The organism is Collinsella tanakaei YIT 12063, assembly GCF_000225705.1.
GTDB classification, from domain to species: Bacteria; Actinomycetota; Coriobacteriia; order Coriobacteriales; family Coriobacteriaceae; genus Collinsella; species Collinsella tanakaei.
In genome coordinates, this window is the sequence record NZ_JH126473.1 from 78,059 (window position 1) to 135,447 (window position 57,389).

Annotated in this window: 51 protein-coding genes and 1 tRNA gene (2 of these 52 running past the window's edge); 16 read left to right on the forward strand and 36 right to left on the reverse strand. The window is 61.1% G+C overall.

From position 1 onward, the window contains the following. The 3 genes from HMPREF9452_RS09590 to HMPREF9452_RS09600 form a co-directional block, all read left to right on the forward strand. A protein-coding gene (locus HMPREF9452_RS09590) for a hypothetical protein (protein ID WP_040362939.1) crosses the window boundary here: on the forward strand, nucleotides 1–225 show its end. It extends 1,005 nt beyond the left edge of the window; the window shows 225 of its 1,230 coding nt (coding positions 1,006–1,230); its start codon lies off the left edge, out of view; its stop codon occupies nucleotides 223–225. Nucleotides 226–279: 54 nt separating this feature from the next. Continuing rightward, nucleotides 280–1,224, forward strand: a complete 945-nt coding sequence (locus HMPREF9452_RS09595; RefSeq protein WP_009141943.1) for an N-acetylglucosamine kinase — start codon at nucleotides 280–282, stop codon at nucleotides 1,222–1,224. A 125-nt stretch (nucleotides 1,225–1,349) separates the two neighbouring features. Next, nucleotides 1,350–1,676: a heavy metal-binding domain-containing protein gene (locus HMPREF9452_RS09600; protein WP_009141944.1), complete on the forward strand. Its 327-nt coding sequence runs from the start codon at nucleotides 1,350–1,352 to the stop codon at nucleotides 1,674–1,676. 71 nt (nucleotides 1,677–1,747) lie between these two features. Here HMPREF9452_RS09600 and HMPREF9452_RS09605 read toward each other — a convergent pair whose 3' ends face one another. After that, a complete protein-coding gene (locus HMPREF9452_RS09605; protein ID WP_009141945.1) occupies nucleotides 1,748–2,992 on the reverse strand; it encodes an MFS transporter in 1,245 nt (414 codons plus the stop codon). A gap of 264 nt (nucleotides 2,993–3,256) precedes the next feature. Between HMPREF9452_RS09605 and HMPREF9452_RS09610 the strand changes: the two genes are divergently transcribed. The 4 genes from HMPREF9452_RS09610 to HMPREF9452_RS09625 all read left to right on the forward strand — a co-directional run bounded on the left by HMPREF9452_RS09610 (nucleotide 3,257) and on the right by HMPREF9452_RS09625 (nucleotide 6,733). Continuing rightward, nucleotides 3,257–3,586, forward strand: a complete 330-nt coding sequence (locus HMPREF9452_RS09610; protein WP_009141946.1) for a rhodanese-like domain-containing protein — start codon at nucleotides 3,257–3,259, stop codon at nucleotides 3,584–3,586. Nucleotides 3,587–3,588: 2 nt separating this feature from the next. After that, complete coding sequence (locus HMPREF9452_RS09615) at nucleotides 3,589–4,962, forward strand: FAD-dependent oxidoreductase (protein WP_009141947.1); 1,374 nt, start codon at nucleotides 3,589–3,591, stop codon at nucleotides 4,960–4,962. A gap of 30 nt (nucleotides 4,963–4,992) precedes the next feature. Beyond that, a complete protein-coding gene (locus HMPREF9452_RS12035; RefSeq protein WP_009141948.1) occupies nucleotides 4,993–5,280 on the forward strand; it encodes a rhodanese-like domain-containing protein in 288 nt (95 codons plus the stop codon). A 667-nt stretch (nucleotides 5,281–5,947) separates the two neighbouring features. Next, nucleotides 5,948–6,733 carry a Crp/Fnr family transcriptional regulator gene (locus tag HMPREF9452_RS09625; RefSeq protein ID WP_009141949.1) on the forward strand — a complete coding sequence of 262 codons (786 nt, stop codon included), beginning with the start codon at nucleotides 5,948–5,950 and terminating at the stop codon, nucleotides 6,731–6,733. Here HMPREF9452_RS09625 and HMPREF9452_RS09630 read toward each other — a convergent pair. Next, nucleotides 6,723–7,991: an Mbeg1-like protein gene (locus HMPREF9452_RS09630; RefSeq protein ID WP_009141950.1), complete on the reverse strand. Its 1,269-nt coding sequence runs from the start codon at nucleotides 7,989–7,991 to the stop codon at nucleotides 6,723–6,725. The two genes, HMPREF9452_RS09625 and HMPREF9452_RS09630, sit on opposite strands and share 11 nt — an antisense overlap. A gap of 315 nt (nucleotides 7,992–8,306) precedes the next feature. On the opposite strand from HMPREF9452_RS09630, the gene HMPREF9452_RS09635 reads away from it, so the two are divergent. The 3 genes from HMPREF9452_RS09635 to HMPREF9452_RS09645 all read left to right on the forward strand — a co-directional run bounded on the left by HMPREF9452_RS09635 (nucleotide 8,307) and on the right by HMPREF9452_RS09645 (nucleotide 10,730). Further along, nucleotides 8,307–9,143 carry an alpha/beta hydrolase gene (locus HMPREF9452_RS09635; RefSeq protein ID WP_009141951.1) on the forward strand — a complete coding sequence of 279 codons (837 nt, stop codon included), beginning with the start codon at nucleotides 8,307–8,309 and terminating at the stop codon, nucleotides 9,141–9,143. Nucleotides 9,144–9,200: 57 nt separating this feature from the next. After that, nucleotides 9,201–10,067, forward strand: coding sequence for an alpha/beta hydrolase (locus HMPREF9452_RS09640; protein WP_009141952.1), 867 nt, complete (start codon nucleotides 9,201–9,203; stop codon nucleotides 10,065–10,067). A gap of 177 nt (nucleotides 10,068–10,244) precedes the next feature. Beyond that, nucleotides 10,245–10,730, forward strand: coding sequence for a SixA phosphatase family protein (locus HMPREF9452_RS09645; protein ID WP_009141953.1), 486 nt, complete (start codon nucleotides 10,245–10,247; stop codon nucleotides 10,728–10,730). A gap of 84 nt (nucleotides 10,731–10,814) precedes the next feature. Here HMPREF9452_RS09645 and nox read toward each other — a convergent pair whose 3' ends face one another. Continuing rightward, nucleotides 10,815–12,146, reverse strand: a complete 1,332-nt coding sequence (gene nox, locus HMPREF9452_RS09650; protein WP_009141954.1) for a H2O-forming NADH oxidase — start codon at nucleotides 12,144–12,146, stop codon at nucleotides 10,815–10,817. Nucleotides 12,147–12,501: 355 nt separating this feature from the next. Here nox and HMPREF9452_RS09655 point away from each other — a divergent pair, with 355 nt between their 5' ends. Next, the gene (locus tag HMPREF9452_RS09655) at nucleotides 12,502–13,020 is read left to right on the forward strand and encodes a nitroreductase (protein WP_009141955.1); all 519 of its coding nucleotides are present in this window, start codon (nucleotides 12,502–12,504) and stop codon (nucleotides 13,018–13,020) included. 121 nt (nucleotides 13,021–13,141) lie between these two features. On the opposite strand, the gene HMPREF9452_RS09660 is transcribed toward HMPREF9452_RS09655, so the two are convergent. From HMPREF9452_RS09660 to HMPREF9452_RS09670, 3 genes are all read right to left on the reverse strand, one after another. Further along, the gene (locus HMPREF9452_RS09660; RefSeq protein WP_009141956.1) at nucleotides 13,142–13,642 is read right to left on the reverse strand and encodes a PH domain-containing protein; all 501 of its coding nucleotides are present in this window, start codon (nucleotides 13,640–13,642) and stop codon (nucleotides 13,142–13,144) included. A gap of 7 nt (nucleotides 13,643–13,649) precedes the next feature. Continuing rightward, a complete protein-coding gene (locus HMPREF9452_RS09665) occupies nucleotides 13,650–14,534 on the reverse strand; it encodes a methionyl aminopeptidase (protein WP_009141957.1) in 885 nt (294 codons plus the stop codon). Between the two features lie 251 nt (nucleotides 14,535–14,785). Further along, nucleotides 14,786–15,814, reverse strand: a complete 1,029-nt coding sequence (locus HMPREF9452_RS09670; RefSeq protein ID WP_009141958.1) for a 3-deoxy-7-phosphoheptulonate synthase — start codon at nucleotides 15,812–15,814, stop codon at nucleotides 14,786–14,788. A gap of 292 nt (nucleotides 15,815–16,106) precedes the next feature. On the opposite strand from HMPREF9452_RS09670, the gene HMPREF9452_RS09675 reads away from it, so the two are divergent. Further along, nucleotides 16,107–16,637 carry a cysteine hydrolase family protein gene (locus HMPREF9452_RS09675; RefSeq protein ID WP_009141959.1) on the forward strand — a complete coding sequence of 177 codons (531 nt, stop codon included), beginning with the start codon at nucleotides 16,107–16,109 and terminating at the stop codon, nucleotides 16,635–16,637. A gap of 262 nt (nucleotides 16,638–16,899) precedes the next feature. Here HMPREF9452_RS09675 and HMPREF9452_RS09680 read toward each other — a convergent pair whose 3' ends face one another. Beyond that, nucleotides 16,900–17,805: an alpha/beta hydrolase gene (locus tag HMPREF9452_RS09680; protein ID WP_009141960.1), complete on the reverse strand. Its 906-nt coding sequence runs from the start codon at nucleotides 17,803–17,805 to the stop codon at nucleotides 16,900–16,902. A gap of 406 nt (nucleotides 17,806–18,211) precedes the next feature. On the opposite strand from HMPREF9452_RS09680, the gene HMPREF9452_RS09685 reads away from it, so the two are divergent. Beyond that, complete coding sequence (locus HMPREF9452_RS09685) at nucleotides 18,212–18,994, forward strand: acyl-[acyl-carrier-protein] thioesterase (protein ID WP_009141961.1); 783 nt, start codon at nucleotides 18,212–18,214, stop codon at nucleotides 18,992–18,994. Between the two features lie 89 nt (nucleotides 18,995–19,083). Here HMPREF9452_RS09685 and HMPREF9452_RS09690 read toward each other — a convergent pair whose 3' ends face one another. From HMPREF9452_RS09690 to asnS, 3 genes are all read right to left on the reverse strand, one after another. Continuing rightward, complete coding sequence (locus HMPREF9452_RS09690) at nucleotides 19,084–19,902, reverse strand: tyrosine-protein phosphatase (protein WP_009141962.1); 819 nt, start codon at nucleotides 19,900–19,902, stop codon at nucleotides 19,084–19,086. Nucleotides 19,903–20,061: 159 nt separating this feature from the next. After that, complete coding sequence (locus HMPREF9452_RS11860; RefSeq protein ID WP_156786184.1) at nucleotides 20,062–20,199, reverse strand: hypothetical protein; 138 nt, start codon at nucleotides 20,197–20,199, stop codon at nucleotides 20,062–20,064. A 30-nt stretch (nucleotides 20,200–20,229) separates the two neighbouring features. After that, complete coding sequence (asnS, locus tag HMPREF9452_RS09695) at nucleotides 20,230–21,633, reverse strand: asparagine--tRNA ligase (RefSeq protein WP_009141963.1); 1,404 nt, start codon at nucleotides 21,631–21,633, stop codon at nucleotides 20,230–20,232. Nucleotides 21,634–21,918: 285 nt separating this feature from the next. Between asnS and HMPREF9452_RS09700 the strand changes: the two genes are divergently transcribed. Continuing rightward, nucleotides 21,919–22,197, forward strand: a complete 279-nt coding sequence (locus tag HMPREF9452_RS09700) for an autorepressor SdpR family transcription factor (protein ID WP_009141964.1) — start codon at nucleotides 21,919–21,921, stop codon at nucleotides 22,195–22,197. After that, nucleotides 22,187–22,912, forward strand: coding sequence for an SdpI family protein (locus HMPREF9452_RS09705; protein WP_009141965.1), 726 nt, complete (start codon nucleotides 22,187–22,189; stop codon nucleotides 22,910–22,912). The genes HMPREF9452_RS09700 and HMPREF9452_RS09705 overlap by 11 nt, the downstream gene beginning before the upstream one ends. 744 nt (nucleotides 22,913–23,656) lie before the next feature. Here HMPREF9452_RS09705 and HMPREF9452_RS09710 read toward each other — a convergent pair. The 4 genes from HMPREF9452_RS09710 to HMPREF9452_RS09725 form a co-directional block, all read right to left on the reverse strand. Continuing rightward, nucleotides 23,657–24,160, reverse strand: a complete 504-nt coding sequence (locus tag HMPREF9452_RS09710; protein WP_009141966.1) for a hypothetical protein — start codon at nucleotides 24,158–24,160, stop codon at nucleotides 23,657–23,659. 195 nt (nucleotides 24,161–24,355) lie between these two features. Beyond that, nucleotides 24,356–25,150 (reverse strand): ABC transporter ATP-binding protein, encoded by a 795-nt coding sequence (locus tag HMPREF9452_RS09715; protein WP_009141967.1) that lies wholly within the window; start codon nucleotides 25,148–25,150, stop codon nucleotides 24,356–24,358. Further along, nucleotides 25,143–26,063, reverse strand: coding sequence for an ABC transporter permease (locus HMPREF9452_RS09720; protein ID WP_009141968.1), 921 nt, complete (start codon nucleotides 26,061–26,063; stop codon nucleotides 25,143–25,145). Before HMPREF9452_RS09720 ends, HMPREF9452_RS09715 begins: the two co-directional genes overlap by 8 nt. Before the next feature lie 136 nt (nucleotides 26,064–26,199). Further along, the gene (locus HMPREF9452_RS09725; protein WP_040362944.1) at nucleotides 26,200–27,189 is read right to left on the reverse strand and encodes an ABC transporter substrate-binding protein; all 990 of its coding nucleotides are present in this window, start codon (nucleotides 27,187–27,189) and stop codon (nucleotides 26,200–26,202) included. Nucleotides 27,190–27,516: 327 nt separating this feature from the next. Between HMPREF9452_RS09725 and HMPREF9452_RS09730 the strand changes: the two genes are divergently transcribed. Further along, nucleotides 27,517–28,302 carry a mechanosensitive ion channel family protein gene (locus HMPREF9452_RS09730; protein WP_009141970.1) on the forward strand — a complete coding sequence of 262 codons (786 nt, stop codon included), beginning with the start codon at nucleotides 27,517–27,519 and terminating at the stop codon, nucleotides 28,300–28,302. A 74-nt stretch (nucleotides 28,303–28,376) separates the two neighbouring features. Here the strand turns inward: HMPREF9452_RS09730 and HMPREF9452_RS09735 are convergent, their stop codons facing one another. The 22 genes from HMPREF9452_RS09735 to tuf all read right to left on the reverse strand — a co-directional run. After that, nucleotides 28,377–28,964, reverse strand: coding sequence for a nitroreductase family protein (locus tag HMPREF9452_RS09735; protein ID WP_198003596.1), 588 nt, complete (start codon nucleotides 28,962–28,964; stop codon nucleotides 28,377–28,379). 134 nt (nucleotides 28,965–29,098) lie between these two features. Next, a complete protein-coding gene (leuB, locus tag HMPREF9452_RS09740; RefSeq protein WP_009141972.1) occupies nucleotides 29,099–30,208 on the reverse strand; it encodes a 3-isopropylmalate dehydrogenase in 1,110 nt (369 codons plus the stop codon). A gap of 63 nt (nucleotides 30,209–30,271) precedes the next feature. Further along, the gene (locus HMPREF9452_RS09745; RefSeq protein ID WP_009141973.1) at nucleotides 30,272–30,793 is read right to left on the reverse strand and encodes a 3-isopropylmalate dehydratase small subunit; all 522 of its coding nucleotides are present in this window, start codon (nucleotides 30,791–30,793) and stop codon (nucleotides 30,272–30,274) included. Between the two features lie 12 nt (nucleotides 30,794–30,805). Beyond that, nucleotides 30,806–32,089, reverse strand: a complete 1,284-nt coding sequence (gene leuC / locus HMPREF9452_RS09750) for a 3-isopropylmalate dehydratase large subunit (protein ID WP_009141974.1) — start codon at nucleotides 32,087–32,089, stop codon at nucleotides 30,806–30,808. Nucleotides 32,090–32,111: 22 nt separating this feature from the next. Continuing rightward, entirely contained in the window at nucleotides 32,112–33,674 is a 1,563-nt protein-coding gene (locus HMPREF9452_RS09755) for a 2-isopropylmalate synthase (RefSeq protein ID WP_009141975.1), read from the reverse strand. A gap of 479 nt (nucleotides 33,675–34,153) precedes the next feature. Continuing rightward, nucleotides 34,154–36,274, reverse strand: a complete 2,121-nt coding sequence (locus tag HMPREF9452_RS09760) for a HelD family protein (protein ID WP_009141977.1) — start codon at nucleotides 36,272–36,274, stop codon at nucleotides 34,154–34,156. Nucleotides 36,275–36,425: 151 nt separating this feature from the next. Continuing rightward, entirely contained in the window at nucleotides 36,426–38,219 is a 1,794-nt protein-coding gene (locus tag HMPREF9452_RS09765; RefSeq protein ID WP_009141978.1) for an ABC-ATPase domain-containing protein, read from the reverse strand. 183 nt (nucleotides 38,220–38,402) lie between these two features. After that, on the reverse strand, nucleotides 38,403–40,499 hold the full coding sequence (locus HMPREF9452_RS11865; RefSeq protein ID WP_009141979.1) for an MSCRAMM family protein: 2,097 nt from the start codon (nucleotides 40,497–40,499) through the stop codon (nucleotides 38,403–38,405). Nucleotides 40,500–40,508: 9 nt separating this feature from the next. Then, nucleotides 40,509–41,666: an LPXTG cell wall anchor domain-containing protein gene (locus HMPREF9452_RS12220; RefSeq protein ID WP_050797664.1), complete on the reverse strand. Its 1,158-nt coding sequence runs from the start codon at nucleotides 41,664–41,666 to the stop codon at nucleotides 40,509–40,511. Beyond that, nucleotides 41,644–42,579: a class C sortase gene (locus HMPREF9452_RS09785; protein ID WP_009141981.1), complete on the reverse strand. Its 936-nt coding sequence runs from the start codon at nucleotides 42,577–42,579 to the stop codon at nucleotides 41,644–41,646. Before HMPREF9452_RS09785 ends, HMPREF9452_RS12220 begins: the two co-directional genes overlap by 23 nt. 14 nt (nucleotides 42,580–42,593) lie before the next feature. Then, on the reverse strand, nucleotides 42,594–44,312 hold the full coding sequence (locus HMPREF9452_RS09790) for a SpaH/EbpB family LPXTG-anchored major pilin (RefSeq protein WP_009141982.1): 1,719 nt from the start codon (nucleotides 44,310–44,312) through the stop codon (nucleotides 42,594–42,596). Between the two features lie 130 nt (nucleotides 44,313–44,442). Then, entirely contained in the window at nucleotides 44,443–51,846 is a 7,404-nt protein-coding gene (locus tag HMPREF9452_RS09795; RefSeq protein ID WP_050797665.1) for a Cna B-type domain-containing protein, read from the reverse strand. 122 nt (nucleotides 51,847–51,968) lie between these two features. Further along, complete coding sequence (locus HMPREF9452_RS09800) at nucleotides 51,969–52,307, reverse strand: hypothetical protein (RefSeq protein ID WP_009141984.1); 339 nt, start codon at nucleotides 52,305–52,307, stop codon at nucleotides 51,969–51,971. Between the two features lie 265 nt (nucleotides 52,308–52,572). Continuing rightward, entirely contained in the window at nucleotides 52,573–53,796 is a 1,224-nt protein-coding gene (locus HMPREF9452_RS09805; RefSeq protein WP_009141985.1) for a permease prefix domain 1-containing protein, read from the reverse strand. After that, nucleotides 53,793–54,143 (reverse strand): PadR family transcriptional regulator, encoded by a 351-nt coding sequence (locus tag HMPREF9452_RS09810; RefSeq protein ID WP_009141986.1) that lies wholly within the window; start codon nucleotides 54,141–54,143, stop codon nucleotides 53,793–53,795. The genes HMPREF9452_RS09805 and HMPREF9452_RS09810 overlap by 4 nt, the downstream gene beginning before the upstream one ends. A 399-nt stretch (nucleotides 54,144–54,542) precedes the next feature. After that, nucleotides 54,543–55,253, reverse strand: coding sequence for a 50S ribosomal protein L1 (rplA, locus tag HMPREF9452_RS09815; RefSeq protein ID WP_009141987.1), 711 nt, complete (start codon nucleotides 55,251–55,253; stop codon nucleotides 54,543–54,545). Nucleotides 55,254–55,345: 92 nt separating this feature from the next. Next, on the reverse strand, nucleotides 55,346–55,774 hold the full coding sequence (rplK, locus tag HMPREF9452_RS09820; protein ID WP_009141988.1) for a 50S ribosomal protein L11: 429 nt from the start codon (nucleotides 55,772–55,774) through the stop codon (nucleotides 55,346–55,348). A 124-nt stretch (nucleotides 55,775–55,898) separates the two neighbouring features. Beyond that, nucleotides 55,899–56,435, reverse strand: a complete 537-nt coding sequence (nusG, locus tag HMPREF9452_RS09825; RefSeq protein ID WP_009141989.1) for a transcription termination/antitermination protein NusG — start codon at nucleotides 56,433–56,435, stop codon at nucleotides 55,899–55,901. 3 nt (nucleotides 56,436–56,438) lie between these two features. Continuing rightward, nucleotides 56,439–56,795, reverse strand: coding sequence for a preprotein translocase subunit SecE (gene secE / locus HMPREF9452_RS09830; RefSeq protein ID WP_009141990.1), 357 nt, complete (start codon nucleotides 56,793–56,795; stop codon nucleotides 56,439–56,441). Nucleotides 56,796–56,873: 78 nt separating this feature from the next. Further along, a tRNA-Trp gene (locus tag HMPREF9452_RS09835) sits at nucleotides 56,874–56,949 on the reverse strand. Nucleotides 56,950–56,961: 12 nt separating this feature from the next. Continuing rightward, nucleotides 56,962–57,111 (reverse strand): 50S ribosomal protein L33, encoded by a 150-nt coding sequence (gene rpmG, locus HMPREF9452_RS11665; RefSeq protein ID WP_009141991.1) that lies wholly within the window; start codon nucleotides 57,109–57,111, stop codon nucleotides 56,962–56,964. Between the two features lie 214 nt (nucleotides 57,112–57,325). Continuing rightward, nucleotides 57,326–57,389, reverse strand: partial view of an elongation factor Tu gene (gene tuf / locus HMPREF9452_RS09840; protein WP_009141992.1) — the end only. The gene runs 1,127 nt beyond the window's last position; 64 of the gene's 1,191 nt are visible here — the last part of the coding sequence; its start codon lies beyond the right edge, outside the window — the gene reads right to left on this strand; its stop codon occupies nucleotides 57,326–57,328.

Here is a 57,389-nt window from a genome sequence, read left to right on the forward strand (position 1 = left end):
GTGGCGGCATTCGCCCACACCGAGCGCATGGGCCGGAAGCGCCGTGGATGCTCCGAAGCCATCGACCGCCTCATAGGCGCCGTGCGCGCGGGACTCAGCATCGCGGACGCTGCCCGCCGTTTTGGCTCCACGGACCCCCTTGCGCCCTCCAACATCATCAACGCGCCCTGCGCGCTTCCCGCCTGGGCATACAAGCTGATGTGCGCCCGCTTTAACCGCGCCTAGGCAACGCGGCGCACGCAGCATCCGCATCGCCCCCAACAAGCAAAGGAGACGCTCATGACCTGGCTAGGCATCGACGGAGGCGGAACCAAAACCGCTTGCACCCTGTACGACGAATCGCTGCAGCCCCTTGCCCGCACGACGTTTTCCACCTGCCACTACGCCCAAGCGGGCACTGATGGCATGGCTTGCGTCTTCCGCGATTGCCTGGCATGGGCGCGGCGGCACGGCTTGGACCGGGACGGAGGCGTGGGCCTTGGCATCTGCGGCTACGGCGAGGGAGCCGAGTCCGACCGCGCCATCGAGGCCGCCGTGAAGGCCGCGGTGGGAACTCGTCCCTATGCCCTGGTCAACGACGTCGACGCCGCGTGGGCGGCGGGCCTGGAACTTGCGGACGGCATCGCCGTTATCGCGGGCACCGGCTCGATCGCGCTTGGCGTGCGAAACGGCGCCAGCATGCGTTGCGGCGGGTGGGACTATCTATTGGGGGACGAGGGCAGCGGCGGCTGGATTGGCAAGGAGGCCCTGCGCGCCTTCACCCGCCAAAGCGACGGGCGCGACCAGCGCGGGCCTCTCTACCGCGCCCTTAAACGGGAGCTCGGCTTGATGGATGACTTCGACATCATCCGCTTTGCCCAGGACCACCTACATGACCGTACGCGCATTGCGTCCCTTAGCGTCTTGGTGGCCCAAGCGGCACGCGAGGAAGACGCATCCGCGCGCCGCATCTACCAGCAAGCGGCAGAGGAAATCTCCCAGATGGTCGAGACGATTATGCGAGAACTCTTTGATAAGGACGGCTTCGAGGAGCGCGGCAGCGCAAGCTTGGACGCCCTTGTTCCCGTTACCTATATTGGAGGTGTTTTCAACGCGGGCGACGTACTGCTCGACCCCCTTCTCCACGCCTTGCCAGCGCGTTGCCGGCTAGTCGCTCCCCTGCATGAGCCCAGCCTGGGGCCGGTGCTTATCCTGCGCGAACGCCTGGCGCGCCACGGCTGTTAAAGCCGCGCCGGAAACGCCGCGAGCCTTTAGCCTTTCTTTAGCATCGCGGATGCATGAAGCGGAACCCTTGCAGGGTATAAGCTGCGCAACGCGATACCGCGCGGCCCACAAGGATTGGAGCTTCCATGCTGATCACCACCACGCCCAGCGTCGACGGATACACCGCCGCTCGCTACCACGGCATCGTTTTTGGCGAGGTCATTTCCGGCGTCGACTTTATTCGCGACTTCACCGCGGGCATACGCAACATTGTCGGCGGCCGCAGCAAGGGTTATGAGGACGAACTAGTCGAGGCCCGCGAGGACGCCCTGCGCGAGATGGCCGAGCGCGCCGAAGCGCTGGGCGCCAACGCCGTAGTGAGCGTCGACGTGGACTACGAGGTGCTGGGCCAGGGCAATATGCTTATGGTCACGGCTTCCGGCACCGCCGTGGAGCTTGTCGCCAAGGCGTAGCGCGATACGCAACGCGAGTCCAAGCGGGGCTTGGGGAGCGCGCGGGCAACGGGCGATCGAAGCGCCGGCGCTTACGCGGCATCTTCAAGCTCCCGCTCCTCTTCCACCGAATCCGCGATACGGCGGCGAAAGATCACCATGCAGACAAGCGGGAACAACGCGACCAGCGAGCTCGCCAGCACCAACGTCTGCTGAACGCCCAGCACGCGCGCCAGCCAGGGAGCCATGAACAAAGGCACCACGCCCGCCACGCTGTAGCCAAAGCCCATAACCGCGCTCACGCGGCCCAAGGCGGAAAGCGGAGCATGCATCTGCACCAACGTGCTCTGCAGGGGGCCGATCACGCCAAACGAGAATCCCAACAGCATCTGGCCCGCCATGGCAACAACCACAAACGGCGTTCCCACATATACCAGGCACCCCAAGCCCATAGAAAACAGCGCCACAAGCAAGAACCTCATATTGGTGAAGCGCGCCGGCAGGCGCATAAGGATGACCGATCCCGCAATGGCGCCTATGCCCGCCGCGCTTGACAACCAGCCCATCCACTCGACCCCCACGTGCAGCACGTCGCGATAGAACAGAGACTCCAAGGGGTCGAAGGCGCCGTAACCAAAGTATGTGAGGAACCCCACGGCAAGGAGCATGCGCAGCGTAGGCTTTGCCGCCACGGCCAAAAAGCCCGCGGAAAGCGAGTTGTCGCTATACTCCGCCCCCTCCTCTTCCGCAGGTTGGCGCAAGGGGTGGAAGCCGGCGGCGGGAACAAGGCCCGCAAGCGCCATGACCGCGCCAAACACAAAGACCATGCGGGTAGAGGATACCGATGTGATCGCGCTTCCCACCAAGGGGCCGACCACCACCGTGAGGTTGGTGACTGCCGAGAGCATGGGGTTGATGCATGACAGCTCGTCCGCATCATCCGTGATGTAGGCAGCGTAGGAGCGTGCGACGATGTCTTCGATTCCCCATGCGAGGCCAAAGACGGCCGAGCAGATAAGAATGCCCTCGACCGTATCCGCTAGCACCTGGAATAGCGCCGCGGAAACGCAGGTGGCGACAACGCTGATGAGGAAGTGGCGCCGCGGCCCCAGCGAGTCGAGCATGGCGCCACCCACAAAGTTGCCAATCACGGTCGCCAGGTTGATGAGGCCCACGGAAAACGTGGTGGACAGCGCCGTGCCGCCAAGCGAATACGTAAGCGTTCCCAAGATTCCTATGAAGTAGCACGCGAGCATTCCCACGTGACCGCAAAACCTCATAATCACCAGGCGGCGGGCCATGGGTGACAGCGAGCGCAGCTTTTCGACAAGCGACATGCAGCGCACCCCCAAGACATATCGATTGTTTGCATAACAGCAGTATGCCCCACCCTGGCGAGAACAGCCACCTTACACGGTGAAATCATCGTCCTACATATGCGGCGCCGCGCGGGGCCACTTTCAAGCAGTCGGAGCACCTCGAAGGCAAGATGCCGCGCGACGCGGCCGCATGCGTGACCTAGTCACTGAACGCCCCCGCGGGCACATGGTAGTGTTCACCCTGATAGAAGACAAACAGCATTCAAACCGAAGGGAACCGCCATGGGACTGTTCAGCTCGATGTTTGGCAAGGGAATCGACGCATACATGGAAGACGCTCGCGCCACCCCCGGCGCCGTGGTGCTTGACGTGCGCTCGCCCGAAGAATTTGTTGACGGGCACATCGATGGCGCCCGCAACGTGCCGGTCTCGCATATCCAAAACGCGCCGCGTCAGGTGCCCGCGCTCGACACGCCCCTATTTGTGTACTGCCTCTCCGGAGCGCGCAGCGCGCAGGCGTGCCGTTTCCTCACCCAGATGGGGTATACCACAGTCACCAACATGGGCGGCATCAACCGCTGGAGCGGCCCGGTCAAGCAGGGAAGGATCTAAGCATGAAGGTTGTCATCATTGGAGGCGTCGCCGGCGGCGCCACGGCTGCGGCGCGCCTGCGCCGTTTGGACGAGAACGCGCAGATCGTTATGCTTGAGCGCTCGGGCTACGTGAGCTACGCCAACTGCGGCCTGCCCTACTACGTGGGCGGCGTTATCACCGACCGGCGTAAGCTCACCCTGCAAACCCCGGAAAGCTTTCACGACCGCTTTCGCATCGACGTCCGCGTGCGCCAGGAGGCCGTGGAGATCGACCGTGCATCAAAGGCGATCAAAGTCCGCAATCTTGAAACGGACGAAGTGTATCGCGAGAGCTACGACAAGCTGATCTTGTCGCCCGGCGCCCATGCCGTCATCCCCAACCTGCCCGGCATCGATAACGAACGCATCTTCACCCTGCGCACCGTCGAGGACACGTTTAAGGTTCACGGTTTTGTTGAAACCGCGCGCCCCGCATCCGCGGTGGTAGTAGGCGGCGGCTTCATTGGATTGGAGATGGCCGAGAACCTGCGAGACCGCGGCCTGGACGTCACGGTGGTCCAGCGCGGCGGGCACGTCATGCCCACGCTTGATGCCGACATGGCCGCGATCGCCCATAACCACCTGCGCTCACATGGCGTGAAACTGCTGCTAAACTCCGACGTTACCGGCTTTGAAGAGCGTGCCGACGGCGCCGTGCAGACCAACCTCGCGCAAAGCGGCCCCCTTGCCGCCGATATGGTCGTGCTCGCCGTGGGCGTGGCGCCCGAAAGCGCCCTTGCCCGCGAGGCGGGACTTGATTTGGGCGTGCGCGGATCCATCAAGGTAGACGAGCATATGCGAACCAGCGATAGCGACATTTACGCCGTAGGCGACGCCGTGCAGGTGAAGAACTACGTCACCGGGCAGGACGCCCTGATCGCGCTCGCGGGCCCCGCCAACAAACAGGGCCGAATCGCGGCGGACAACATCTGCGGCATAGCCAGCACCTTTACGGGTAGTCAGGGATCTTCCGTCCTCAAGCTCTTTGACCTCACCATCGCCACCACCGGACTTACCGAAATCGCAGCGAAAGCGGCGGGACTTGATGCGGACTACGTCATCCTCTCCCCCGCAAGCCACGCCACCTACTACCCCGGCGCCGGCAGCATGACCATGAAAGTGCTGTTCGAGCGAGGCGACGGCAGGATTCTGGGCGCGCAGATCATAGGCACCGACGGCGCGGACAAGCGCATCGACGTTATCGCCACGGCGATACGCGCAGAGATGACGGCCGCCGACCTCACCGAGCTCGACCTGGCCTACGCTCCGCCCTACTCGTCCGCAAAGGATCCTGTCAACATGGCGGGCTACATGATCGAGAACATTTTGGAGGGCCGCGTCGAACAGCTCACCTGAGAACAGGCCCTTGCCCCCGCAGAGGACGAGGTGCTGTTGGACGCCCGCACCCCCGGAGAGGTCGCCCGCGGATCCATCGACGGCGCGCTGCACATTCCGCTCGATGAGCTGCGCGAGCACCTGGACGAGCTACCGCGCGACAAGCGCCTGCGCGTCTTCTGCCAAAGCGGCCTTCGCAGCTACGTGGCGTGCCGCATCCTGATGCAGCACGGTTTCTCGTGTGCAAACGTTGCCGGCGGATACGGCTTTTACCAGCAAACCGTCCTTGACCAGGAGATCCGCCGCCGCGGCATCGCAGACTGCGGCGTCGCCGTATAGCACGGCGCGCCACAGCGTGCCCTCCCCACCCGAGCTTACGCTCGAAACGCGGCGCACTCACCCAGGCTTCGACTCACGAGGGGTCGCCATGTATGGCGACCCCGTTTTTGCATGCGAAAATCGACCTGGCGAAAGACCGGGACAAATAGCGCGTTAGTACGGAGAGGGCGGAATGTCAAAAAGTGCGTTAGTGCGGAGGTTTGGTCAAATAGTGCGTTAGTGCGGATTGAAGGCACCCCGTCGGGCTTTCTTTATTCATCAGTTGATATCGACCGAGCCTTCTAACTCAGTCGATACAAATGCCCTATTCATAAGGTACCCAACCTATCGCCCTCTTTCACCGCACTAACGCATTATTTGACACTCTAGGGACCGCACTAAGCGACTATTTGACCTAAGTCCCACACTAAGCCGTTATTTGTCACTCGCCCCATTCCGCACTAACGCATTATTTGACCCCGGGCTTTGGAGCCAGGCGCGTTCGGCTGCACGTCTCTGTCCCATCTGCCAATCTGCCTGCCGGCCCATCCAACGCCCCACCTGTCGGCCTGCCTGCCAGCCCATCTGGCAGCCCATCCACCCCAGTTGCTGCAAAAACCCTTGCGCAGCTCGCCCCAGCCTGTCACGCTTGGCAAACAGACACAACCCCAACGCAATCGAGGCACCCATGTCATCCATCGACAACGCCGCCGACAAGAACCTCAAAACCAGCCCCGCCCCCGCCAAAGGCAACGTCAACAGCACCGGAAACAGCAGGAGCAGCGCCTCCGCCGCGCCCCGCGACGCCGTCGCTCGCGCGCTCGCCGCCGCGCTTCCTTTCTGGGGCGACCTTACCGAAGAACAGAAAACGCAGCTCGCCGCCGCCACGCGCCCGCTTATGGCGCGCGCGGGCGAACGTGTGCAGGGCGGTGGCTCGGGATGCGCCGGCGTCGTCGTCGCGATCTCGGGTCGCCTGCGCGCGTACATGCCTTCGGAAACCGGAAAAGAGATCACGCTCTTCCGCGTCGAGGCTGGAGAGACCTGCGTGCTCGCCGCTTCCTGCATCCTGCCCATGATCACGTTCGACATCGCCCTCGACGCCGCTGAGGATATCGAGGCCCTCATCATCGATCCGCGCTACTTCTCCCAGCTTTCGCAGGAGAACGTTGCAGTCGAAGCGTATCTCTATCGACAGACCGCGCAACGCTTCAGCGACTGCATGTGGGTGATGCAGCAAGTACTATTCGCCAGCTTCGATACTCGCCTCGCCACGTTTTTGCTGGACGAGGTCTCGCGAACGGGCTCTCCGCACCTCGTCGTCACGCACGATGAAATCGCTCGCCACCTGGGCAGCGCCCGCGAGGTGGTATCTCGCATGCTCAAGTACTTCGAGCGCGAGGACCTGGTCGCCCTCAGCCGTGGGGCCGTAGAAGTCCTCGACCGCAAACGCCTACTTGCGCGTGCTAGCGATTAAACAGGCCCGCGAACCCTTGCGCGATGCCCGCCACCGCGCCGCGGGCGATGCGCTCCGCCGCGATCTGGGCGAGCTTTGCCAACGCCGGCCCCAAGACCTCGCGCGTGTGCTCGTCCGATTTGCGAATCGCCTCGTGAATGCACTGCGCCGCCTGGGGTCCGCCGCCAAAGATCTGACCGGCGTTCTGAGCCCCGGAAACCGCCATGGCACTAAACAGCGCGTCCACCACCCCGGGCAGCTCCTCGTCCGAAAACGATGCCAGCCACGCCCCCAAGACCTCATGCGTCCCCTTGGCCCCAGCGCTCACGCCTTCCTCGTAGACAAAGTCACCGCCATCGATCTCCCAGCTAAACACGCTGTGTTGATCCATCCCATAGGCGCTGCTGCGCACCGCCCGCGCAGGCGCGACCTCATTCATAATCATGCCCACAACGGAATCGACGGGCACTGTGCGGTGAATACGCCCCTCGAGCGCACGAAGCGCGGCGAGCGCCGGCTCGTCAGAGAGAAAGCCCGCTTTAAACCCGGGGCCGTCATGATCAAACACGCATGCGATGCGGGCGCGCACGGCGTCAGAGCAGCGCACCGCGGCATAGGTCGCCAGGTTGCCGCCCTTGGAATGACCACCTACATACAGGCGCTGGGGTAGATGGCGAGCAACCAGTTCAAGGTAGGCAGCCGCCATGCGCTGGGCGGGAACGGGCGGGGTCACCGCCATATCGAAGTTTTCGCGCCAACCCGTAAACGACGTGTCCGTTCCGCGAAAGGCCACGTACGCCCAAGCGCCCGGCATCACATAGCACGTTGCCGAGAACTGTACGCGCCTCTCTTGGTCCAGCAGCGCCACGTAATCGCGCATCTCCAACTCGCGAAAGCGCGGGCTCGCCGCAAACGACGCGATCTGCCGCTTGATATTGTCATGGTCCAACCCGGTAAACATGGAGTCGTAAAGCTCCGCCGCCAGTAGGTCGGACGCATGGGCACCGCGTACAGTCCGCGAATACAAGCGGTCCGCCACGGCATCTGCCGCACCGGAAAGCCTGCCCATAAAGGTGGTCTCCTCACCGGGCATGCACGCGCCCGCCGCATCGATCCCGCCCACGCGGCGCAGGCGGGCAACGTCCGCGCGGCGCAGGGCCGGCACCACCGCGGGAGCGTCGATCATGCTCATCTGCGAAATCGCCGCCGAGTCGACCGGGGTCAACCCCAACTGGTCAAATGTCCTCAATTCGCCTTCCAGATACTGGAACAGGTCCACGCGCGCGCCTCCCGCCAACGGATACAGATTCTGCGCTTATACCCTTCCGCGTGCGCTCCGGCACCAGGCGCCGCCCATAAACAAGACGTTTACAAGCCCGTCTCCCCTCCTGGCGACGCCACGCGACGGCACCAGCGGCGCCGTGCACCAGCAGCTGTTATTGCCAGATGTCTATTTGTAGTCATACGTACGGTATCTCTCACCTGCTGGTTCTCTGTCTTTTAATCCACCTTACGCGAGTACAATGTCCCATAGCTTGACTTTGGAACACCGCTCTGTACCAAGGTTGCATAAAGCCTGATCCAAGGGGGAACCATGGCTCAAATCAGCATCGACTACTTCTCGTCCTCATTGATGAGGACCACCACTATCGACATACTGCTGCCCTTCGACAGCATGGATGACGCCCTGGGCACGGACTGGGAGATGCGCTCGGACGAGAAAGGCTGGGACCGCCGCCCTTACCCGCCCGAGCGCCCTCCGTTCAAGACGCTCTACCTGCTGCACGGCATCACCGGCAACCACGCGGACTGGATCTCTGAAAGCCGTATCCGCAGCTGGGCCGCCGCGCGCAACCTGGCGGTAGTCATGCCATCCGGCTACAACGCGTTCTACCTTGACCAACCCGAGTCGCACAACTTCTACGGCCGCTTTGTGGGCCAGGAGCTAATCAACGTCACCCGTCGCATCCTTCCGCTTTCCACCCAACGCGAAGATACCTTTATCGGCGGCATCTCCATGGGTGCCTACGGAGCGCTGCGCGCGGGCTTTAAATACTGCGAAACGTTTGGGTCGGTCATCTCGCTGTCCTCCGCCATGATCGCGGACAACATCGAGGACGTCATCAACAACGACGTCTTCTTCCTCAGCCGCTCCTTTTTGGAGTCGACTTTTGGCGACTTATCCCAGCTTGTTGGCAGCGACAAAGACCCCGCGCGCCTAGCCGCGGACCTGGTTTATTGCAACCGCCCGCGCCCGCGCGTCTTCATGGCGTGCGGCAACGCCGACCCGCTCGCCTATCCCAACCGCGTGCTCGCCGACCGACTGCGCGGCGTGGGCCTTGAGGTCGAATACCGCGAGCTAGACGGAGGCCATGACTGGGACCTGTGGAACGTCGCCCTACCCCAAGCCCTGGACTGGCTGGGTCTATAGATTTAGGACGGGGAACTCTGGACGAGGAATTAGCACGCATTAGAGAGGAAGGCGCTCATGGCCCTGCTTCGCATTGACTTCTATTCCCGCTACCTCAAGCGCAACGTCATGCTTACCGCTGTCATTCCCGCAGACAAGATGGACGGCGAAAAACTGGCCAAACGCCGCCGCGGCCCATATCGCACGGTTTACCTGCTGCACGGCCTGTTTGGCCGCGACGTAGATTGGATTGATCGCACGCACGTAGTCGAGACGGCGGAAGCGCGTGACGTGGCGGTAATCATGCCCTCCGGCGAAGACGGACTGTATCTGGACAAACCCGAGATTGACGAGTGGCACGGCAAGTTCATTAGCGAGGAGCTGGTCGACTTTACCCGTCGTCTGCTACCGCTCTCCGCCAAGCGCGAGGACACCGCGCTTGCAGGCATCTCCATTGGCGCGTACACCGCGGTGATCAACGGCCTGCTGCGCCCAGACCGCTTTGGCAGCATCATCTCTCTTTCCGGCGCTTTCATGCGCAATCGCGTGCTAGAGGCGGTGGAATCGCACTCGCCCCGCAAGAAGCGCTACTACGAGCGATTCTTTGGCGACCTTGACACCGTGATCGGATCTGAAAAAGACTACGTGGCGCTTATCGACCGCTTCCGCGACAATCCGGACCTTCCTCGTCCACGTTTTTACGGAGCATGCGGCGAGCACGACAACCTGTGCCAGAACAACCGCGACGTGGTGCAGCTGCTGCGTGACGCCGGTTTTGACGTAACCTACCACGAGCCGGACATTGGAGCGCACGAGTGGCCCTTCTGGAACGCCTGGATCGACTGCGCCCTGGATTGGTACGCGCCCGGCGAGATGCGCCCTTCAACGGCGGAAATCGACTATTCAGCGCTTACCAGCTTGCGCCCACCCCAGGACCAACAGTAAACTTTACTAGCATAAAGCGGGGTCCGCGATGCCGTTTGGCCGCGGACCCCGCTTGTCATATGCATCGACACCGCGCGCCGGCAGCAAGGCTGCCCGGCACATAGGGCCCCTCCAAACCAAGTCGCCCGATTACCGCCGGCCCCTCGCCAACGCCCCCGCGCGCCCACAGGAGGAATCATGGTCAAAAATCTCATTTTGATCCGCCATGGCAAAGCGGAGCCCGGATCCCTCGATCAGCTGGACGAGGAGCGCAGGCTTACTCACCAGGGCCTCGACGCGCTTCGCGCGCCCACCGGCTTTGCCCGCGGCGTTTCGCTTATGGATGATAGCGAGCGCGAGCATGCGCAGGTGTGGGTAAGCCCCGCCGTTCGCACGCACCAAACCGCGCAGGCGCTGCTCCACGTCATTGGAGAGCGCCCGCTTGTAGACAAGGGCTGCCTATGGGAGCAAGACTCCGTCGCGTTTCTGGACGAGCTTGAGCAAAGCGATGCCCAGACGGTAATAGCCGTGGGACACATTCCTTTTATGAACGATATGGTCGAGCTATTAAGCGGCGCCTGCATAGGCTTTAAGCCCGGCGCCATGGCGAAGCTGAGCCTAAGCGATCCCTTGCAGCCCGGATGCGCGGACCTTTCCTGGTTTGTCCAGGGACCCAAAGCATAGAGCCGCGGGCGCATCGACCGCGGCTTTTACGAATACGCATCAAAAAAGGGGCGGCCACGTAATAGCGGGCCGCCCAACTTGCTGCTACTCTGCGCCCAACGCGCACATGGTGATGTAGTTGTACGGCTGGTTGAAGTGGGGCAAGAAGAAGATATCGAGCAGCTTGAGCTTGTCGATGGTCACGCCCTCCTCGATAGCCAGCGAGAACATATGGATACCCATGGAGATATCCTCCGTCGAGGCCATCTGGGCGCCCACCACGCGACGGCTGCCGCGCTCGTAGACAATGCGGATCTTGACGCTGGCGTTCTCGCGCATAAAGCCGGGGCGCTGAAGGTCCTCGAAATCGGCATGGCACACATCCAGCCCCGCGCGGGTAGCGGCGGCAACGGACAGGCCGGTGGAGACCATGTTGTAGCCAAAGATCGAGATGCCGTTAGAACCCTGAACGCCAATGGAATCCAGGCGAGTGCCGCCAATATTGTGCCCCGCGACAATACCGGAGCGAACAGCGTTGGTGGCCAGAGCGATATAGGTCTCGGCAGCTAAGGCGTTGGACCACACGGTAGCGCAGTCGCCGATGGCGTAGACGTCCGGATCGCTGGTGCGCTGGCGACGGTCGACATGGTAGGCGCCGTTGGCAAAGAGTTCCAGATGGTCGCGACCAAGCTCGTTGTTGGGAACGAAACCGATGGCGTTGATGACCAAGTCCGCCGGGTAGGTGCCCTTCTCTGCCTCGATCGCGCTCACGCGGCCGTTCTCACCGTGATAGGCAACGACGCGCTCGCCAAAGTGACACTCGATGCCGTGGCTCGCAAGGTTCTCGTCCATAACCGCCGTGAAGGAGGGGTCATAATAGCTGGCCAAGGAAGTGGGCGCGATGTCGAACAAGCGCACCTCCTTACCACGGCGCTTGGCAGCCTCGGCGATCTCCACGCCAATGTAGCCCGCGCCAATCACCGCGACGGAGCGCACGGATTCATCACTCATCCAGCGATCGACTTCCTGACCCTGCTGGAAGAGCTTGAGGAAGCTGATGCCCTCAAGGTCGCAGCCGGGCAGCTTGGGCGAGATGGGCAGCGAACCGGTGGCCAAGACGAGCTTGTCATAGCTCTCGTCAAAGCAGGTGCCATCCGCCTTCTGGCAATGCACCACATGGTTGGCGAAATCGATGGAGGTAACGCTGGTCTCAAGGTAGATGCGAGCGCCCTTGGCCTCGAAGGCCTCCTTATTGGTGTAGAACAGGTTCTCGTACGAATCGATTTGACGGCCGACCCACAGGGCGGTGCCGCAACCCAGGTAGCTAAGGTTGGTATTGCGGTCGATCATGACCACCTGCTGGTCCTTGTAGTTGTCCAACAGCGTATTGGCGGCCGCGATACCAGCGTGGTTGGCGCCGACGATGACGGTCTTCATAGAAGCGCTCCTCCTCATAATGCAAACATCAAAGCAAGGCAACGGATGCGGCGGCGTTTGGCGCGCGCGAAGTTTACCTTGGGCAACGAACCAGCCTAGCGTATTTTGTCACCGTATTAATTGCATTTTTTAAAGCGGTTTTATTTTGACGATAAACGGTCGATGAGATGCACGCGTTATGGCGAATACGTGGATGACACCGCTTATCCCTACCCAAAGACCGCTTAGGTAAGGCGTTTGTTTCCGTTTGAAGTTGCGCCTCCACGCGATGGGCCAATAGGGAATACTGTGCCGTGCGCCGCTGCGCCCTTGATGCGAGCCGCGGCAGATTCACGCATATGGACAGGAGAATCCAATGGAAGTCATGGAAGCAATCCTTACCCGCCACAGCACTCGCTCATTCACCGATAAGCCGGTACCCAAAGAGACCCTGGAGGAGATCGCCTCCGCCGGCACCTACGCCGCAAGCGGCCGCAACCGACAGCCCGTGCTGATTGTAGCGGTAACCAACCCCGAGCTTATCGCCGAGCTATCGCGCATTAACGCCGAGATCATGGGTACCGAGGGCGACCCCTTCTACGGTGCGCCGGCGGTGCTGGTGGTGCTGGCCGATAAGTCGGTGCCCACGTATCTTTACGACGGCAGCCTGGTGATGGGCAATATGATGCTTGCCGCCACCGATTTGAATCTGGGAAACTGCTGGATCCACCGCGCGAAGGAGACCTTTGAGCGCGAGGACGGCCAAGCGATTCTGGATAAGCTGGGCATCAAAGGCGACTACGAGGGCATTGGCAACCTGGTAGTGGGCTACCCTGCCTCTCCCAACGCCGAATGCAAGCCCCGCAAGGACGGACGGGTGATCTTTGCGGAGTAGTAAGCGCACGAGACATTCGTCCGCATGCAAGGCGCCCCTTAGGCCGATGACCTGAGGGGCGCCATTTGTTGACTCTATGACAGGCGGAGCTTGCACGGGAATTTGAAAACATTAAGCGCGGCTATCCCTTGTGCTGACGCAGTTGTTTGTTGACGAGATCGATAAAGCCTTGGTTGTCCTTTAAAGCGACGACCATGACGCCACCGGTTCGCGTGAAGATGCGTACGCAATCCGACGCGCTCGCGGCGACATGCGTCCCCATTGCAAGCAGGGAGCGACAGCGCTCGATGTGGGCGATGTCTGCGAGCTCGATGCGTGTGCGCCAGACGCCATACACCACGTCGACGTGCCCGTGCGGAACCGGATTCTCCGCCGCACTTGCGGCGACCGGACCTGCGGCGAGCGCGGCGTCATCAAAGCGCACCTCGACGTGGTTGCGCTTGATGGGTACGCCCATGAGCAGCACGACGACCGCCATCGCGATGAACAGCAGGCTGGCGACCATCGATTGGTCGTCGCCCGCAGACGGGACCGTCCAGATGTACAACCCCAGCAAGCCTACCATTACAGCGGCGAACAGCGCGATGTACCACGGCGCCGTCTTGCCCTTGAACATCCTCATGGCGCACCTACCAGCTTAGAAGCTCGTACCCATCGTTGGTGATGACCAGCTGGACCTCCCACTGCGCGGAGTCGGAGCGGTCGGCGGTGCGCACGGTCCATTCATTGGGATCGCTCATGTCGATGTCCGGCTCGCCAGCGTTGACCATCGGCTCGATGGTGAAGCAGAAGCCCGGCGCCAACACCACGCCCTGACCGGACTGGCCCACAAAACCCACGAACGGGTCTTCATGGAACTCGATGCCTATACCGTGGCCGCCGAACTCGCGGACCACGTTGAAGCCCGCCCCCTCGGCATGCGCCTGCACCGCGTGGGCTATGTCGCCCAAATGGCCCCATGGCTTGATAGCGGCAAGGCCCGCTTCCACGCACTCGCGCGTCACATCGACCAAGCGCTGACGCTCCGGCGGCACCTCGCCCACGCAGAACATACGCGAGGAATCCGAGTAATAGCCGTCCAAAATGGTGGAGCAGTCCACGTTGACGATATCGCCCTCTACTAGGACCTCGTCATCAGACGGGATGCCGTGGCACACCACGCAGTTGACCGACGTGCAGACGCTCTTGGGAAAGCCCTCGTAATTGAGCGGTGCGGGGACGGCCCCGTGCTCGACCGTGTACTCGTGCACCCAGCGGTCGATGTCGCCGGTGGTGCAGCCCGGGGCGATGCGCTCGGCGACGTAATCGAGCGCACCCACGTTCACCGCGGCGCTTCGGCGAATGCCCTCGAGATCGGCGGGGGTCTTCAGCAGGTCTCGGGGAAGAACCTCCTCGCCGCGCTCCCACAGCTCGTTGAGGCGCTCATCGATCGCCAGATGGCATTTCTTATACTTCTTGCCGCTGCCGCACCAGCACTCGTCGTTGCGGCCGAATACGGGACCGTTGTCATGCATGGCTAACTCCTTTTCGACTGTAGCCATTATGCCGCTAATCGCGAGGTTCTGCATGGAGATTTGGACAAAGCGCCCGACATATCGGAGCTCGTTTCGATAAGACGCGCGAATGGACGCCCTCCACGGCGCTCCCCTTGAAAAAGCGGCCCTCCGCGTTTATCGCGAAAAGGGCCGCTTGGAATCTGCTTATATGTAGGCACCCCATAGGAAAGTCCGCATAAACCGGGTTTCCCGGACAATCTAGAAACAGACTAGGAGCGCTCAGCGAGATCGAGAATCAGGCGCTCGGTCTTCTCCCAACCCAGGCATGCGTCCGTGATGGACTTGCCGTAGACGCCGCCATCCACGGGCTGGTTGCCGTCCTCCAGGTAGCTCTCGACCATGAAGCCGCGGACCAGTCGGTCGATGGATTCGTTGCGACGGCAGGAGTCCAGCACTTCTTTGCAGATGCGCAGCTGCTCGAGCGGGCGCTTGCCGGAGTTGTCATGGTTGCAGTCGACCACCACGGCAGGGTTCGCGTAGGTATCCGGCGTGTAGCGCTCAGCCAGGCGCTCCAGGTGCTCGTAGTGGTAATTGGGATAGGTGCGACCGTCCAGGCCGATATAACCGCGCAGCACGGCGTGGGCCAGCGGGTTGCCCTCGGTCTCGACTTCCCAGTTGCGGTATATGAAGCCCTGCTTTGCCTGGGCGGCGTAGATGGAATTGAGCATGACGCTGGTGGAGCCGGCGGTGGGGTTCTTCATACCCACGGGCACGGGCACGCCGGAAGCGACCAGGCGATGCTCCTGGTTCTCGACAGAGCGCGCGCCAACCGCAACGTAGGACAGTAGATCGACCAGGTACTGGTAGTTGGTGGGATACAGCATCTCGTCGGCCGTGAAGAACCCGGTCTCTTCAATCACGCGCAGGTGCATGCGGCGAATAGCCTTGACGCCCTCGAGCAGGTCGTCGCCGGCCTCCGGATCGGGGTTATGCAGCAAGCCCTTGTAGCCGGTGCCCTTGGTGCGGGGCTTGTTGGTGTAGACGCGCGGGATGATGAGCAGGCGGTCTCGCACCTGCTCCTGAAGCTTAGCGAGACGGTCCATGTATTCCAAAACGGAGTCCTCGCGATCGGCCGAGCAGGGGCCGATGATCAGGGCGCGGCGGGAGTCCTCGCCGCGGAAGATCGCCGCCACCTGGGCGTCGAACTCGCGCTTGGCCTCGACCAGGTCGGCGCGAAGCGGCATCTCCTCGCGGATATCTTTAGGAATGGGAAGCAAGCGCTTGAAATGCATGGACATGGTGACTCCTTGGCAGCGTCGAGAGTCGCCCGCGGCCAGCGACGCGCGAAGCGCCGTCGATGTATTCGCCGCGAGCTGATGTGCAACATAGTGGAGGGTATTATCCGCCTTTCGCCTCGCACGACAGTGCGCATGTACCATCTGTCCGAAAGATTTAACGTTGCCCCCTATTCCGAACGCGTTGGAGCCGCTGGACCACCCCAACGCAACGGGACCGCAACCAGCTGCAGCGGGGCTGTACAATAATCTCGTCCATACGCCCCATGGGGGCGAATTCGACCAGGGAGATGCCATGGCAAACGATTTTCTCATCGTCGTCGATATGCAGAACGACTTTGTATCCGGCTCGCTGGGAACGCCCGAAGCCCAAGCGATTGTGGAGGCGGTCGCGCAGCGCGCTGAAGAATTCGAGGGAACCGTGGTCTTTACCAAGGACACGCACGACAAGGACTACCTTCAGACGCAGGAGGGCGCGAAGCTCCCCGTTACCCATTGCGTTCGCGACACACCCGGTTGGGAGCTAGTCGACGAGCTCGAGCGAATCCAGCTTACGCGCGATGCCTTGGTCTTTGACAAGCCGTCTTTTGGCTCGCTTGACCTGGCGGCATGGCTGGTCGAGCAAAACGATGTGGAGCCCATCGACTCAATCGAGCTGGTTGGCCTGTGCACGGATATCTGCGTAGTAAGCAACGCGCTGCTTATCAAGGCAAACCTGCCCGAAGTGCCCATGCGCGTGGAAGCCGGTCTTTGCGCAGGCGTGACGCCGCAGTCGCACCAAGCCGCCCTAGATACCATGAGCAGCTGCCAGGTTGAGGTAAGGTAGCGAGGTTTTAGCCAGGCACCTGAGCGGCGCCTCCGTCATATAGCGAAACGGCCCTTTCTAATACATGTATTAGAAAGGGCCGTTTTATTGAGCCAGAATGGTCCAAGGTAATACCGATTTAGAAATACGTATTAGATTGAACCACTTGAAGCGATTCAAGGTGGCATCTTTTAATACACGACTAACCACCGGCTCAAACCAGCAAACTAAACGAGCAGTTTGGACCGGCAGCTGAACTCGACGAGTGGCCGTAGCGACAAGCCTAGCAGATACCTTGGCGTGCTAGGAAATCGAACGCGAGGTCGACCCAAGCATGCACTGCCTGCTGGCGCTCGACGTTCTCAGACTCGGTGTTGCGGTTTGCAACGGAAAGGCCGTGCGCGCCCTCGCTGAACACGTGCAACTCGTGGACCACGCCCTCTTCCGCCATCCGGCGGGCAAAGGGATAGACCTGCGCCGCGGGCGCCGTCTTATCGTCTGCGGCGCACCACACAAAGGTGGGCGGAGTGTTACGGCTCACGTTGGTAGCAGGGCAGATACGCGCAAGGTGCTCATCGGTCGCCTCGCCGCCGGTCACCATCGACAAGAAATCATTAAGCAGATCGCGACCGGTCTTACCGCCCGTCTTGGGCACGCGCAAATCGATGCGCGGATCGCGCGTCTGCTGATCGCGCAGGTAGGCGAAATCGATCACGGGATAGCACAAGATGGCAGCATCTGGACGAATGTCCTCCGGACGCGCCCCCGTGAGCCCGGCGAACGGGCCGCTCTTCCATTCCGTTGCCAAAGAGGCGCAGATAAAACCGCCGGCAGAAAACCCGATCGCAACGACCTTCTCCGGATCGACGTTCCACTCGCTCGCGTTCAGTCGCACGGTCGCGACCATCTTCGCCAAGTCCGCCTGGGGGTTGGGATATGAAACGTCACCGGTGGAGCTGGTAACGTAATCCAGCGTAAACGCCTGGAAACCGCGGTTGAGGAATTCGAACGCGACGGGCTCCTGCTCGTGCGCGGCGATGTGCGTGAAGCCGCCGCCTCCGCAAATGATCACGGCTGGGCGGGGACCGGTAGTGGTATTGGGCAGCTTGTCCGCAAGATAGGCGGTATACGTTGCCGGATAGACCGGGGTGGTCTCCTCGCCCCACAGGGCATGCTGCTCGATAATCATGTGCTCTCGCTTTCGACTCTTCCGCCCCGCATGCCGCGACGCCTGCGGAGCCCTTCTTTTTGTTCGCGCCACAGATGCGACGCAGCGTTTTTCGTTTCCTAGCATATGACGAAACGCTGGCGGCAACCGTGGCGCACCGCGCGTTCCAACAGAAGAACCACGTCAAGTCCCATCGAGCACCCCACCGAAGACCCCATGGAAGCGTGCCGGGCCAGCATCTGCACCGTCGCCCGCAACGGCACCAGCGCCGGCGGCTGCGACGAGAACTGAACCGCCGACCAAACCAAGTAGCTTTAAGCGACCGCTGTGTTGGGTACCATTTCTTTTGCATGAGAAGCCGCACATAAACCGTGCCGTCGGTCGATCCGGCGGCACAGACGAACCAGCTACGAGTTAAGGGATCAATTTGTATACGTTTACCAGTAAGATTCGTTATAGCGAAATTGATGAGACGGGCCGTTTAAGCGTGCCCGCCGCAATCGACTACCTGCAAGATGCCTCCACCTTCCACGCGGAATCCGTGGGCCAGGGCCTTGCGCGCGCAACAGACACAGGCCGCGCTTGGATGCTCGCCGCTTGGAAAATCGAGATTCGCAAGCTCCCCGCCCTAGGCGATCCCATCTGCGTGAACACCTGGCCCACCGGCTACAAGGGGCTGTTCTCAAATCGCAACTTCACCATCCGCGCAGCGGACGCCGACGCTGACGAGGCACCATGTCTACAGGCGGATTCGCTCTGGTTCCTCTATGACGCCGCAACTGGCAGGCCTTGCCGCATAAGCGATGAACACTTGGCAGCGTTTTTAGACCATGACGGCTTCGAGCCCGCCCTCAACATGGACGCGCCCCAGCGGCGCATCCACCTTCCCAAAGACGCCATCGCCATCGACGCCGCGCCCGTACGGGTAGCGACCACCCATATCGACACCAACCACCACGTCAACAACGCGCAGTACGTTGGCATGGCGATCGACGCGCTGCTTGAGTACCCGCCGGCGCAGCAAGCCCAACAGGCGCTTGTCAACCGCAGCGAAGACTCGCCCGTCACCGTTGACGTGCAGTACAGCCGCGCCGCCACGCGCGGGCAAACCATCTACCCGCGCATCTATCAAGATGGCGCCGGGTTTATTGTAAGCTTGGACGATTGCGACGGCGGACACTACGCCGTTGTTCGCATATCCCAGGGATAGCCCTGCCGTCCACCGCCCGCCGAGCGCACCCGGGCCGGATAGTTTGCACCCCTACCAATCAGCCCAGCGCCCCGCCACGCTGGACTTGATTACACAAGCATTCGGGCGCGTAGATCCTCTATTGCGCTAGGGGCAACACCCAGCGCCTCCTTTATATAAGCCAGATAATCGCCATACTCGCGCTCGACGGCGCGCGTAACGGCAGCCAGCGACCGCAGGCTTGCGGCTCCGTCTGCCGTAAGCTGGGCAGGAGCAAACAAGTTAGTTGCCAAGTAATCCGCCCGAATCTGCTCCGCAGGAACGCCAAGCGCGCTCTCCACCAGCACGGACGCCATTCCGCAGCGGTCGCGCCCCACATGGCAGTGCCACAGCGCGGCACCGTCCTCGCAAGCCAGAAGCGCCTCGAAGAACTCCTGGTAACCCTTCCGCCCCACCTCGTCCAAAAGCATTGCGGGATACAGCATGACCATGAAGTCGACGGGATCGCCGCTCTCCTTCACGCGCTTTCGGGCGGCTTCCAGCTGAGCCTCGCGTTCCTGCGTGATGCCCGCATGACGATCCTCAAAAATACTCGCATGCACAAACGCCGCGTCCGGCAGCTGCTCCATGGGGTCTGGCAGCTCCGCCAACTCCTCGTTGTTACGCAGGTCAACCACCAGGCGCACGCGATAATCATCTCGCAAGCGGGCGATATCGTCGTCCGTGCCAAAAATGAGCGCGCCCGACCGAAGCAGGCTGCCGCGACGAACCGTCCTACCATCTGCGCCGGTCAGACCACCCAAATCGCGTGTGTTGGGCAGCCCGTCAAACGGAATGCGTCCGTAATCTCGGCGCCCCGCCGGCATTGCGGCGGCGTCCGGCGTCTCATACGCAACCGGCGCGCCAACCGGCTCGATTCGCTCAGCCATGCCCCCATCCCCCTTCTCGCTTGATCGCTCACATTGTGACGATAAAACAACATCTTCCAATGACCGCACTGTAAAGGAACGCCCCCGTCAACGCAATCTGCATCGACGGGGGCGTTCTATCGCACCCATTTTGGCTCCCCGCTTAACCGATCGCCTTGGCTAGTTAAGAATGTCCCTATGGAAGCGCGTCATCATAAGGGCGGCGGACACGGAGGCCCAGTCTGGCATTGCCTCTGCTTTGGACGAGGACGAGACGGGGTCCATGCGCGCGATCTTAACGGCGTAGTTGCGCATCATGATATTTTATATGCGCCGAAACGCTTGGAATTAGAACTCGCAGCTGCCCACGGTACGGGGATGCGGCAAGACGTCGCGGATGTTGCCCACGCCCGTGAGGTACATGACCAGGCGCTCGAAGCCCAGGCCAAAGCCGGCGTGCTTGCAAGTTCCATAACGACGAAGGTCGAGATAGTACTTGTACTGCTCGGCATCCATGCCAAGTTCGGCGATACGACGCTCGAGCACGTCGAGGCGCTCCTCGCGCTGAGAGCCGCCGATGATCTCGCCGATGCCGGGAACCAGGCAGTCTGCAGCGGCCACGGTCTTGCCGTCATCGTTGAGCCGCATGTAGAACGCCTTGATCTCAGCGGGGTAATCGGTAACGAAGGTGGGGCACTTGAAGTGCTCCTCGGTAAGGAAGCGCTCGTGCTCGGTCTGAAGGTCGATGCCCCAGCTCACGGGATAATCGAACTTATGACCAACGGCAACTGCCTGCTCCAGGATCTCGACCGCCTCGGTATAGCTCACGCGAGCGAAGTCAGAGCCAGCCACGTGGGTAAGGCGCTCGATGAGGCCCTTGTCCACAAACTTGTTGAGCATGGCCAGCTCATCAGGGCAGCGATCCATAACGTCGCGGATAACGTACTTGAGCATGTCCTCGGCAAGATCCATGTCGTCGGCCAGGTCGGCGAAGGCGATCTCGGGCTCGATCATCCAGAACTCGGCGGCATGGCGCGTGGTGTTGGAGTTCTCAGCGCGGAACGTGGGGCCAAAGGTGTAGACGTCGCCAAAAGCCATGGCGAAGTTTTCGGCGTTCAACTGACCGGATACGGTAAGAGAGGCAGCCGTGCCAAAGAAGTCCTGGCTAAAGTCAACGTTGCCGTGCTCGTCCAAAGGCGGGTTAGCCGGATCCATGGTGGTAACGCGGAACATCTCGCCCGCGCCCTCGCAGTCGCTTGCGGTGATGATGGGGGTATTCACGTAGACGAAGCCGCGATCCTGGAAGAAACGATGAATTGCCGCGGCCGCAACCGAGCGCACGCGGAAAACGGCGCGGAACAGGTTGGTGCGAGGGCGAAGATGCTGCTGCGTACGCAGGAATTCGACCGTCGCACGCTTCTTTTGCAGCGGGTAATCCGGAGCGGAAACGCCCTCGACCACGATATCGGTCGCCGCGAGCTCGAAGGGCTGCGGCGCATCGGGGGTGAGCTTCAGCTCGCCGGTGCAAACCAGCGCGGCGGAAACGTTCTGATGAGCGATCTCGTCATAATTCTCAAGGGCTTCGCGATTCATAACCACTTGAAGGTCCTTGAAGCAGCTTCCGTCATTAAGTGTAACGAAGCCGAAGTTCTTCATGTCGCGCACGGACTTGACCCATCCGGCAACGGTAACCGTCTTGCCACCCAGGTCCCGAGCATCGGCATACAGTTGGGCGATCTTGATGCGATCCATACCAAACCCTTTCATGCGGTAAGGATGATAGTTTCCAGCATTCTATTCTAGCAGCTGCCACAAGACCCGCATCCTTGCATGTTTTCCCGTTCCCGACTACAGCAGCGCGATATTTGCCCTGGTCTGGTCGATAAGGCGCGAGCTCGTATTGACTTGATATTTAGTATTGACTTTATATTTAGATTGTTGTTTAATTGTCTAAATCCTCTACGGGCCATCGCACAGGCAGCGCCTGTCTTGGCAACGCATCATGAGCAAAAATTCGTCAACCAGATTGGAGTCCCCATGGGAGGAGAAGCGTTCAAGGCGCTCGCAGACCCCACGCGAAGGCGCATCCTCGAACTACTAAGAAGCGCCGATCTCACCGCCGGCGAGCTTGCAGACCACTTCGACATGACCAAGCCGTCGATCAGCCACCACCTTAACACCCTCAAGGCCGCCGGGCTGGTCGACGCGGAACGCGAGGGGCAATCCATTGTCTACAGCCTCAACACCTCTGTTCTGCAAAACCTTATGAGCTGGTTTTATACCTTTACCGACAGGAGCGATTCAGATGATAAATAAGCAAAACGACACGCAGCGCAGCGCAAGCGTCAAATCCCCCGTCAACCGTCGTGCCTGGATAGCCCTGGGTGCGCTGTGCATCGTAAGCTTCCTTGGGCATCTCGCCATCTTTCCGCAGCTACCCGATATAGTCCCTACGCACTGGGACGCCGCCGGCAACGTTGACGGATGGAGCGGCAGGATGGCGACGCTGGGTCTCGACCTGCTTCCGCTGGGCCTGCTGGCGCTCTTCTACGCGCTCCCCAAAATAGACCCCCGTGGAAAAGCGTACGAGCGCATGGGCAGCTTCTATACCGGCGTCGTCACGCTTTTCACCGTGTTCTTGATCTGCATGACCTGGACCACGGAGCTGACCGTTTTTGGCATCATCCCTCAAAATGAAAGCCCTATCGGTATCTTCACGGGAGTCACCGTCGGCATCGGGCTCATGCTGCTGGGTAACTACCTGCCAAAGGTCAAGCGCAACTACTCCTTTGGCTGCAAGACCCCTTGGGCGCTGGACAACGACCAGAACTGGCGTCTCACCCACCGCTTCGGAGGCGTCGCCATGGTCCTCGCGGGCTTGGTGACCGTCGTCTCCGGCTTGTTCTCTCGCCAGATGGGAGGGGCGGCGGTAGTCCTCCTCCTCTCCGCGGTCATAGGATCGTCCTTGGCGACCTATGCGTACAGCTACCTTGTATTCCGCAATGGGAACAAGCCCCTTCGCGCAAAATAAATGCAAATCTAACAGTCACCCAGATAGGTGATAGATAGCGCGGCCCGCAGGGCCGCGCTATCCTTATGCGTGCCAAACAGAGAATGTGCCCGAACGCCCACCCGGATCTTTGTTTGGCGACAATCCCTCCGGGTGGGCGTTCGGGCGGATGGGACCCACGCCGACGACGCGGACCCCTCCGAGGGATACGGGCGGGCGCGCAAGCGCGGGCCGTCCAAGCAGAGGCCGTGCATAGCGGTGGGCATCGACGCCCGCAGGGAGCCCGTCGCGGTGGTCTGCGGGCACGGCGAGCCCTCCGCCGCCCGCATCGGGGCGGCGCCCGGGGGTCACGTCGCGGAAGGGCGCGGCGCTCGTCCACGACCGCGAGAGGGCCCATAGCGTCCCCGTCGGGGAGAACGGTCTTGCGGACGAGTCCTGCAAGGCGGACGCGCGGGACCCGGGGTACCCGGAGGCGACGGAGCCGGCGAGCAACCTGCGCTCGCGGCCCAAGCGCCACCTCCGGCGCTTCGCCGGCATGGACCCCGAGAACCTGCAGTCCTACCTGAACCCCTACGTCTACTTCTTCAGGGTCGAGCGCGACGACGAGAGGCGGCCCAAAATCGCAAGGGCGGTCCGCCATCTGCTCATGGCCGAAGCGAGGTTCCGCAGGTGAGGGGCGTTCCCCTATCACCTATCTGGGTGACTGCTAGAAATGCAAAACCCTGCCCACCCGCGATCTCGGGCAGGTAGCGAGCCCGCCGCCGCTTACACCGGCGAGGGGGAATCCTCCCGAATGACGGTGCGGGCGATGAGCGACAGCAGGGCTATCCGCACCTCGCGCGAACCATCGAGCACATCGACATCGTAGACGTCGCCGCGCAGCGCGGGCACCTGCTTGGCTCGCGCGACAACGCGATCGGAAGCATCGCGAATCTCGAAGCGGCACGTCCACGCTCGGCGGGTGACAACGGTCCAACCAACGGGTTGCACACGGATGACCGCCTCGTTGGTCTTGGCCGACACCCTGAACTTGCGCTTGAGATCCAACTCGGACCCATCCGCCATCGAGATCCCGTACGCACGGTCCTTGGTGTCCGTACGCGTAGTGGTATAGCGAGCGATCTCCACACCGGCACCGTCCACAACGCGCGTCAGCCTTGGAGCGGACAACGGATCGGTCTGGGCGGTATACAGGATCTCGCCCTTTTCGTTCGCAACTTCGGTCTCGCTGTGCACGCTCGCGAGCTTTGACGAAATGTGCAGTCTCATAACCCCTCCCCGGGTCAACCACCATTCGACATATCGGCCTTTCTACCCACCTTGCGCCCGCGCAAAACCAAGCACGCGCAAAACAGGGGCCGAGAAGCGAATAGCCCCCCGGCCCCGTGCGTTCCCTTGCGAATTATGCAGTCCGCCCCATGCTCGGTGCGCAGCGCGCGGCATCTGCGGACGATGATCGATGTCCTAGCTCAGCAGCATGCGATCGTTTGCCAACGCGCCGCCGGAGACCTCCTCGAACTTCTTGAGCAGGTCCGGAACGGTAAGGTTCTTCTTCTCCTCGCCCGCAACGTCATAAATCACGTGACCGTCGCCCATCATGATCAAACGGTTTCCCATGCGGATCGCGTCGTTCATGTTGTGCGTGACCATCAGCGTGGTGAGCTTGCGCTCGGCGACGATCTGCTCGGTCAAGGCCAGCACCTTGGCGGCCGTCTTGGGATCCAGCGCCGCGGTATGCTCGTCCAAAAGCAGAACGCGCGGGTTGGTAAGCGTCGCCATCAGCAAGGTCAAAGCCTGGCGCTGTCCGCCGGAAAGCAGGCCCACCTTGGCGCTCATGCGATCCTCAAGGCCCAGATCAAGCATCTTGAGAAGCTCGCGATACTCGGAGCGCTCGTCCTTGGTGATTCCCCAGCGAAGGGTGCGGCGCTGGCCGCGGCGACGGGCAAGGGCGAGGTTCTCGTCGATCTGCATATCGGCGGCGGTGCCGCGCATGGGATCTTGGAACACGCGGCCCAGATATTTGGCGCGGGCGGGCTCGGACAGTCGCGAGATGTCCTGGCCGTCAAGTTCCACGGTGCCCGAGTCGATGGGGTACACGCCGGCGATCATGTTGAGCAGAGTCGACTTGCCGGCGCCGTTACCGCCGATGATGGTGACGAAGTCGCCGTCGGCAAGCTCCAGATCAACGCCGGTAAGGGCGCGCTTCTCGGTCACGGTTCCGCGGTTGAACGTCTTCTTGACGTGAGAGAGCTTAAGCATCGGAGCCATCCCCCTTCGAATACGAGCTGCGAAGCTTGATTTTCTCCCACACCACGGGCACGCACAGCGCCAGCGCGACGATGACGGCGGAAAGCAGCTTCATGTCGTTGGCGTTCATGCCCATCTGGAGTACCACGGCGCGGATGAGGAAGTAGACCACGGAACCCACCACCGCGGAAGTAAGACGGCTGGAGAAGCTGACGAGCTTGCCAGGGGTGAGACGGCCCAGCACCTCGCCGATAACAATGGCGGCGAGGCCGATAACGATGGCGCCCGTGCCCATGCCGATATCGGCGTAGCCCTGGCTCTGGCAAATCAGGGCGCCGGACAGGCCCACCAGCGCGTTGGACAGCGTGAGGGCGATCATCTTGGTGGTGTTGGTGTTGACGCCCAGGGCGCGCACCATGGCCTCGTTGTTGCCGGTGGCGCGCAGCGCGCTGCCGATCTCGGTACCAAAGAACCAGTACAGCAGTGCGATGATGAGCACGGCGACAAGGATGCCCACAACGGTCTCAAGCGTGCTTTCCGGCAGGCCGGTCATCTCGCTGATGCGAGAGAAAACGGTGGGCTGCGTCAGCAGCGGCGTATTGGACTTGCCCATGATGCGCAAATTGATGGACCACAGGGAAATCTGGGTGAGGATGCCCGCGAGGATCGCCGGGATCTCCAGCACCGTGTGCAAAAAGCCGGTCACGGCACCCGCGACGCCACCGGCGACCATGCCGGCGAGGACCGCCAACAGCGGGTCGACTCCGGCAACCAGCAGCACGGCGCACACGCTGCCGCCGGTCGCGAAGCTGCCGTCGACCGTAAGGTCTGCGATGTCCAGCAGCTTGTAGGTGATGAATACGCCAAGCACCATGATGCCCCAGAGCACACCCTGGGAAACGGCACCCATAAGGGCGATACCCATATCATCTACCTCCTTTTATTCGTGCGCCCCGCCAACGTTCGACGGGAGCCTTGAAACCCAACGCGGCACCTTGGGCGGCGGTGCCGTATCCAAGGTGCCGTAAGGCGTACTACCTATAGCGTGCGGCCAAGCGAGGTTACTCGTCCAAAACAGAAAGGTCGATACCAAGCGCGTCGGCCATCTCCTGGTTCTTAACCACTACCAAGTCCTCGGCGGAAAGGTGCTCGATGGCCATATCGGCGGGCTTCGCCTCGCCCTTGAGGATCTTGACGGCCATCTCGCCGGCGCGGTAACCCAGGTCCTCGTAGTTGATGGAGAGGGTGAATACGCCGCCGGCCATGCACATGCCCTCCTCGCCCGCGATGAAGGGGAGCTTGTTCTCCTTGCAGATCTGGCCGACCTGCGCGGCACCCTGGGCGATGGTGTTATCGGTGGGCGAGTAAAGGGCGTCGACCTTGCCCACGGCGGACTCGACCACGGACTGGATCTCGTTGGTGGACGAGACGCTGTAGCGCTCGTGCTCGATTCCCAGCTTATCGAGGGCCTCCTCCGCCATCTCGATCTGGATCAGGGAGTTGGACTCGTTCGAAGCGTAGAGCAGACCCACCTTCTTGGCGTCGGGCAGCACCTTGTGCAGCATCTCGATCTGCTCGGCAACCGGGGTGAGATCGGAGCTGCCGGTGAGGTTGCCGCCGGGGGCGTCGTTATCGGCGACCAGGTCGGACGCCGCGAAATCGGTGATGGCGGTGCCCACGATGGGGATGTCCTTGGTAGCGTTGGCGGCCGCCTGCGCGGCGGGGGTCGCGATGGCGAAGATCAAATCGTCGCCGTCGCCTACCAGCTTGCTGGCGATGGTCTGGCACGTAGACTGGTCGTTCTGGGCGTTCTGCTGGTCGATGGTGTAGTTGATGCCGGAATCATCCAGGGCCTTCACAAAACCCTTGTTGGCGGCGTCGAGCGCGGTGTGCTCGGTAAGCTGCAGCACGCCGATCTTATAGGTGGCGTCGGAGGAACCGGTAGAGCCGGCGTCCTGGGTCGACGTGTTGCCGCATGCGGTGAGCGCGAGCGCGGTGAGTGCCGTGGCAGCGATTGCGGCACCCTTCTTAATGAGGCTGATTCGCTTCATGGCGACCATCCCTTCCGGTAGAACCATGACGTCGCGGCCTTCCCTGCAGCCGCGCGTCCAATGGCACCAGATGTTACCGAGCTCGCCGCTCTTTTGTGTCGATAATATGGTGCTGATACAGGCTGTTAACCTTTGCAGGCGCCTTCACGCTCGTCTTTCGCGCCCATCCCCAACGCATGCCCTATGCGCCCGCGCGATCCGTCTTGACCCATAAGCCAAAGTAGACAATATGGGCTGCCCACACCACAGCGATGATCGCGCGCGGGTTTGCGGCGTTCGGAGCGAGGGTATCATGTGCTGCATGCCATCCAATCGCAAGGGGATCCCATGCAAGATATCTTTTCCCAGCTCATCCACATCGCCCAAATCCAATGGGTTCAACAGGTGCTTTGGACCGTGGTCCTAGCTCTGGCGACGCTCACCGCCTCGCGCATAGTCGCTCGCGCCATGAGGCATATCCTCGACCGGGACAGCAATCCCCTGCCGTCCTCGTCCATCATTATCAACATCGTCCGAGCGACCATACTGATCTTGGGCGCAAGCATCATCCTCGACGTCATCTACAACATCAACGCCAATGCGATCATCACAACCCTGGGTGTTGGAGGTATCGCGATCTCGCTGGGCTTTCAAGACACGCTTTCCAACCTCATCGGCGGCCTGCAGGTAACGTTTATGGGAATTGTCAGGCCGGGGGACAACATCGAGGTGGGCTCGGAGACCGGCGTGGTGCAAGACGTGGGCTGGCGCCACACCACCATCAAAGACGCGCTGGGCCAGACCGTCATAGTCCCCAACTCCATCATCTCTAAGACGGCGCTGGTCCACCTGCTGCCGGCAAGCCGCGTGGTAGTTCCCTTTGCGGTGCCGCGACAGCGCGAGGAGCAGGATGCCAAGCCATTCGATATCGATGCGTTGGCAGAAGAGCTGGCTGCGATGGCAAAGGCGGCGGCAAGCGATGTTTCCCATGTGGTCGAGGGACCCAAGGTGGTGTTCTCGGAGATCACGGAATTCGGCATCAAGGGCAAGGTCATCTTTGTGGTCGAGGATCCCGCCAAGACCTCAGCCGCGGCGGACGCCGTGGTGCGCGCCATCGCCCGCAGCCTCGCATAGAAAACCCGCCGAGCACGATGCACGGCGGGGATCCGTGGCATTGCCCCGGGTAACGCGCCCCGGGGCCCAAATCTTCAGAGCAACACTTGGTCCAGGGCGCGCTTGGGCACGTGGTGCACGCTCTTCTCATCGCGCCAATAATCGGTCGAGGCGGCGCCTGCCGCCATATCCTCCAGCACCACCGCCTCGCCGGGCTTGCCCAGCGCGATCACCATCAACGGGGCGACGTTCTGCGCAAGACCAAGCGCGCGGGCAACCTCCGCCTTGTTGAACGCATGCAGCATGCAGGCCCCGTAGCCGGCAGACGCAGCCGCCAGCACAATGGTCTGCGCCGCGATGCCCTCATCCACCGCCGTGGTGGCGCCGCCGCCCGCGTCGCAGATCACAATATAGCCGGCAGGGCGCTCGCCGGGTACGGGTCCGTCCCAATCTTTAAGCGCGCCCGCCCATTTGAGGTGGACGAATACCGCCGCGCGCTCCTGCTCGGCGCAGACCACGCGAAAGCGCAAGGGCATGCGGTTGGCGCCGCTCGCCGTCTGGCGCGCAATGTCCACCAAGTCGATCAAAACCTCGCGCGGCATGCCCGCCGCCTCATCAAAGCGTCGGTAGCTGCGACACGCCTGCACCAGCTTTGAAAACCCGTCCATCTTCTCGTCCACCATCGACATGCCCCCATACCGTTGATGCCGCGTCATCTCGCGTGAGCCGCGCGGCTGCCTTTCAAGCAAAACGCGGGACCGGCACGCAACCGGTCCCGCGTCGATTATACGGTGCTTCGCGCGGGCGCCGCCATGTACTAGATGCGTTGCGCCACCGCAGTGCCCATAGCGTCGGTGCCCAGGACCTTGTCCCGCGGGGTCTTGCCGTCAACAATGTCGCCCGTGCGCAGGCCATCGTCCAAAACGGCGACCACGGCCGCACGGACCGCGTCCGCAGCGTCGTCCATGTTGAAGCTGCAGCGCAGCATCATCTCGACGGAGAGGATCTGCGCCAGGGGATTGGCGATGCCGCGGCCCGCGATATCCGGCGCGCTGCCGTGGCTGGGCTCGTAAAGTGCCACGCCGTCGCCCAGGCTGGCGCTGGCGAGCATGCCCAGCGACCCGGTGAGCTGCGCGGCCTCATCGGACAGGATATCGCCGAACATGTTCTCGGTCACCACCACGTCGAACTCCGCGGGGCGGCTGATGAGCTGCATGGCGGCGTTATCTACCAGAACGTCCTCAAGCTCGATATCGGCGTACTCGGCGTCATGCACGCGATGGACCACCTCGCGCCACATGCGGCTGGTCTCGAGCACGTTGGCCTTGTCGACGCTGGCCACGCGGCCACGGCGCTTGCGCGCGGCCTCGAAGGCCTGGCGGGCGATGCGCTCGACCTCGAACTCGCGATACTCCAAGGTGTCGTAGGCGCGCTGGCCGGAAGTGCCGTTCGCGCCCGCGCCCTCCTCATTGTAGAAGCGCTCGCGGCGGCCAAAGTACAGACCGCCCGTGAGCTCGCGCACGATCATCATATCGACGCCGTCGATAACCTCCGGACGCAGCGTGGAGGCGCCGGCAAGCGGGGCGAACACCTGCACCGGGCGCAGGTTGGTATACAGCCCCAGCTCTTTACGGATGCCGAGCAGGCCCTGCTCCGGGCGGGGCGCGCCGGGCTCGGTGGCATCCCACTTGGGACCGCCCACGGCAGCCAGCAGCACGGCGTCCGAGGCGCGGGCCGCCTCAAGGGTGGCCGCCGGCAGCGGATCTCCGCACGCGTCGATTGCGGCGCCGCCGATGAGCGCGTCGTCGCAGGAGAAATCCACGCCGAAGCGCGCGCCCACCGCGGCGAGCACCTTCTTGCCCTCGGCCATGATCTCCGGGCCAATGCCGTCTCCGGGCAGGCAGCAGATGGTATAGGTCTTCTTCACGTTGCAACTCCAAGAACTCGAGCTGGGACCAGATGCATAGGGGTTGGGAATCGAGGCCACGGGCTACTCCCCCAAAGCCGTGCGGGCGTCGGCGGCGGCGAGCTTGGCGCGCGTGCGCTCCACCAGGCCGCCCGCCTCGATAATCTCTGCGATAAACGGCGGGAAGGGCTCTGCCGTAAAGCGCTCGCCGGTGCGCCGGTTTACGATCGAGCCGTCCTCGGTGTCGACGTCGACGGTATCGCCGGCAGCGATCGCATCGACCGCGGCGGGGCACTCCAGGATGGGCAGCCCCACGTTGATGGCATTGCGGTAGAAGATGCGCGCGAAGCTCTTGGCGATCACGCAGGACACGCCCGCGGCCTTGATAGCGACCGGCGCGTGCTCTCGCGACGAGCCGCAGCCGAAGTTCTCGTCCGCCACGATGATGTCGCCGGGCTTGACGGTGGTAGCGAACGCAGGGTCGATATCTTCCATGGCGTGCGCCGCCAGATGCGCGTGGTCCGAGCTATTGAGGTAGCGCGCGGGGATGATGACGTCCGTGTCGACGTCTCGTCCGTAGCGAAAAACGGTTCCGCTGAATTTCATGGCTGCTCTCCTTTAGTTGTTCTCGATCGCGGGCAGGTCTGCGGGCAGGGCGATGTGTCCGGCGACGGCAGAGGCCGCGGCGACGGCGGGGCTTGCCAGGTAGACCTCGCTGGTTGTGTCTCCCATGCGACCCACGAAATTGCGGTTGGTGGTGGACACGCAGCGCTCGCCCGCGGCGAGAATGCCCATGTAGCCGCCCAAGCACGGACCGCAGGTGGGGGTGGAGAACACGCAACCGGCATCGATGAAGGTATCTGCCAGGCCCTCGGCCATGCACTGCTTGAACACGGCCTGGGTCGCGGGGATCACGATGCAGCGCACGCCCGGCGCCACGCTGCGACCGCGCATGATCTGGGCCGCGGCGCGCATGTCCTCGATGCGGCCGTTGGTGCAGCTGCCGATGACCGCCTGGTCGATGGAGATATGGCGGCTCTCCTCCACCGGATGGGTGTTGCTGGGCAGGTGCGGCCAGGAAACGCAGGGCTTGATATCCGCGGCGTCGATGTGGACGACGCGGGCGTACTCGGCATCCGCGTCCGCATGGTATTCGACGTACTCGCGCTGGCAGCGGCCGTCCAGCCAGGCGCGCGCGACATCGTCCACCTCGATGATGCCGGCCTTGCCGCCCGCCTCGATCGCCATGTTGGAGATGGTCATGCGGCCCTCCATGGAGAGCGCCTCGATGGTGGAACCGGCGAACTCCATGACCTGGTACAGCGCTCCGTCGACCCCGATGAGACCGATGATGTGCAGGATGATGTCCTTGGCGCTGGCGCCGGCGGGCAGCTCGCCATCGATCTCGAAGCGAATGGTGGGCGGTACCTTGAACCACGCGCGACCGGTCGCCAGGCCCACGCCCGCGTCCGTGGAGCCCGCGCCCGTGGAAAAGGCACCCAGCGCGCCGTAGGTGCAGGTGTGGGAGTCCGCGCCGATGATGAGGTCGCCGGGCACCACGGTACCGGTCTCGGGCAGCAGCGCGTGCTCGATGCCGGCGCAGCCCTGTTCCCAGTAGTGGGTGATCTTCTGCTCATGGGCAAAATCGCGCATCTTCTTGGTCTGCTCGGCGCTCTTGATGTCCTTGTTGGGCGCGTAGTGGTCGGGCACCAGGCAGACGCGATCGCGATCGAATACGCGCTGGGCGCCCAGCTCGCGGAATACATCGATGGCGATGGGCGCGGTGATATCGTTCGCGAGGACTATGTCGAGGTCGCACTCGACCAGCTGTCCGGGTCGCACCTCGTCCAAGCCGGCATGTGCCGCCAAGATCTTCTCGGCTACGGTCATGGGTCTGGTCATGGGAATTCCTTTCTGCGGCTCGCTACTGTGCGTCAGCGGTGGCGGCGGCGTTATCTGCAGCGCGCTCGCGCTGGTGTGAGATCAGGCGGTTGAGGGCATTGAGGTATGCCTTGGTGGAGCTCACCACGATGTCGCCGTCAGAGCCACGGCCCGTGTAGACCTCGCCGTCCGCCGCGGTCACGCGCACCGTCACCTCGCCCAGGGCGTCGATGCCGCGGGTAACGGCCTGGATGGCGAACTCGGACAGGTCGTTGTCAACGGAGACCACCTGGTTGACGGCTTTGTAGACGGCGTCGATGGGGCCGGTGCCAAACGCGCAGACCTTGTGCTCGGCGCCCTCCTCGTCCAAAAGCGTCAGCGTGGCCGTGGGCGTGAGCGGGAAGCCGCAGGAGACCTGAACCGCTCCCAGCGTCCAGATGGCCGCGCTCACGCGCTCGCGCTCGTGAACTATGGACTCCAGATCCTCGTCGTAGACTTCCTTCTTCTTGTCCGCGACCTCCAAGAAGGACTGGTAGATGGTCTCGAACTCCTCGTCGTTGAAGGCATAGCCCAGCTCGCCCATACGGTGGCGGAGCGCCGCGTGGCCGGAGCGGGCGGACAGGATGATCTGCGAACCGCCGGCGCCCACGTCTGCGGGGTCGATGATCTCGTAGGTGTCGCGCGCCTTGAGGACGCCGTCCTGGTGGATGCCGGAGCTGTGTGCGAAGGCGTTGGCGCCCACGATGGCCTTGTTGGGCTGGACGTTGATGCCGGTGATGGAACTCACCAGCTTGCTGGCACGGGTAAGCTCGGTGGTCACGATGTCGGTGTGGGCGTCGAGCGCCTCCTCGTGCATGTGAATCGCCATGACGACCTCTTCGAGCGAGGTATTGCCAGCGCGCTCGCCCAGGCCGTTGATGGTGCACTCGATCTGAGTGGCTCCGTTGCGGACGCTCTCGAGGGCGAGGGCCGTCGCCATGCCGAGGTCGTTATGGGTGTGGACGGAAATGGTGACGTCCTCGATTCCGTCGACGCGCTCGCGCAGGTCGCGGATGCGCGCGCCGAAGTCCCACGGCATGTTGTAACCGGTGGTGTCTGGAATGTTGACCACGGTGGCGCCCGCCTTAACGGCCGCTTGGATGATGCGGACCAGGAACTCCTGGTCGGAGCGGCCGGCGTCCTCTGCGTAGAACTCGACATCGTCCACAAAATTGCGAGCGTACTTCACCGCATGGATGGCGCGCGCGATTGCCTGTTCCTCGGTCATGCGGAGCTTGTCGCGCAGATGGCTGGGGGACACGCCCAGACCCGTGTGGATACGCGGGCACTTTGCCGTGCGCAGCGCCTCTGCCGCGACCTCGATATCGCGATCGACCGCGCGGGTGAGGCCGCAGACGGTGCAGGCGTCGCCGGCGATGCGACCGATCTCCTGGACGCTCTTGAAGTCGCCCGGACTGGAAATGGGAAAGCCCGCCTCGATGACGTCGACCTTCATGCGCACCAGCTGGCGGGCTATGATGAGTTTTTCCTCGGTGTTCATGCTGGCGCCGGGCGACTGCTCGCCGTCGCGCAGGGTGGTATCGAAGATGGCGATCTTGCGGCTCATGGTTCCTCCTGGTACTTGCCGACGGGCTGACGTGCGTCATAGCAGGAGGGCTGGCGGCCGACTTTGCCGGAAAACTCGCCCAAGCGAGATGAAAAAGCACCCATACGCGCCAACGACCTGCTAGACAGATACGGATACGCGTGTGGGTGCCAAACGTTTCAGTGTGCGGAAAGGACCCTAGCGCGTATCCTTGCTGAGTAGCGCTAGGCCTAGTAGATGCAATGCCGTGTGCATGCTGCGATCCATGGGCGTCCTTTCTGTAACCAACGCGCTTTAGTGTATCAGAGTGTTTGCTGCAGCTGGCACTTGGTCTGACGGTTCGCAACCAACTGGTTACATTATTCAGGATCCACTTCATTCTTCACGATTTTATTCATGCAAAACGATTGCTCGCTGCAGCCCCCTCGTCCGCAATAAGAAAGGTCCGGCAAACGCAGCGGCGCTCACCGGACCTTGCATACAGCGGTATGGACCAAAGGCTAGGAAAGAAGGCTCGACATCTCGCCGCAGGAGAACAGCGTCACCTGGTGCATCGCACGGGAGACGGCGGTATAGAGTTGACGGCGGGCCAGGGGCGTATCCGGATACGTCGTCGCGTCCGCATCGGGAATGACCACGTGGTCGAACTCCAGACCCTTCGCCATGACCAGCGTCACAATCACCACGCCGCTCGCCGGGAGCGACTGGTTCTTCTTCAGCACCGGCACGTCGTTGTCCAGCAGCTTGGCGATACGATAGGCGGCCTTGGCATCGTTGGCGACGATGGCGGTAAGCCCCGCCTGGTCACCCTCCGCCTCGGCGCGCGCCGCGGCGACGACCTCGCGCAGCGCGGCGGCGAGCTCCCCATCGGCCTCAAAGGCCCCGCGGCGCGGCTCCAGGCCCGCACGGCGCACGCTGGCGAGCTTGATGTCGTCGCCCATGTGGACCAAACGGCTAAAGACCGCCGTGACCTCGGGGCTCGAACGGTAGCTGGTCAGCAGGCGGCACACGTCAACCTGGCCGTGGGTCGCCTCGAAGATCGAGCGGATCTCGTCAAAGCTCGCCGTGCCCTCGCGAATCGCCTGGTTCTGGTCGCCCAGCAGCAAGAAATGCGCGCTGCCGAAGAATTTGGAGAGGACCATCAGCTGCGCCGCGGAATAATCCTGCACCTCGTCGATCATGACGTAGCGGGCGTCCGACGTACCGCGGCCGCAGATCAGCAGGCGCAGGTACAAAAGCTCGGTGGCAGACAGCGTCTTCTGGTCGAGCATGCGCATGCCTATGCGGTCAAGGCGCAGCCAGGTAAGACGGTCGATGTCGGCCTCCGCGCCGGCAAAGAGATAATCCAGGTAGCGACGCGTGACGCGGGCGATCTCGTCCTCATCGGACGTGTCGATCACAGAGCCCAGAATCTGGATCTGCGCCTCCACGTCCAGGCCCATGGCGCGCTCCTGCCAATCGTCGGAGCGGGCCATGCCGGCAAGGCGGCGATCCAAGCGGTCGCGCAGCTCGTCGCAGGTAAGGGCCACAAAACGCGGGCCGATGCCCCACTTGGCGTGCTTGTCCACCACGCTGCCTATCTGCCCGGCGGACAACAGCGTGACATCGTCCATGGTGATGGCGCGCAGGTCGTCCGTGGTGATGACCAGGCTGCCGATCTCGTCCTCCAGGCGCTTGAGCGAGGACGCGGGCGTTTTGGAGCCGTCGTCGCGGTTGCCCGCCCCCTGCTCCTCGACAAAATCTCGCCAGGTGTACAGGCGCGGGTTGGCCTCGCCCATAGAGGGCAGGACGCCGTCGATATATCGCTCGAATACCTCGTTGGGGCTAAAGAGATACACCTGGTTTGCGTTGAGCGTCTCATGGTTGTGGTACAGCAAATAGGCGATGCGCTGCAGCATGACCGAGGTCTTACCGGAGCCCGCGATGCCGTTGACCAGCATGACGGGGACGTCCGCATGGCGAACCACCTCGTTCTGCTCGCGCTGGATGGTCGCGGTGATAGCCTGCAGCTTCTCGGAATGGTGCTTGCGCAGGGCGTTCAGCAGCAGCGAATCCTCGATGGCGACCGTAGTGTCGAAGTAAGCGTGCAGCTGGTCGCGCTCGATATCGAACTGGCGGCGCAGCTCCAGCTCCACCGTCTTCAAACGGCCGTTGACGGTATAGCTGGTCTGGCCGTTCTCCTGGTTGTAATACGTCTCCGCGATGGGGTTGCGCCAGTCGACCACCAGCGGCGTGTGACGGTCGTCCGTAATACCCGCGGCGCCGATGTAGACGTCGCGCGCCGGGCGATCGGGGCGCATCTTCAGGCGGACCTTGGCGAAATAGGGCTGGCGGAGAAGCAGCAGCACCTTGCGCAGACGGTCCACGCTAAAGTCATGGTACTGGTTGTAGGCGTCGATAACCGCGTTCAGGGTCTCGATGGCGGCCAGGGTCTCCATGGTCTCGTCCGCTCCGCCAAAGTCGGGGCGAATCTCCTCGCTCATGGTGACCAGGTCGGCAGCGGCCTGCTTGTGGTCGTGCTCGAGCTGGTGCGTCAGGTCGTCGCGAAAGCCAAGCAGCTGCTTATAGAGCTCGTCCAGGTGCGCTTGCTCCTCGACAAGTACGGGATCGTCTTCATTCATAAGTCCCTCGCAATCAAATAGGGTGCAACGGGCGCAGTCCAGTGTACCCAAAGCCCCGCCGCCCACGTTCAAGAATCACAACAAGCGCATTGACCAAGCATGCTCCGGGCACACCGGCGCCGGCCCGCGTGCCCCTCGATCTCCACGCTCGTCAAGCACGCCAGCGGTTCAGCACCGCAGCGAGTTCTTGTGGACGAGGAAGGGCCAGGCCGCACGCAACGTAGTCGTGCTCCGCGAGCGCGCGCCAACCCTCGCGATCAAGCAGCGCCATCAACTCGTCGACGGCTTTAGCGACCGGCTTTCCCTGGACGAGGATTCCCGCCTGCGCGCCAATGCGGACCAGCTGCGCCAACGCGCGGGCCTGGCAGGGGTCCACAAGCTGCTCCACCAGACGCACGTCGGCGCTCCCCTGCCCCACCTGCAGCTCCTCGCAGCCGCAGGTCCGCACCTTGATGCGATTGTCGCGCGCACCGCGCCCGGCTCCTCGTCCGCCAAAACCACCACGGGCACCGCGTCCGCCGCGATCGTCGCGTCCACCCCGGTCGCCCCTTGCGCTATCCGTCCCCGGAGCAACGGGCGACACCGCGATCGCCCTGTTACCTGCAGGCAAGGCGAACCTCGCGGCGCGCGGCGTTGCGGGCGCAGCCAGCTCCGCGCAAACGGCACGCGCGTGTGCCGTAATGTCGTGAACGCGATAGCGATCCATCTGCAGCACCACATCTGCCACCGAGAAGTACGCGCCCGAGCTGCCCGCCACGATAATGCTGCTCACGCCCGCACGCTCCCACAGGTCGCGCACGCGCTCCACAAACGGCGTGATGGGCTCGAACTCGCGCGCCACCACGGCCTCCATCAGCGCGTCGCGAACCATAAAGTTGGTAGCGGAGGTATCCTCGTCGATCAGCAGCGCACGCGCGCCGGCCTCGTATGCCTCAACGGTCGCCGCTGCCTGCGAAGTCGATCCGCTAGCGTCCACGGTCGAGAACCGGGAGGTATCGCGCCCGTCCGGCAAGTCGCGAATGAACAGCGAGATGTCCACGCCGCTCACCGCGCGCCCGTCCTCCGCGCGCAGCTTCTCCGCGGTCGCGTCCGTCAGCACAAGCTCGCGCCCGTCGCCCGCAACATGGTTGTACACGCCGTCTTGCAATGCGCGCAAAAGCGTCGACTTGCCGTGGTAGCCGCCGCCCACAATCAAGGTCACGCCGCGCTTGATGCCCATGCCGGCGACCTTGCCGCGGTGCGGCAGATCCAAAACAACGCGCTGCTCCGCGGGAGCCTCAAAGGCAAGCGCGCTTTCAAGCGGCCTCTGGGAAACCCCGCTCTCGCGCGGCAAGATCGAGCCGTCGGCAACAAAGGCCACCAGGTCGGCAGCTTCCATCTGCTCGCGCGCGGCGTGCTGATCGTCCGCTAGGTCAACCGCCGCCCATGCCTGGTCAAGCAGGCCATCGTCCACAAACAGCGTACGCTCCACGCATTGGGGCACAAAATCAAGAAGCATCTTCGCGGCGGCGCGGCCGTCAACCGTGCGACCGTGCGCCGGCAACCCCGCCTCAAAGCGAAACGTCACCGATCCGCCGTCCACCTCGCAGGCGGAACGCGCCAGCACCTCCTGCCCGGGACACGTGGTCGCCAGCACGCCGCTTTTGCCCGAGCCGCCCGCACACATGCTGCACCCAGCGAGAGCGCGCGAGAAGCGACGCAACAGCACGTCCTCAAGCGCCGTGCGCTTATGCGCCTTGTCCCACAACCCCGCGGGAATATGCAAAACCTCGTTGTGCACGTTCACGCTCACGCTAGACGGCGAGGCGAACGGGTCGCCCTGCACGTGGTCAATAGACAAAACAAAGTCGCCAAAGTCGTACTGTCCGCGCAGATCCTTGTACGCCGGGTAGCCCCTACGGTCGATGCGCTCCAGCTCGCGCTGCAAATCCCTATCGCTTCTCACAACACGCCTCCCCATGTATATGTGGACGAGAACTCTCTTTGCATGCATTGTGAACCATCCGGAACTACGCTCATGCGCCAAGCATGCAGACGGGCACAAAATAAGCGGTCCGCATGCACTCGCACACGAACCGCTCTTCAATCGAAACTATGAGGTTCAATTTCAAAACTTCTATCGTCCATCTCACTGACGAACGCGATTTTGATGTGATATGTATACACCCGTGGCTAATAACGCCGCACCCAGCAGCACGACTCCAGCAGCGCACACAGTCCAATTTATGTCACCCGTCTGTGGAAGCCCTGACGGCGCATCGCTTACACCAGAATCATCACCATCGGATTGTTCATTGGACCCATTTCCATCAGATGGCGGATTGGAATCTGGCGCGGAGTCCGCTCCGTCATCCGAATCAGTGTCGGGATTCGGGTCTGGGCTGGGATCCGGGTCGGGCGTCGGCTCGGGATCGGGGTCGGGCGCCGGTTCTGGGTCGGGATCGGGAGCCGGCTCGGGATCGGGGTCGGGCGCCGGTTCTGGATCCGGGTCGGGAGCCGGATTGGGATCGGGTGCTGGTTCTGGATCGGGGTCCGGACCGGGACCCGGATCAGGCTGCTTGACATTTGTCACTAGCACCGAAAAGCCCAGTTGCTCGTTTCCTGTGACAACAAATACACCGTGCTCATCAAGCTGGTTGCCAATAGACGTTGCCGGCTCAAACTTGCTAACAGTCACATCGTAACCATCCAGCCAGGTTGTCTGCCGAATCCTGTATGTACCCGGCTTAAAAGGAGCGAAGCGCCCCTTTCCATTCTCATCAGTCGTTATATTGAAACCCGTCGAAACCCACTCGCCGTCTTTAAGCTCTTCTAACTCAAAGACACCGCCGGCAAGCGGCATACTCCTATCCTCGTCATCAACGAGCCTGAACGAAAGGCTATTCTTCCTTGCTACGCCAGGATTTTGACCATTCGCGATTTGATAGGTTGCGCTGTTGCCGCCCTCTTTCACCGCCGAATCGCCAGAAATCAGGCACTCCCTCTTTCCATAATTCGTAACATCTTTAGTGCCATCAATGTCTGGATAGTAGGTGTTGAACTCAATGTAGTAGCTGACGATATTTCCGCCCGTTGGGCCTTCATCACCAAAGATGCTTCCATAGCCGGCATCTATGTAATTCTTTCCGTACCAGTAATATTTATAGTAGATGCCGTTGTTGTCGTCCTTCTTTCCTATACCTCCAAAATTGCAAAAGAACGTCTCGTTCATCTCGCTATCGCAGTAGACGCCCCATTGCAAAGCCTTCTCCGACACCCTGGCCTTAAACTGATCCAGGGTTTCGCCGTCATTCTGCACAAGCCTTGTCATCTTCCCGCCGTCACTGTTGAGAAGAAAGCGCTGCGTTCCATAGCGTTGAGCATAGTACTCGCCCTGTTTCACCTGGTACCAGGTATTGAACGTCATGTCCTTAGCAGCCTGGGCAAGCGTAGGAATCGCTGCATAGATCTGCACCGTTCCAATATCTACAAACCCTTTTTCGGGAATGGCGTCGCTAATTAGAAATTGATCGTAAGCTTTCGGCACTCGATCATCATCGGGACCAGTGTAACCATAGAGATCCATGGAACCAATAGGATTAACCTCGATAGAAATCGTCGCCCCCGGCTTGGTGCCATCTTGTTTATTAACAATGCTCCAACCGTTTTTCCACGACGTATCAATATCTACAGATCCCTCCGTGGAAGATGGAACCGGTTCCTTAAATAAGATGGCGCAACTCTTATCGCCCGCTTTAAGCTCCTTTTCTACAGGCTTCCCTATAGCGGCGCCTACATTTTTCGCCTTTAGCAAGAAAAGATTAAGCTCGCCTTCGATTTTCTCTACTGTATCCGACACTCCATCTAGCAGGGTAAATGACAGTCTGTCCTCAAAAATGCTAACTGACACGGCAACGTTGCCGTCTTGGTCTTTTACCTCGTACGGTCCTAGCGGCCACGACCCGCTCTCGTTCGTAGAAGAGAACAACTCACCTATATTAGTGCTCAAAGATATGCTGTCACCGGGAGCAAGAGGAACTCCTGTTTCCCCCTCCAACGAAAACTTTAAAACGATCGAGGAAGAGACGTCCCTACCCTGATAAACCTCGGCGGGAGCACTAAGCTCGACAATGGCTGCACTGCGGATCGAGCCCTGCGAAACAGACTCTCCTGTAGCCGCTACAGCAACAGCCGCCGCAGACAGCAGCATCGACAGCACGGTGAGAAATGCAAAAAACTTCTTCATCGTTGCATCCTATACATCTGGACAATCATTCTCCTCAGGGTCTTCCGCCGGGCATTGTTCGCCAGACGTGAGACCTCCTCCCTTATCGTCTTGAACAGCCGCTTCATCCTCATCGATCTTGCAAGCTGGAATATCGCGATCTTGGCATTCCCGGTTTTCAATAGCATCTTTGCAACGCTGAGAGTCAGCAACGTTCTGCTCGATTAAATCATTCGCCATTTCTCGTTCAATCGATTCTGTCGCCATCCCGGCTCCCCGGCGTTTCAGCAGCCCCGACGTCACCAACATGGTTACACCCGCCACTAAAAGAACCGCCGCGACCTGGAACTGAACGTCGCCGGTCTGGGGCAGGCCGTTCTCCTCGAGCCAATCGTCCAAGGGGTTATCCGGCTTGACGGGACCGTCGGGTTCTGCCGGCTCATCGGGACCATCCGGGTTGTCCGGACCGTCGGGGTCCTCGGGGTCAACCGGCTTGTCGGGATCCTCTGGGTCTACGGGCTCATCCGGACCGTCGGGATCCTCCGGATCTATCGGCTTGCTGGGATCCTCGCTCTTGGGAGTCACCTCAACACCAAAATGCAGCTCGCCGTCGACGCCGTACGGGACCAGCACCAGCACCGGGTCGATCAGAACCCGCTCGTTTTCGGGGGCGCTCGCCGTGCGAGCCAGCAGGTACACCCCGCAGCGCACGCTCCCAAACCCGGCCACGCCGTCGCCGTCCGTAACGGCGGCGCCGGCGGCGAACAGCCCGTTCTCACGCGCGAAGGCGTCCATCTCCTTGGCCTTCGATCGCAGTCCCGCCGCATCGAGCGAGGACCAGTCGCAGGCGTACGCCTCGAACTCCTTCACAGTGGAGAATTTGGCAGTCGAGCCCTTCACGCTACCCGTTGCGACCAGGGCGAGCGAATAGGTATCGCCCGCGAGCGCCACCTCTTTGCCGCCCACCTGATGATGTGCCTTCACCACTATGGATCCCGAGCATGTGGAAGCGGCCTCGGCGGCAGCGACCTCAAGGGGCGCGATAGGACCCGCGGACCACGCGGAAAAGAAACCGGGGGCGCCCAACGCGACGCCGCATGCCAAAGCTACGCCGGCAACCGCGCGAACCCGATTGCGAATACGTGCAACACGTGCAACGCGCCCGCTATCTAAAGTGCGATCCGCCACTACGGCAATCCCCCTTATCATTTCCCTCAATCCTAGAATGCGCGCCAGAGTGCGCCCGCTCAGCGTCGGCACGGGCGTCCCCGCGCAGCACCAACACGCCCAGCGCGATGGCGACCACGATCATCGCGGCGATGAGCAGCACATGGGGCAGCGACAGGTTGATGGGGTTGCCCTCAACCTCGGCCTCCTGCTCCATCTCCTCCGTATACGGAATGCCATGGGCATGCACCAGCAGCCTATGCGAGTTGATGCCGTACGGCGTGCACGTCACCAACGTGCACAGATCCTCGCCCGCGCGAATCGCCAGGCTCTCGGTCTCATTCGGCAGCACGGTCTCGATCGAGTCGACCTGGTAGGCGAACGTCTCGCCAAGGACGCGGATGAAGAAATGGTCGCCCACCTCCATCTTGTCCAGATCGGTAAACAGCTTTGCGGAAGGCAGGCCGCGGTGTCCGGACAGCACGGAATGCACCGACGGCGCGCTCACCGGCAAAGACGTCTCCGGCATGTGCCCGGCGCCAACCTGCAGCACCGGCTCCTCGACCGTATGGTAGATGGGCATGTTCACATCCAGACGAGGGATGCTGAGGTATCCCATCATGCCGTCGCCGTTGAGGTTAAGCAGGTCGTCGTACGCCGCCTGGAGCGACTCGGCGTCGGCAGGGGCGCTTTCGGACGAATCATCCGTCTGCACCCCCGCCAACGCGGCCAGGCCCTGGTTATATGCGCGGGCATCGGCGAGCATCTGGGCGTACTCTTCTTCGCTCAGGTCTTCCACCGCTTGGTCGTAGCTAGCGATCGCGCGGCTCGAGTTGCGCTCGACCAAAAAGTTGCTCACCGTGGGATACAGCAGGATGGCCAGCCCCGCGAGGACCATGAGAAGCGGCAGGATGTCGTCGAGCTTTTTACGCATGCGGCAAGGCCCTCCTAGCGCTGCGCGTTCTTACGGCGCACGGCCCACGCAACGCCGCCGACGACCACGGCAGCGCCGATGACGGTGAAGGCGATGGTGCCCATGCCGCCGGTCTCGGGGAGCACGGAGCCCGTCTTGTTGACGATGGTGATGACGTGTTCGTCATTACCACCACAGGTCGTGGTAGTACCCTGGTCGTCATCCTTTCCATTAGCCGTATCGCCGTAGTCGATAACGTGACCATTCAGAGATCCGTCTTCTGCAATATCCGCAGAAATGACCACCTTGATGGGGTCCTTGAGCGGGTTGTAACCATTCGGAGCCGTTATCTCCTTGACAAAGTAAGTACCCGTAGCAAGTCCAGCGAGGTTAAGCTTGCCGCTTTCAGGAGTGGTCACGGTGTCCGAACCATTCTCGGACACAATCCACTTACCAGCGTTGTTGTCCGTCCCCTCTGTGAATTTGACAACGGTGTCGCCATCGGCGTCATAAGACCCGTTTTTATTTGTATCTGCGTATACGCTGAACACAGCACCAGCAAGCGGCTTGCCGTCGGCGATGCCGGCGCGCTTGTCAAGGACAAACCCGAACGTATAGGTTTTGGTCTGGTCGTGTACGCCTTCCTCGGTCTTGCCAGGCTCGGTCGTGTATTCGACGTAGGCTTCGTTGGTGTTGGGCTTTTCGATAAGTGCCTGGTCGTTCACCCTAGCCTGGTAGTACACCTCGATCTTCTTGCCGGCAAGGGTAGCTTTATTCTGGTAAAGGTAAGTGCTCAGATCGACCGTCAGCTTCGTGGTGCCATCCTTCTCGGCGGAAGCATTAACGGTGAACTGCTCTCCTTGCAGGCTCGTCCCGTTAACCTTCACGACAACCTTGGGGTCGGTCGCGGAATTAAGCAGCGTCAGGCCCTTGGGCAGGGTGTCGTGCAGCTTGAAGGTGTATGCGTCGTAGCCGGTCATGTCGGGGACGGCGGATTCCAGCTTGAAGGTGAGGAGGTCGCCCACGCTCGCAGACTGGCCGTTCGCGCCAGCCTTGCCCTCTGCGAGAGGCGCCAGGGAATCGATCTCCATACCATGGTTGCCCTCCCAGTCGGGGTTGACAATGGCATCGAGGCCGCCCGTCGGGTTCTCCACGATGCTCTTGTCGACCGTGGGATACTCGGACTTAATTCTCCACTCCTTATTTGCGGGAATGTTGACCAGCGTGGCGTCGGTGTGGCGCTCGAAGGAGGTGGAACCCTGCGCGGGGTACACCAGGTAGTATCCATGATCGAGACACGTGAACGTTGCAGACGCGCCAGTATCCGTCTTTGTGGCCTTCGATGAAGTCTTTACAAGCGAGGCTACGGCATCCTTGCCATTTCCGCGTACGTAATCAACGGCCTCCTTAGCGAAATTGACCAAGTCGTCATCTTGGAGATTAAGCACGTAGTCATACGCCGCCGCGGAGAGCGCGTCCCCAGAGATGCTATCCATAGTGGACTCGCTCAAACCCTGAAAGAAAGTTTCCCAGGCGGCCTTCAGCTTATAGGTGGTGGCCGTGTCGTCTCCACCCTCAGAGCTAAACATCTGAACCGCGTAAACGTTTTTATCGACCATGCTGGCGGGACCGCTTACCGTCAGATTACCCGTTCCAGCCGCGAACGCTTCTGCAGGCAGCGCGCCGGCGACCATCACCAGCGCCATCATGACCGCCAGCGCCATGCTGGCGATGCGTTTTGTCATCGTTTTCATCGAATCATTCCTTCCCTCAAACGCATGACATTTACTACTACTTATCTGCTACGGCACGCTATCGGCGCCGCGAGAGATACTTCCTTCAAACGCGCCCACTCGAGAAAGAGGGCGTTTTTCGCCGCTCACATCAACGACTACGCTTCCTTCCACGAGGCGCCGCATGAGCACCACGAGGCGCACGACCTCGCAAATGGCACGTCCATGATGGCAAAGAGATATTGAAAGCAGCACCAACAGAACCCAGCCGCCGACGACGGCGCTCATACAAGCCAAAGGTCATCAGAGCCGCGCCTGCGAACATGAAGAACCACGTTCCCATGCCTCCCGTTTCAGGCAAAGGCAAGCGGTTGGTCACCGTGATCACATATCCGGTCTCATCCTTCGCGACGCTATAGCTATAGCTGGTCTCCCCTTCATAGGAGCCAACCTGCACTTCTTCGACCGAATATGTGTAGTAGCGCACAACCGAGGGGTAAACCGTCTTGTCTTCGAACGCCACGGGCAGGCCGCCCACCACCTTGCGCCAGGTTTCGGACCACTCGGAGGCATCGGCCGCGGTCAGCTTCACCTCAAGTATGCCGTTCGTGCCGAACGTCGAATCGTCCACGACCACGCCGTCGGCGTTGGTGTAGGTGCGCTTGAGCTTGAAGGTCACTTCGTCAGGGCGCGTGTTACCCGCATTTGCGTTATCCATCCACACCTTCTGCAGCGTGATGTCCGCCAGCGCGGAGCACGGGTCTTGGCCCTCGCCCGGCTCGGGCGTGATGCCGCCGGTGCCGGGAGTATTGAGCGCATCGTCCATGAGCACGGCCTTCGCGGGAGACACATAAGCCTCCATGGCAACCGGCGCGGTGCCGTCTTCGTCTTGCATGACGGCACCCTCAAGCTCATCGAAGCTCGAAATCTTGTCGTAGTGCTGCACCTCGTAGCGGTTGTAGTCAGTGCCGCTTGCCGTGTCTTGCTGAGCATGCGAGAAAACGCCATCAGCCTTCGCCACGGCGTCGGTCAGCGCGGCGTTCATGTCGCGATAGATCGAATACAGGTTGTAGCGGCCTTCGTTGTCTGCGCCCTCGATGGCGCTTGCGTCTTTGAAATAGTACGACTGCAGATTCGTCATGCCCGAGAACGGGCCCACCAGCTCGGAGGTGCCGCGCACCACGTCGCAATAGACCATCTGGTTGCCCTCGAACAGACCTTCCTTGTTGTGGCCCACGAAGCCGCCGGCATAGCCCGCGTTGTCGGGGCGCTGATTCTTGTCTGCAGGCAGGCCGCCTTCCACCGCCGCGCCGTCGGCATCTTGCGTGGCGCCGCCGCCAAACACGTCGTAGCCCGCATGCGCGCCCGTGACCTTGCAATTAGTCACCGTGGTGCGGTTACCCTTGATGAGCGTGATTCCCAGGTTCGCCTTGTTATCTTCAGGGTTGATCAAGCCGTCTTCGTTGCACGGCAGCTTGATGGTGGAGTCACCGATGGTGATGATGGCGGTATCAGACTGCGCCGGGTCGTTCGAATCGGCCTTGGCAAGCGCCACGCCGATGCGCAGGCCCAGCAGGTTCACGTAAAGCAGATCGCCGTCGGAAAGGATCTTCAAGCCCAGCAGCTCGCCCAAACCGGGGAGGATGAAGCTACTCAGGTCGATGACGCCCAGATTCTGAAGGTCGTCTAGATACAAGGCCTTCACCAGCTGGTCGACGATGACCAGCAGTAACTCAACCACGACGGAATCGACCTGCGTGTTCACGATGAACGACATGTCAGTTTGGCCGATGAAGCCCGCCGCAACCTGATCGCTGCGCACTATGCCCAGGTTCGACACCTCGCAAGCGTCGATTTTGGACAGATCACCCAGGCCCACGAAGCCGCCCGCGATGTTTTGCGCGGCATCGTTGCCCTGCTCCACGATGTCTTGGCCGGCATCGGTGCCGCTGGTCACCGTGAAGCCGGAGGCAACGCCTTCCACGCGGCAACGGTCGGCGTGCGAACCCCACACGTCCAACGCACCGGCCTGCAGCTTCAGCAGATTGAGAATCTGCCCGATTCCTGCTTCGGCCTCGTCGATATCGACTGTGGAATTCTTACCCATATAACCCGCGAAGCCGCCCGCGTAGCTGGGCGCCGTCACGGTGGAAAGCGCGCTCACGGTGCAGTCTTTGACCGAGCCGTTCAGCAAGCTGCCGGCGAAACCGCCCGCATTGCCGAAGTAGCGTAGCGAATCCATGGTGCCCACTGTGTCGGCCGTGTTGGCGCGCACCTGGGCGCCGTCGGCCACGCCCGTCACGCTTGCGTGATAAATGTAGCTGCGGAATGCGTCCAGCACGCTGACGTTGCCCAGGCCGATCAGGCTCAGGATGGATGTCTTGTTGGTGCCGGCATCGGTGCCGCCCACGTCGGCCACGCTTCCCACGTCTGCCAGACCCACGAAGCCGCCTGCGTTCTTGCCGCCAGAAACACCGCGCAGACCGTTGACGGAAAGTTTCGAAGCGCCTTCCTTGCTGCCGAGCACAGCAGATTCGCAGCTGCCCACGAAGCCGCCGGCTGCGGCGGCGAATCCGGTTTCGCCGTCCTGCTGATACGACCCATCAACCACGAAGCCCCATGCCTCGTCGGCAGACGTCACGGACGCGCCTCGGATGGTAGTCATGGTGGCCTCGAGCACGTTGGCGACATCGCCCGGCTGGCCGATGACGGTATCGAGAATGCCCTGCAAAAGGCCGTTGCTCGCGTTGGTATTCGCGTCGATGGCCGAGCCAGGAGCCGCCGTGCCCGCATAGCCGCCCACCGTGTTGGTGCCTTTCACCAAGCGCAGGTTGCCCACGTTGCAGCCCGTTGCGCCTTCGGTGTCGCCCCAGATCTGCGCGCCTTCGGCATAGCCCACGTAGCCGCCGGCATGGCCGCAGCCGTACTTCTCGTCGTTTTCGACGCTGCCCGTGCCGCGGGCCTGCACCGTCATGCCCTCACGATAGCCCGTCGTGGAAGACGAGCCCTGAATGCTGGGCACGAACACCTGAGCCGCCGACACAAGCTGGCCCAGGTTGAGCTTGAGGCCCAGAATGCTCACGCCGCCCAGGTTGGCCGCGCCGCCGCTTTCCATGAAGCCCGCATAGCCGCCGGCGGCACGCATGGCGCGCACCGTCTTGGCATCGTTTGCCGCGCCGTCGCTGACCACGCCGCTGCGCATGATGCCCACGTAGCCGCCGGCCACGCCGCCGTCGCATTCGTTGACCGCGTTGCTGTAAGCGCTGCGGCCCGCCGCCACGTTGTAACCATATATATAGTTGGCAAGCTTGGCGTCCAGCTCTTCCTGCGAGTTCACCTTGCCGGTTTGGGCAAGGTCGGCGCCGAAGCCGCCGTTCACGCCGACGTAATCGACCCATGTGTTCCAGGTGCCTACATCGATGCCGGAAAGCGGGCCCGTCACGCGCGTCTGACGCTGCGTGGGATAGACCACCGACAGCGCCGAGGCCAGCGTGTCAACCTTGATCAGGCCGAACAGCAGGCTCAGACTGCCCGTGTCGGCCGTATCGGCAGGACGCATGAAGCCGATGTAGCCGCCCGCAACCTCGGTGCCGAACACCGAACGCATGCGGTCGGCGAACGCCGTACGCGTGGGACCGGTGTATGCGGCCGCTTTCCAATCGCTCGAATCGTTGCCCCAGATCTGGCCGCCTTCGTTGTAGCCGGCGTAGCCGCCCGCCATGCCGCGCATGGTGGTGCCGTCGGATTCCGCCTGCGCACGCACCACGCCGCCGCAGGGTACGCAGTCGGTGGAGCTGTTGCGCACCGTGGGAACGAAGCTTTCCACCAAACCGGCCAGGCTGTCAATGTTGGCGAGTTTTTTCAGAATGCTGCTTTCACCGCCGCCGAGCACTTCGGCCACACTGCCGGGCTCCATGCCGCCGGTATATCCGCCCGCAGCGATGCGGCCAACCACGTGCGAGAACGAATGGGCGCTGGAATCCTGAATGTGAGCACCGGTAATACGGCCCGCGAAGCCGCCGGCATAGCCTTCGGAACCGTCAGCCGTGGTGGCACGCACCGCATAACCGCCCGGCATGCCGTACACGTCGGAATGCTCGACCGTGGAAACCATCACGTTGAGCGCGGAGAGCACGTCGGTCAGATTGATGGTCGTGCCCAGAATACCCAGGCCTTTGCCCACCGATGCGGTGGAGCCGATGTCCAGGCGGCCCGCATAGCCGCCGGCATAACGCAAGCCGTCGATGGCCCATGGCGTAGTTGCGTCGTAATAGGCGTCGATCGCGTCAGCCTCAAGATCGGCGGGGTCTTTGATCGCCGTATGGGCGATCTTGTTCACGTCGCAATTGGAAATCTGGGCGCCCGAGGCGTAGCCCGCGAAGCCGCCCGCAGCGCCGGAGTTCGTATCGAACGCGTCGACGCGGTTCGCGCGCACGGTGAATCCGTCGAGCGAATTCACGCCTGCGTCCGACACCGTGGCAACATAGGCGTCAATCAGGCTGAGCAAATTGGACAAATCAACCTGAAGACCCTTGATGCCGCCCAGGATGCTCAGGCCACCGCCTCCGTCGGCCGCTGCAGCAAGCGCACCCGAGGTGAGCAGGCCCGCGAAACCGCCTGCATAGCTGCCGCCCTCGACGCTCTTCAAGTTGTTGACAGCCCATTGGTCGGCATCCGCATCGTTTTCAGGCATGCCTTCCACCACGCCGCTGCGGAACACGCCCGCAAAGCCACCAGCTTCGTCGGCCACGACGGTGGCATCGCCGTCGACTGCGTAGGTCACATTGCAGTCGCTATATTTCGGAATAAGGTAAGGGACGGCGCTGAGCAGGCCGGAAATGGAGCTGAGCGCAAGGATGGATGCGTCGTCTGCCACGTCGGCAAGGCCGCCCGTCTCGGAATTGCCCACGAAGCCGCCGGCCGCGCCGTTGTCGGCATCGGCCGACACGCGGTGAAGGCCCACCACGTTGCAGTTCGATAGCTGGGCGCTGTGGTTGTCGGCCACGAAACCGCCCGCGGTTGCCGCGGAAACGCCTGCGTCCGACGCAACATCTTTGGTTGCTTCCACCGTGAAGCCGTTCGCGTGGCCCGTCACGGTGCAGTTTTCCGCCGTCACGCTCACGCCTTGGCCCACGGCGAGCAGGCCCGTGATGCTCACGGCACCAAGGCCAAGCAAATCAAGACCACCGCTGCCCGCCAAGTTGCCGGGACCCATGACAGCCGCAAAGCCGCCGGCGCGCGTGCCCGCCTCTACGGACGCTATATCTTTAATATGTACATTGGTGCACGAACCGCCCGTGGCCTCGGCGACGGCGCCGGCCGCATGCGAATCGGCCGCAGTCACCGTTGCACCCTCCGCGACACCCAACACCGTTACGTCACTCAACTCGAACGGCAGATAACCGCCCAGGCCGACGGTACCGTTGATGATGCCTCCCACGGAAGCTGTGCCCAGCATGCCCGCAACGCCGCCGGCACGCGTCTGGCCTGCCACGACCGAACGCAGGCCGTTGAGGGTAACGGGGCTGTCCGTTGCAGGGCGCACGACCGCACCCTGGCTCCACAGTTTGATGTCGTCAAGATGGTCCTGGTCGGATTTCGCAATTACCACGCCATCGCCGCGACCCACGATGCCGCCTGCGAAGTCGTTGGCGGAATGCACAGTGAAGTCACCCTTCATCTGCACTCCCAGCAGCTTGGACTCCTCAACGCCCACAAGGGAAAGCAGATTCTGCGCCGCTTCGGGTTTGCTCGTCAGGAGACCCGTAAGCAGGCCGTTGACGCCGGTCAAAAGATCGGAATTCTTATTTTCACCCTGTCCGAGGTCGGTCGCCCAGCCAACCGTAGCCGCGCCCGTGAAACCGCCCGCCAACGCCTTAATCGAGAGCTGGCCATCATGCTCTTCTTCGTGACCGGTGGCGGAAACGTTAACCGTGCCTTCTACAGCTGCATCAACCGCGTAGCTGTTCGCCATAGCGCCCGCGAAGCCGCCCGCATAGCTGGCAGCAGTCACTGTCACGCCCGAACGAACCACGCATCCCGCAGCAGCGCTTTGCGGCTGGGCAACACGAACCAGCTCAACGCCGACCTCGGACAAAGCACCCTTCATAACATCGTTGCGCATGAGACCTGCAAAACCGCCCGCATACAAACGAGCCGTCACCTTATAAGGATTGGCGCTCTCTACCGAGCAGTCCTGCGCGATGGCGCCCACCATGACGCCTGCAAAACCACCTGCGTAATCGTTGTTTGCAGAGCCGATGGTCTCGCCCGCTGCGAAGTTATGGACCGCACAATGAGAAATCACAGGATTAAGGTACCCGTTAGGCACCAGAGCCCCTGCGTCGATAATATTACTGTCAAGCAGCAGCGTAATGAGGTCGCCCAGGCCAAGACCAGGGATAACATTGAGAAGATGGGCTAACAGCTCGACAACTTTACCGAGAGATTCGGATGCATACTGCGTGTCGCCTTGCACGTAACCGGCAAACCCGCCATTCATCTGCGCGACGGAGGAAACCTTCGCCTCATGCACCTCGCAGCCCGACACTTCGACATCGCCCACGATGCGGCCCGCAAACGAGCCTGTCGCCAGCGCCGATGGGTCGGCGGCGCGCACGTTCAGGAGGTTTTCGATCAAGCCGCTTAGGTCTATCTTGCCAAGCGTAAGGATTTCCAACAGAGTGCTGACCAGTCCACCAACAACGGTACCCAAGCCTTTGAGCAGTCCACTTATTAGCGACTGGTCCACGAGCACCTCTGTGGCATGGTTTTCAACCGTGACCTTTTCGAGCGTGATGTTGCTTGCGGTTGCCTTCGTCGGCGCTGCGAAGGGGTTTTTGCCATCAAGCTTATTGGATATGGTGCCAAAGAAGCCGATACCCGTGTTTTTACTCACGTCGAGCTTGGCACCAGACTGGACCACCTTCACGTTGGAGATGACGGGGTTGGCGACGGTGGTAACGTCGGTGATGCTTTTACCGTCTGCTCCGATGCAGGACCAAAGGCTGCCCGGCGTATCAGGGGTATCGCTCTTCGCTCCGAGCATGGTGCTCGAGAACATGAGCGGATCCCACCCCGTGTTACCGGGGTCTGCAGCGTTCGTGCTCAAATCGATATCGCGGAAGATGAGGTAGTTGGCGTCGATAGAATAGGTGAGACCGGTATTCACCCTGCCCTCGAGAGCATCATCGCGCTCACCGTTTTCCCCCTCGGTGAAATACAGGGTCCGCTTTCCGCCAAGGAGAGGGTGCTCAATGATTGAATTATGAAACTCCTTGTCACGCAACGTACCGTCAGTAACATCCGCATCGCCGGCATAGGCAACCTGCACCTCAGAAATGTCCTCCCATTTTCCTATGCCAAGAGCGCCTTTGAATTCTTGCTCAACCTGGTAAACGGTGCCCGAGATAACGTGCTTGCCCGACCCGATCGCGCGCAGCTGCTGCTCGTTGCCAATGAGAATATAGGTAACACCATTGATAGCTGCCGTGGACTGGCCAACGAAATCGCGACCGCCCAGCGCATCCACCGCGTCACGGTCCGCAACCAGCACGTTGCCGGCGGTGTCGCCATCGCCCTGCTGCAGGACCTCGGCGCCCTCGATCTGCGCGGCATCCTGCTCTGCGCTCGATGCACCGTTATCGGAATCCTGGCTGCTATTGTCTTTTTTAGCCTCTACATCATTGCCGAAAGAGTTGCTATTGGAAGACCCCCCCCCGCACGTAAATCGTGCTGAAGGCTCTCGTCTTCCTTGCTGCCTATCTGATCATATGCGACAGTGGAAGCCGCATCGCTATCGTTGTCGTCGACAGCAGCCGCATCGGTATCAAAGACCGAAACGTTTACATCATCATTTTCCGAGGCATAAGAAACAGAATTACCGCTATAACCCATTTGGATCCGTTCGATGGCACGCGACAGCTGCCACGCGCCAACGGATGCTGGAACCGATCCCAGGCTGAAAGAACATGTAAGAACGGCGACGATAAGCGCCCTTGAATATTTGTGCTTCATATCTGCTCTCGAGCTCGAAAATGGTTATGCGCTATTTATTGCTTTTAAATGTTAGCGCATAAATTGTCCATAAAATTCGTTCTTCACTCAACAGATTGAAGCTAGCAATTACTTGGTGAACGTATGTAATCTATATATACTCATATGCTATTTGGTTGATACAAGTTTGGCATCACATGTTTCCTAATCGTACGAAAAGAGGGCGCCGTAGCGTCCCTCCTTTCACACTTTGTTCATATTCAATTGCGCCGATTCTCTTTACGCGCTATTTCCATTCGCGCTCCGCCGCATCAACCATGTTTTCTGCGAACTTGCGGCTGTAAAGGTTGTCCTCCTTCAGCTGGTGCCAACCGGCCTCGTTCATCATATCGGAAGAGAGCATCACGCCAAAGCGGCTCTGCGCATTGTCGCGCGTGAAGACGTAATAGTCCTCGTCCATGGGATCGTCCGCCTCCGTCACCGTCACTCGAACCTCGTTGAGCAACGGCATCGAGCAGAACAGCGCCATCGTGTTATACGAAAGAGCAAGATCGATGGAGTCGTCGTCATATCCATCCGGTACTTCGCGATACGCTAGACCCAGCACGTCAACGCCAAGCGTCACATCGATATCGGTCGCCCACTCGCTCATGGGAAGCAGGCGAATCAGACTCTCGACGTTCGCAGCATCAGACGGGTCGGTCTCGGCATATAGGCTGATGTCACCCGGCTGCGCGCTAACTACGGCCACCGCAATATCATCGCCCAACTCGCCGTCAACCCACACGGTACCGTCTGCGTCCACCACAACCTCTTTGTTGCGGGCGCTCGCACCGTTTCCCTGGCCGCTGTTGGACTGGCCATTTGCTTGACCGCTTTGCTGACCCGCAGCCGCATCGCCATCAGATGCGGACTGCCCGCCATTTTGAACCTCGGTAGCCGCGCTATCAATGTGATCCTCTACACGGTCGATTGCCCCCAACGCATAGATAAGGCCCACGCCAACCACAACAAACAACGCAAAGCCCGCAGCCGCTGCAATGACGATGTTGCGAGTACGCTTGCCCTTGGGAGCCGCCGCGTTTGCGGACGAGAAAACGCTCGCGACGTCCTCGTCGACGTCGCCCTTAAATCCCGCCGGAGGCACCGGAGCACCGGCAACGGGCATCGCAGCCGTCTCGCCCGCCGTACCCGGTTGCGCAGGCGACGCGCCCTTTGCTACGGCAGCGTTTGGAAGCGCCGTGGTCTCCGCCGTATCCGCCTTAGCCACATCCCCATTATCTGCACGGCCCGTCTCACGCGCGTCATCAATGCCTTCGATCACGTCATCGATACTAGACATGCTCGCCTTTGTCTTCTCCAGTGCCTCAGCGGGATCCATGCCGCCGGCGACATAATCCTCGTAACGAGCGACCAAGTTGCCGTAAATCTCTTCCTTGAGCTCAATGTTCTCCGCCGTCAGCATGCGGCCCTCGAACAGGTGCTCGACATACATACGAATCTCGTTCATTGTGCGCCTCCATCCTGTTTAAGCAGGCGATCGATAATCACTTTGACGTTGCTCCACCGCTGCGTCGCTTCATTCAGCTCGTCTTTACCTGCAGAGGTAATGCGATAGTATTTGCGCCTCGCACCCTGCGTCTCGTTTCCCCAATAGCTCTCGACGTAGTTTTGCGTCTCCAAGCGCTTGAGACTCGTATACAAAGAGGGCTCCTTCATCTCGTATTCGCCCCTGCTGGTCTGAGCGATATCCTTGAGAATCTCGTATCCGTAGGAATCGCCGCCAGATAGCGTGCAGAGAATGATCGCATCGATGTTTCCGCGAATCAGGTCGCTAACGGCATCGCGCGCTGCCATGCAATTCACCTCCAGAACAAATTACGAATGATTCGGTCAATCACTCTTATCTGATAGGTTAAATTTATCACACAGTACTATGTGTGTCGATATACTTTATCAACAAGGGTTAAGCGGACGAAGATTAGCGCCAAACGGTAGTCATTCTGCGATGCTTTCCATATATCCCTTAGTCCTCGTAATGGCGCTGATTGGATAGCCACCTGGTACCTAGTGGCACTGGTTCCCTTACACCCTCTACGCGTTAGTAACCTTTTGAGAGACATTACGCGCATGCTCATGTAGGCCGCACGCGAACCAGCGATATATCAACCGCACTCATCAAAAGTAAAAAACCCGGCCCACATAACGTGAACCGGGTTTTATCTCATCTATACGATGACAGTCGATTGACTAAACCTACTCAGCGAGGAAGTTGCGCTGAACGGAGGAGTCAACCTTGATGCCAGGGCCCATGGTGGAAGACATGGAGATGGACTTCACATAGCGACCCTTAGCGGAAGAGGGCTTGACGCGCAGGATCTCGGTGTAGAGAGCGGCGTAGTTCTCAACGAGCTTCTCGGTCTCGAAGGAAGCCTTGCCCAGGGGCACGTGGCAGATGCCGTAGCGGTCGGCGCGATACTCAACGCGGCCGGCCTTGAGCTCGGAGACCATCTTGGCGACGTCCATGGTGACGGTACCCAGCTTGGGGTTGGGCATGAGGCCACGAGGACCAAGGATCTTACCGATGCGGCCAACCTTGGCCATCATGTTGGGGGTAGCGATAGCAGCGTCGAAGTTGATCTCGCCGCCCTGGATGGCAGCGACGAGCTCATCGGAACCGATGACGTCGGCGCCGGCCTCTTCAGCCTCGCGAGCCTTCTCGCCCTCGGCGAAGACGGCGACGCGGACGGTCTTGCCGGTGCCGTGGGGCAGGGAGATAGAACCGCGGATGTTCTGGTCGGCCTTACGGGTATCGATACCAAGGCGGAAGTGGACCTCGACGGTCTCGTCGAACTTAGCGGTAGCGAGCTCCTTCACGAGGTTCGCAGCCTGAAGCGGGGTGTAGAGCTGATCGCGGCTGACCTTCTCGGCAGCGGCGCGGTAGTTCTTACCATGATGCTGAGCCATTGTATTACCTCCTGTGGTTCTAACGGGCACTTTGCCCTTCCACATCGTGCGTGCTTGCTGCACGCGTTAATAAGACCTAAATAAGCTAGATGCTACTCGGCGATGGTGACGCCCATGGAGCGAGCGGTACCGGCGACGATCTTCTTAGCGGCCTCGATGTCGTTGGCATTGAGGTCGGGCATCTTGATCTCGGCGATCTTGGTGAGCTGCTCCTGAGTGAGCTGGCCAACCTTATCGCGCTGGGGAACAGCGGAACCGCCCTTGAGCTTGAGCTCCTTCTTGATCAGGTGAGCCGCAGGCGGGGTCTTGGTGATGAAGGAGAACGTGCGATCCTCGTAGACGGAAATCTCAACGGGGATGATGTCGCCCATCTTGTCCTGCGTAGCAGCGTTGAACGCCTGGCAGAACTGCATGATGTTGACCTGGGCAGCACCCAGGGCGGGGCCGACCGGAGGAGCCGGGTTGGCCTGGCCAGCGGGGATCTGAAGCTTGATGACGGTGGTGATTTTCTTCTCAGCCATGTCAAAACCTTCCTAACACGGATGGAAACCTAACTATCGTCAGCGCCTACCCGCTAGAAGCACTCTGGATGATGAGCGGTCGTCCAAAGAAGCGAAGCATTCGCGAACGCACAAATAAGAAAAGCTACGCGATGACCTCAATCTGGTCAAAGGTGAGCTCAACGGGAGTCTCGCGACCAAAGATGAGCAGCGCAACCTTAACCTTGCCCTGTTCGGCATTAACCTCGGTTACCTGACCATCAAAGTCGGTAAGAGGACCGGAGGTAACGCGGACAGAAGTACCAACCTCAAGATTGACGGCAGTCCTCTTGGCACCACTGCCCTTATCGGACTTGCGCATCATCTTGTTGTACTCTTCACGAGACAACGGAGAGGGCTTACCGTTACCACCAAGGAAGCCGGTAACACCGGGAGTGTTGCGAACGCACGTCCAGGAATCATCGTCCATCTCCATACGAACCAGAACATAGCCCGGGAAGATCTTGGAATCCTTGGTCTCGCGCTTGCCACCTTCCTTGATTTCGGTGACGCGCTCCATGGGGATCTGGATATCAAAGATGCGATCCTGCATTCCCATGGTCTCGATACGATGCTCGAGATCGGTCTTTACGCGATTCTCATAACCGGAATACGTGTGAACGACATACCAACGCTTAGACACTGATTACCCCCTCAGGCTGGAGAAGAGGACCAGGCCCTCACCAATAAGCATGTCGAGCAAAGCGATAAGAACGCCGACAACGATCAGCGAAACGCAAACCGTGACGGAGTAGTTGATAAGCTCTTTCTTAGAAGGCCAAACAACGCGCTTCATCTCAGACTTGACGGAGCGGAAGTAGTTCTTGATGCGAGCGAAGAAACCGGGCTTCTCGTTCTTCTTCTTAGCCTTAGCCTTCTTAGCCGGCGCGGCATCCTTCTTGGAGACCGCCTTAGAGGCCTCAACCTTGGAGGAAGAAGCAGCAGCGGTCTTTGCGGACTCAGAGTTCTGCTGAACCTTCTTCTTATTCTTCTTGTTGGCCATGGACCTAAAACCTCCGGCACAAACCCTATATAACAGTAGAAACCGTAAGCCCCCAGAGGAGGCTTACGGACTAAAGACTGGCACGCCAGGAAGGACTCGAACCCTCAACACTCGGTTTTGGAGACCGATGCTCTACCAATTGAACTACTGGCGTATATTAAAGAGATTAACGGGTCTCTTTATGAACCGTATGACGACGGCACCAAGGGCAATACTTCTTGATCTCCATACGATCAGGCATGTTCGCCTTGTTCTTGGTGGTCGTATAATTGCGACGCTTGCACTCGGTGCAGGCAAGTGTAACGAAAGTACGCATGTGTCTGAAACCTCCAAATACCGCCCCACGCGGGCACGGTTGCCTATATTAGCATCTGACATTTTGCTCTGTCAATGCTCGGCGGTATTTATTGGCCGTCCTGCAAAATTCGTACACATTCATTTGCAGTTCATTGAACAGACAATAAAAAGAACCCGGTACCCCGAAAGGTACCGGGTTGAAAGATCAGTCAGACTGAATAGATAAGTTAAATCTACTCAATAATTGTGCTGACGATACCAGAGCCGACGGTGTGGCCACCCTCGCGGATAGCGAAG

Bases quoted from the DNA above. Each gene is read 5' to 3' on its own strand.
- HMPREF9452_RS09625 (WP_009141949.1), top strand. From the start codon at position 5,948: ATGTCATCCATCGACAACGCCGCCGACAAGAACCTCAAAACCAGCCCC.
- HMPREF9452_RS09710 (WP_009141966.1), bottom strand. From the start codon at position 24,160: ATGAGACTGCACATTTCGTCAAAGCTCGCGAGCGTGCACAGCGAGACC.
- HMPREF9452_RS09645 (WP_009141953.1), top strand. From the start codon at position 10,245: ATGGTCAAAAATCTCATTTTGATCCGCCATGGCAAAGCGGAGCCCGGA.
- HMPREF9452_RS09805 (WP_009141985.1), bottom strand. From the start codon at position 53,796: ATGAACGAGATTCGTATGTATGTCGAGCACCTGTTCGAGGGCCGCATG.
- HMPREF9452_RS09730 (WP_009141970.1), top strand. From the start codon at position 27,517: ATGCAAGATATCTTTTCCCAGCTCATCCACATCGCCCAAATCCAATGG.
- rplK (WP_009141988.1), bottom strand. From the start codon at position 55,774: ATGGCTGAGAAGAAAATCACCACCGTCATCAAGCTTCAGATCCCCGCT.
- HMPREF9452_RS09720 (WP_009141968.1), bottom strand. From the start codon at position 26,063: ATGGGTATCGCCCTTATGGGTGCCGTTTCCCAGGGTGTGCTCTGGGGC.
- HMPREF9452_RS09660 (WP_009141956.1), bottom strand. From the start codon at position 13,642: ATGAGGATGTTCAAGGGCAAGACGGCGCCGTGGTACATCGCGCTGTTC.
- HMPREF9452_RS09810 (WP_009141986.1), bottom strand. From the start codon at position 54,143: ATGGCAGCGCGCGATGCCGTTAGCGACCTGATTCGCGGAAACATCGAT.
- HMPREF9452_RS09655 (WP_009141955.1), top strand. From the start codon at position 12,502: ATGGAAGTCATGGAAGCAATCCTTACCCGCCACAGCACTCGCTCATTC.
- HMPREF9452_RS09665 (WP_009141957.1), bottom strand. From the start codon at position 14,534: ATGCATGACAACGGTCCCGTATTCGGCCGCAACGACGAGTGCTGGTGC.
- rplA (WP_009141987.1), bottom strand. From the start codon at position 55,253: ATGGCTCAGCATCATGGTAAGAACTACCGCGCCGCTGCCGAGAAGGTC.
- HMPREF9452_RS09640 (WP_009141952.1), top strand. From the start codon at position 9,201: ATGGCCCTGCTTCGCATTGACTTCTATTCCCGCTACCTCAAGCGCAAC.
- nox (WP_009141954.1), bottom strand. From the start codon at position 12,146: ATGAAGACCGTCATCGTCGGCGCCAACCACGCTGGTATCGCGGCCGCC.
- secE (WP_009141990.1), bottom strand. From the start codon at position 56,795: ATGGCCAACAAGAAGAATAAGAAGAAGGTTCAGCAGAACTCTGAGTCC.
- HMPREF9452_RS09610 (WP_009141946.1), top strand. From the start codon at position 3,257: ATGGGACTGTTCAGCTCGATGTTTGGCAAGGGAATCGACGCATACATG.
- asnS (WP_009141963.1), bottom strand. From the start codon at position 21,633: ATGGATCGCATCAAGATCGCCCAACTGTATGCCGATGCTCGGGACCTG.
- leuC (WP_009141974.1), bottom strand. From the start codon at position 32,089: ATGACCAGACCCATGACCGTAGCCGAGAAGATCTTGGCGGCACATGCC.
- HMPREF9452_RS09790 (WP_009141982.1), bottom strand. From the start codon at position 44,312: ATGAAAACGATGACAAAACGCATCGCCAGCATGGCGCTGGCGGTCATG.
- HMPREF9452_RS09670 (WP_009141958.1), bottom strand. From the start codon at position 15,814: ATGTCCATGCATTTCAAGCGCTTGCTTCCCATTCCTAAAGATATCCGC.
- HMPREF9452_RS09690 (WP_009141962.1), bottom strand. From the start codon at position 19,902: ATGGCTGAGCGAATCGAGCCGGTTGGCGCGCCGGTTGCGTATGAGACG.
- HMPREF9452_RS09675 (WP_009141959.1), top strand. From the start codon at position 16,107: ATGGCAAACGATTTTCTCATCGTCGTCGATATGCAGAACGACTTTGTA.
- HMPREF9452_RS09755 (WP_009141975.1), bottom strand. From the start codon at position 33,674: ATGAGCCGCAAGATCGCCATCTTCGATACCACCCTGCGCGACGGCGAG.
- HMPREF9452_RS09735 (WP_198003596.1), bottom strand. From the start codon at position 28,964: ATGGTGGACGAGAAGATGGACGGGTTTTCAAAGCTGGTGCAGGCGTGT.
- HMPREF9452_RS09595 (WP_009141943.1), top strand. From the start codon at position 280: ATGACCTGGCTAGGCATCGACGGAGGCGGAACCAAAACCGCTTGCACC.
- HMPREF9452_RS09680 (WP_009141960.1), bottom strand. From the start codon at position 17,805: ATGATTATCGAGCAGCATGCCCTGTGGGGCGAGGAGACCACCCCGGTC.
- HMPREF9452_RS09600 (WP_009141944.1), top strand. From the start codon at position 1,350: ATGCTGATCACCACCACGCCCAGCGTCGACGGATACACCGCCGCTCGC.
- HMPREF9452_RS09745 (WP_009141973.1), bottom strand. From the start codon at position 30,793: ATGAAATTCAGCGGAACCGTTTTTCGCTACGGACGAGACGTCGACACG.
- HMPREF9452_RS09705 (WP_009141965.1), top strand. From the start codon at position 22,187: ATGATAAATAAGCAAAACGACACGCAGCGCAGCGCAAGCGTCAAATCC.
- HMPREF9452_RS09715 (WP_009141967.1), bottom strand. From the start codon at position 25,150: ATGCTTAAGCTCTCTCACGTCAAGAAGACGTTCAACCGCGGAACCGTG.
- HMPREF9452_RS09725 (WP_040362944.1), bottom strand. From the start codon at position 27,189: ATGAAGCGAATCAGCCTCATTAAGAAGGGTGCCGCAATCGCTGCCACG.
- HMPREF9452_RS09605 (WP_009141945.1), bottom strand. From the start codon at position 2,992: ATGTCGCTTGTCGAAAAGCTGCGCTCGCTGTCACCCATGGCCCGCCGC.
- HMPREF9452_RS09635 (WP_009141951.1), top strand. From the start codon at position 8,307: ATGGCTCAAATCAGCATCGACTACTTCTCGTCCTCATTGATGAGGACC.
- HMPREF9452_RS09800 (WP_009141984.1), bottom strand. From the start codon at position 52,307: ATGAAGCACAAATATTCAAGGGCGCTTATCGTCGCCGTTCTTACATGT.
- HMPREF9452_RS11860 (WP_156786184.1), bottom strand. From the start codon at position 20,199: ATGATGCGCAACTACGCCGTTAAGATCGCGCGCATGGACCCCGTCTCG.
- HMPREF9452_RS09615 (WP_009141947.1), top strand. From the start codon at position 3,589: ATGAAGGTTGTCATCATTGGAGGCGTCGCCGGCGGCGCCACGGCTGCG.
- rpmG (WP_009141991.1), bottom strand. From the start codon at position 57,111: ATGCGTACTTTCGTTACACTTGCCTGCACCGAGTGCAAGCGTCGCAAT.
- HMPREF9452_RS09785 (WP_009141981.1), bottom strand. From the start codon at position 42,579: ATGCGTAAAAAGCTCGACGACATCCTGCCGCTTCTCATGGTCCTCGCG.
- HMPREF9452_RS11865 (WP_009141979.1), bottom strand. From the start codon at position 40,499: ATGAAGAAGTTTTTTGCATTTCTCACCGTGCTGTCGATGCTGCTGTCT.
- HMPREF9452_RS09760 (WP_009141977.1), bottom strand. From the start codon at position 36,274: ATGAATGAAGACGATCCCGTACTTGTCGAGGAGCAAGCGCACCTGGAC.
- HMPREF9452_RS09700 (WP_009141964.1), top strand. From the start codon at position 21,919: ATGGGAGGAGAAGCGTTCAAGGCGCTCGCAGACCCCACGCGAAGGCGC.